This is a genomic window from Bradyrhizobium sp. Gha (assembly GCF_900113735.1).
Taxonomy (GTDB): domain Bacteria; phylum Pseudomonadota; class Alphaproteobacteria; order Rhizobiales; family Xanthobacteraceae; genus Bradyrhizobium.
In genome coordinates, this window is sequence record NZ_FOQM01000029.1 from 1 (window position 1) to 56,931 (window position 56,931).

Below are 56,931 nucleotides of genomic sequence, written 5' to 3' on the forward strand. Positions count from 1 at the left end.
CCGCCCTCCACCAGGCCGGGCGCCTGAGCTTCTTCGGTAACGACGCTCATCTCGCCGGAGCACAATCATTCGCCGCGTTGCTGGCAGCGTCGCGCAAGACGGAATGGGTCGTTTATGCCAAGCGTCCGTTCGGCGGGCCACAGGCCGTGCTGGCCTATCTGTCGCGCTATACACACCGCGTCGCCATCGCCAACAGCCGCCTGATCGCCCTCGACCAGCAAGGCGTCACCTTCAGATGGAAGGATTATCGGGTCGATGGCCGCGACCGTCACAAGCGGATGACGCTCGCCACCTTCGAGTTCATCCGCCGCTTCCTCATCCACGTGTTGCCAAAGGGCTTGCACCGCATCCGCCACTACGGCTTGCTGGCGCGGGGCGTCTGCGCTGACAACGTCGCACGCGCGCGCGAACTGCTCGCCGTCAGCGATCGTGAGAATGAGCCGACCGAGACCGTCAGCGACACCGACAAGCCACCCTGTCCATACTGCGGCGGTCGCATGATCGTCATCGAGGTCTTTGAGCGAGGCGCAACGCCCAGCCATCAACAGACCGCGCCAACCCGCGCCATCAGGATCGACACCTCATGACCGCGCAACCGCCGTTCTGCAAAGCTGCTCGTCGTGTCCGCCGCTCATCGACCGGCCACGGCGGAACGCGACCCACCATCCTTCTGTCGTCGCCAGTGCACAGACAACTATTCGAGCTCGATGCCAACCATCGCTCATTAAGCGCATGCGCCACCCACGCGAGGCGCGCCGCACCGGTTCGCACGCGATCCGCCAGTTCGTCAGCAACGCTCAAATCCCCATAGCGCCAGCCGCACCATCCCGCCCGCCATGCGCGGTTTCCTCCCTTGGAGGCTTTCGGACGCCGGCCGCCCGAATGTGCCGCGCCGTCCTTCATGCGGCCGGCATCCGAGACCCTTCACACAAGCGGTCCTCAAGTTAGCTACCACAAACGCTGCGAGCGCCGTCGCGCCCACTCGCCTCGGGCACCCCTATAGCTGAGATGGATCATCCTTCAAGAAAATCTTCACTTCCTCAAAAAATTCGGCGACACCGGGGTCCTGCTCCAGCAGAATGTGGTTTTTGCCCGGTAGCGCAACAAACCGCGCGCCGGGTATTCCCGCAGCGATTTCGCGGCCCAATTTGACCGGGACTTGGTGGTCGTCGCGGATGTGCACGACGAGCGTTGGCGCCCTCACTTGTGCGAGGAGTTCTCGCACGTCAAATTCGGACACGGCCTCAAGATAGCGGACGGCGCACTCGGGCGATGCGCTCATGCGTTGAAGCTCGTTGAAGGCGTCGGCCTGCTCTCGGGTGGCGCCTGGTATCATCGAAGACGTAAAAATTTGACGGAAGGTCGGATTGTCTGCTCCCCAACCCAACTTCGTGAGCGTCTTTATTGCTGCAAAACGCTCCCGGCCTGCATCGCTCAAATTGGGCTGCTTATTATACCCCGCTGCCCATCCGCCATACAGGATCAGACGCGAGACCCTTTCCGGATGCCGGGCGGCAAATGCAATGCAGACCGCGCATCCTTGTGAGAATCCAATAAGCGGAAACCGACTGAGGCCCACGGCGTCCACGACCGTTTCCATGTCGCTAACCCACGCCTCCAGGGAAATCCGGGCGACGTCCCAATCAGACAGACCGTTGCCGCGTGCGTCGTATTGGATGAGTGTGAAATCCTTGGCGAGCCCGAGATAAAGATGGCGGAAAATTGGGAGTTCCCAGTCGTACTCGAGATGACCGAGCCAATGCGCTGATCTCACCAATGGCGGTCCGGTGCCGACTGTCGCGTAAGCCAGCCTAACGCCGTCAGATGCCTTGCAGTACCGAATTTCCTGCTTGAGGTTCGCGCTGGCGAGCACCCGGGCTGCAGGTGATCCCGCAGTATCGAGATTGATCGCGTAAACTTCAACTGGTCTGGCTATATTCTTGAGGTTTTGCCGTCCCAGTTCGCGGAACGTCAGATCGAGCTTACCCTCAACATGGTCCAGTACGTAGCGGGACATGCAAATGCCACCGCGATCTGCGATGCCTTCGAGCCGCGCCGCAACGTTGACGCCGTCGCCAAAAATATCGCCTCCATCTTCGATGATGTCGCCGATGTTGATACCAAACCGGAACTCAATCCGCCCATCCTGCGGGACCGCGGCGTTACGCTCAACCATCCTGCGTTGAACGTCGACCGCACAGCGCACCGCTTCCACGACACTGCTGAATTCGGCCAGCAGCCCATCTCCAGTGTTCTTCACAACCCGCCCCCGGTGCTCGGCGATCTTGGGATGAACTAGCGTACGCAGATGCTCTTGGAGCAGGGCGTGCGTTCCCTCTTCATCCAGCCCAGTCAGCCGGCTGTACCCAGCGACATCGGCCGCAAGGATAGTTGTGAGCCGTCGCTTAACCCGCTCTGTGGCCAAGAGTGTCCTCCGGGACAGGTGCGGGACAGCTTACACCTCCCCTCACGATAGAGCTATGTAGGAGGCAACTAAGGCCAGCAGGCCGTCAACCGGGGAATGTCCGGAAGGGGTCAAGGCGACGGTTTTGCCGGCGTTAAGGTCGTTCCGAGTCCCCCCAACTTCTGACCTGTCCTTTGGCTCTGGCAATGATTCCGATGATTCGAGGGAATGGAGTCGTGAAGACGGTGTTACGCCATCAGGACGCCACCATTGGCGTTCGTCGCCGGGGGACGCCAGATGGCAGATCAGAAGGCTAAACTTGTATTCCCCGCGCTCGCGGGGCTCTATGAGTCGTGTGCTCCTTATTCATACGCGATGATACGCTTCGCTACGGGGGCCATCCTGGTGCCTCATGGCGTTACGAAGATCTTGAACACGCCGATTTCCAAGTTCGCGCCCAACATCGCGGCTAAGGGACTACCGTTCCCGGAGCCTTTGGCTTACCTGACATATTTCACTGAATCCGTCGGCGCCGCTTGCCTCGCCATCGGCTTGTTGACGCGGATCGCAGCCGCCATTGTTGGGATCGAGATGATCGTGATCGTCATCCTTTTTCAGTGGCAGTTTGGATATTTCTGGACCAATCGCGGATACGAGTATGCGCTACTGTGGGCATTGCTCTGCGTCGCAATTTTCTTCAAGGGGGGCGGCCGTTATTCGGTAGACCGGCTGATCGGTCGCGAGTTTTAGATCCGAGGCTGCTCGAAGCGTGGGCCCCCGCTTCTGCGAGCATCAGCGGGTCCAGACCAAGCGTTGCATCGTGGCTGATCGACGTTGATGTCCGCTCCGGGCAAAAATGCGAAGAATTCAGGTTGAAGCGGTTACGTTCACAGATGTGTCTTACCGGTGCAGGTATTAGTTGGCCGATCGTTCGGCTGGGTTAGGGCTCTTCAATCGACTAGGTTCGTGCATGCGCCGTCGCAATTCCTCCTTGACCCTCTTGAGCGTTGCTCGCATGCGATCGCGCCGTGTTGTTCTTTTGACAAGGAACTCGCCACGGCCGGGTTTGCTAGCGACAGCCGACGTTTGAACGAACCTGAGGCTCGTCGGCACATCGGCGGAATTGTTTTCGCTTCAAAAGCGCTTTGCTCTTACTCCGCCAACCCAAGGATTTGAAGATGCCTGGCCATCCGATCCAGGGTTGGACCGGAAAACACCATGGCTTCTTTGAATTTTGAAATCGTCAGTCCGGGGTAAGCACATAACATCTCGGCAAACGCTGCTTTAGCCTCTTCGAGGTGGCCTGCCCCTACCAGAGCCGACGCGAGATTTCGGTAGATCCAGGTGGCATGCGGGCGTTCTTGCAACGCACGCCGATAGAACTCCACTGCCTTTTCGTAATCCTCCGCGACCTCATTGGCAGAACCGATGCCGACGTAGTTGTTGAAATTCATCGGATCAATCGGGCTGAGGCGCAAAGCTTGCTGGAAATGCTGAACCGCGCTTTCCGGGCGATCTGAGTAGCACTCTATCCAGCCCAGCCGGCTCCACGCCCATGCGCAATTGGGGTCGAGCGCGAGCGCCCGTTCAAGCAACACTCGAGCCGTTCCGTAGTTGCGGACGAACGTGTTGACTGCACCGAGCACGGTGAGGATCAGCGCATCGTCTCCGCTAAGATTAGCGGCTCGTTCGGCGAGCGAGCGTGCCTTTAATTGGCTTTCCGCAAGATCAGTGGCCCAGTTGTAGACGGAGCGCTGGGCGTGGCACCAGCCGGCAAGCGCGAGGGCTAGCGGGTATTCGGGATCTATCTCCAGCGCGTTTTCCAGCAGCACGAGCGCCTTTCCACTCTCCTCCTTTTCGAGCGCCCAGACATGTGGCATTGCTCGCATGGTATAGTCGTAGCTGCTCAGATCCTGCGGCCGGCGACGCCGGGATCGTTCAATTTCTGCGAGGCGAATGGATGGCTGCAGGGCACCTGCCACTTGTTGAGTTATCCGGTCCTGTAGATCAAAAATTTCGTCGACTGTGCCGTCATAGCGCGAGCTCCAGACATGTGCGCCGGCTTCGGTCTCGATCAGCTGCACAGTGATGCGCAAGCGGTTGCCAACCTTCTGCACGCTTCCTTCAAGCAAGTAGGCAACACCAAGCTCTTTACCAATTTCGCGGGCATCCGTGGCGCGCCCCTTGTACGTGAAGGCTGAACTGCGCGCGATGACAAAGAAGGAGCGTATGCACGACAGCGCCGCTGTGATAGCCTCGACGATACCGTCGGCCAGATAATCCTGCCCGTGCTCTGCAGACATATTGTCGAACGGAAGCACGACTATGGAGGGTTTGTCGGGCAGCGCCAGATGTGACGTTCGAACCGGGCTTTGGCCGGCGCGGTTCGATGCTGCGGCAACATCCTGTCTTGGCCTGACGTGCCATGTGCGAATCGGCTCATCGATGTTCTTGAGCGTTCGAAGACCCATGTCGACGAACGAGGTCTCCACCCTTCCGCGAACTTGGCGGTGTGCGTCGTCGGAAATACAGACGCCGCCGGGCTCTGCGACACCTTCGAGACGGGCCGCGATGTTGACACCCTCGCCAAAGATATCGTTGTCGTCGATCATAATGTCGCCGACATGTATGCCGATGCGAAACTCGATCTGAAGGTCCTTCGGCACATTGGCATTGTGCTTAGCCATTACTTGCTGGACTTCGATCGCGCAGCGTGCGGCATCGACTGCACTGGCGAATTCGACCAATATGCCGTCACCCGTCGTTTTGACGATGCGGCCGCGATGCGAAGCGATCGAGGGATCAACGACCGTCTTCCGCAACAGTTTCAGCTCGGCCAGCGTGCGCTCCTCGTCGCGGCCCATCAATCGGCTATAGCCGGCGATGTCCGCCGCCAATACTGCTGCCAATCGCCGGTCCACACGCTCGCCAGGCAACCGGGCCTCCATTGCGGCCAAACCGGGAGCCGCGGCTCCAAAACTGCGGCCCGGGTTGATCCGATCCAGTGTCGGCAAGTATGGCCACTTATTCAAGAGCTGGTCGATTGCCGGAACCGTCAATTCGGGTAGACTTTGGCCACCCATTAGAGAACAAACCGTCGGAGCCGCCATGGGCCGGAGATATCAAGACATCCTCGAAACCGTCGGCAACACACCTGTCGTGCGGATCAATCGTCTCGCGCCTGCAGGCGTGAACTTGTTTGTCAAAATCGAAGCCTTCAACCCGTTGGGCTCAGTGAAGGATAGGCTTGCGCTAGGCGTCATTGAAGCCGGGGAAAGATCCGGTGAGCTGAAAGCTGGGCAGACCGTCATCGAGGCAACTAGCGGCAACACCGGGATTGGTCTTGCAATGGTCTGTGCGGCCAAGGGATATCCCCTTGTCGTCACCATGGCTGAGACTTTCAGCGTCGAGCGACGCCGGCTGATGCGCTTCTTAGGCGCAAAAGTCGTTCTCACGCCCGCCGCGGATCGGGCTGTCGGGATGGTCAATAAAACGATCGAGTTAGCTAAAACGCATGGGTGGTTTATGGCCCGGCAATTTGAAAATGAGGCCAACCCCGACTACCACTCGCGGACCACGGCGCGCGAGATCCTAGACGACTTCTCGGACCAGCGATTGGACTACTGGGTAACGGGCTACGGGACGGGAGGAACGTTAAAGGGCGTCGCGCGGGTGCTCGCCAAAGAACGCCCCGACACAAAAATCATCGTTTGCGAGCCGGAAGACGCACAATTGCTCGGCAGTGGCATCGAGCAAAACCGCAACGCGGACGGCACACCGGCGGCACCGCATCCGACATTCAAGCCGCATCCGATGCAAGGGTGGACGCCGGATTTCATTCCGAAGATCACCGGCGACGCTGTCGCAATGAAGGTTATCGATCGTATCCTATCAATTCCGGGCCCAGAGGCAATCAAGTGCAGCAAGGAACTGGCGACCAAGGAGGGAATCTTCGTCGGTATCACGTCCGGTGCGACGCTTGCTGGCGCGCTCAAGATTGCAGCGCAGGCCGAAAAGGGCGCAAATATTCTGTGTATGCTGCCCGATACCGGCGAGCGTTACTTGAGCACAGACCCTTCACCGATGTCCCGGTCGACATGACCGAGGACGAGCTTCAGATTTCGCGCTCCACCCCCAGCGCTCAGTTCAAGACAGTTTCGCAATCAGGGTGAACTGAAACTCGCCGCCTCTGTTGCTCCGTCGGTATTGGGTCAAGAGCGGTGGTCACCGCGACCATCGTGCATCGCCCGGTTTCCTGCCGAGAGCCGACATGGGTGGCGGGTGCTGCGTTGTTCAGTTCAGGGGCATGCAAACTGAATTCTCATTGGATCACCTCATTAGACTGCAACAGCATCGAGGTCGGCGCCCCAACTGTCCTCAGGTACGATCAGCTCTGAGGAGTTCCCTCATTTGAACCGGGCCGGGCGGTATCAAAGAACCGAAACACGTTCTCGAGCAGCCTTGCGGGTGGTGCCGAACGGCGCGATGATGTTGCACCGGGCGCAATACCGGCGAATGTTCAATGAGTGTCCTGCTTCGTCCTGCAGTTAAGTAAATGCCGGGAGGGGTCGATGGTACACGTTGGCAAGCACGCGGTTGTGGTGGGCGCGGGAATGGGCGGTCTTTTAGCCGCACGCGCTTTGGCGGATCATTTCGACGAAGTGACCATACTTGAGCGTGACGCGCTTCCGGATTCGGCTGATACGCGCAAAGGCGTACCGCAAGGACGGCATACGCACGGATTGCTTGCCCGCGGGCGCGAGGTACTCGAGCAGTCGTTTCCCGGGTTTACTGAAGAAATAATCGCTCAGGGAGCGGTACCTGCAGACATCGTCAATGATGGGCTTTGGTTCAATTACGGCGTCTATCTTCACAACTCCCCCAGCAAGATGGTTGGGCTCGGAGTAAGCCGACCAACGCTGGAAGGCTTCGTGCGACGGCGGCTCCTCCAACTACCCAACATTCGGGTGCAAGAGCGTCATGATGTCGTGGATCTGGTGTTTGATCGTCCCTCAGGCCGCGTGACCGGTGTTCGAGTCCAATCAAAAAATGGCTCAGGCGACAAGGAAAGCCTGGAAGCCGATCTCGTCGTTGATACTAGCGGTCGCGGGTCATCAACTCCCACATGGATCAATGCGTTTGGTTTCGCAAAAGCGCCGGAGGAGCAGGTCACTGTCAATGTCGCCTATGTCAGCCGCTTTTGTCGTCTCAAGCCCGAACATATGGAGAATTACCTGCACGGCAGGAAGTTCGTTCTTATGGGAGCGTGCTTGCCTGATTTTCGCTTCGGTGCTCTTCTGCCGCAGGAGGGCGAACGTTGGACCGTGACATTGGGCGGCTACATGGACGATCAAGCACCACTGGAAGATGCTGGTTTCCTTGAGTTTGCACGTGGCTTGCAAAAGCCGGAAATATTCAACGTGATCCGGAATGCCGAGCCGCTTACTCCGCTCACGTCATACAAATTTGTTTCGAACACACGACGCCACTACGAGAAACTGACTCACTTTCCGGAAGGCTATCTCGTGTATGGCGACGCTCTGTGCAGCTTCGATCCGGTGTATGGTCAGGGAATGACGGTAGCTTGTGTGGAATCCCTGGCCTTGCGCGAGTGCCTGGCAAAGGGAACACAAGGAATTGCTCGCCGCTTCTTCCAGATGGCCAGTCGGATCATTGAGACTCCCTGGCAAATTGCCGTGGGCAGTGATTTGCAAAACCCGCGCGTTGAAGGCAAGCGGACGGCGCAGGTGCGCTTTGTCAACTGGTATATAGCGAAGTTTTACCGAGCGGCACGACGTGACGCCGCCCTGGCAACCAGGTTCCTCGAAGTGGCCAACCTTATGCAAGAGCCAGCCGCGTTGCTAAGCCCAGCGAACGTGTTGAAAGTGTGGAACGGAAGTTGGGGCATGCAGCATCCCGACCTTGGTCAGGGGCGCCAAGCCGCCTAGCCACGGCGGCGACATGTCTGAATCGACACCCTTGTTCAGTCGCGCGTCCACGGACAGCATCGCGAGGCGGCATCATTCCTAACCGTCTAGCGCGTCAATCGCGGGTCCAAGGGCGAGAACACATCAAAGAGGGTCCGGTCACTTGGAAGAACCTAGGTCTTGATGTCGGAGTTGGGTCAAATTTGTAAAAGCTCAGGTTGAGCAAAATCTGGCCGCTCTGCCGCGATGAGCACAGGATCTTATGGCAATACACGCTTAAATTGTATAAATAAACTTCCGATAATTATGATTCCCGTGCTCTAAGCAATTCGCCTCGACAGCCGCGTAAGCTCCGCGTGCCTCAGCCTCGAAGATAGTCAAGTCGTAGGCCCGCCCGCTCAGCGTTCTCGCTCTTGCAGTCTAATAGTTTCACCGCTCTGGCTTTGACGAGCTCCCTCCTTATCGTGTCCTGATTGTTCATGGCGATCGCGGACGGGCTCCCTGACTGTCGCCCGCGCAAACGAATGTCCGTTTTCCAGATGTTGGGCTACGCGCTCCTTGGCGAAGGCCATAATGCTCTGTCGAGCATTCTCATCGTTCGGCAGAGCGCGTTCGACAAGTTTGGTGATGACGACAAGCTGCGATTGGGCTGCGAGTAGGTCGGAATTATATCGTTCGCCTGGTCGGTCTGCACGGCGTTCCTCCACCGTCACCTTCCACATGTTGCGCGACATTTGGCGTCGTTCAATGCCGGCGATTCCTGTGGCGGCCTCTATGGACTTGATCGCCCTGACGACGGGCTCGACGCCATCCCTTCGCAGAGAAATGCGGTCGCCAGGCCTGGCGCCACTGTCTGCGAGTTCCTTTTCAAGCCCGACGCCCCAGACCTGATGTCGCCGGCCATCATCCAGTTCGATGGTTACATAGGTTGACGGCTCGGCGTCGGGGCGGTTGCGATACGGGCCAAAACCGACCTCCATCAGACGTCCGGAAACGCCCTTGTCGTAATCGAACCTGTCTGCCTGCGATGACCTGTTGGAGGCCGAGCGAGCCTCGATATCGTTGGTCCGGGCGTGGGCTCGATCCCATACGGCTCGTCGGTCAGCGAGCGCCTGCCGATCAAGCTCGTTTGGCCGATAGCCCTGCACCTCTATTCCGCGCGCGCCAGCCTCAAGCCACGCCTCGCGCCGGAACTCGGCTGAACCGCGGACGTGCAGTGCCTCCCACTGGCGATGCTGTGCCACGCTGACCATGTCCCGGATCACCTCGGCGGCAGCCATGCGGGTAACCAAGCGATCGTCAGTGGTCTTGAACGCAAGATACTCTTTTCGCTCATCGGCATAGAGTCGCGCTTCGCGGCTAGCTCCATCCTTTTCGGATTGACTGGCCACCACGTAATATTTCCGACGAATCCGGTCCGGAAACGCGCTATCTGTTACCTCCGCGGATGAAGGCTTGTTGGGGCCTTCCCCCTTTTCTCGGGCGGAAGCGCGCCCGGCGCGACGTTGCCGCTCCAGGCTGAACTCCTCGCTCGCGTCATGCCTGGCGCTCATTCTCTTCACCCTTCTGCCTGCGGCCGGTCCGCCGCGTCGGCGGAATGACCTGAGCGTCGATGTAGTTCATGACCCAGGCTTTCAGGTCGTCTTCGGAAAGCCCTTCGAGGTCGACATCCACATCCCCGAAATCGAAACTCGCACCGGCAGGAATGGTGGAGGGATCCGCCACCTCCTCATCAGTCATGGGCCGCGCTCGGAATACCGCACGCAGCTCAGCGATCTCGGAGCGCAACTCCTTGATTTCGGCGTCGAGCAGTGCATTTGAACGCACGTTGGGCATCTTGGGGACAGGCGCCGGGAGCAATCGCTCCAGAAAAGATTTGTCCTCATAGTAGATGATCTTATCGGCGATGATTGGCGGAATGCCGGTGCCGAGAATGAAGGCCTTGGATTTCGGAAGAAGCTTGAGCTCTTGCGGCAGCATCAGGGCGCGACGATGCTCAGACACCGTCTCGCTGGTAGACCGCCTGGTAAGTCCTTTCGGTCCGCTGCGGCTCCGTGCAGTCACCGTATCGTAGCCGATGCGCTCCGAGAGCTCATTCGCCACGTCCTGCTCCTTTGGGGCAAACACGACCTCAACGGCGTGGTTGGTCATGAAGTTGCGCGCTGCCTCGATCCCGTAGATGGCAGCGCAGCTGCGCCGGGCTCTGGATGACGGTGAGAAGGCGGATGCCGTAGCCAGCGACGAAGGCAACCGATTTTGCCAGCACATTCACATTGCCGAGCGCCGGAAACTCGTCCAGCAGCAGCAGTACCTTGCGATTGAGTTTGGGATTTTGTTCCGGCGGCTCCCTTGTGTTGAGATCGACCACCTGCTGAAAGAACAGGTTCAAGAGCGGAGCCATTCGGTCGAGATTATCAGGTGTCACGCCAAGGTAGATCGACATGGGCGTCTGTCTCAGCTGCCGCAGATCGAAATCATTGGACGAGGTTGCGGCATCGATGCGGGGATTAAGCCAGAGACCAAGGCGGGCTGTCACGGTCTTGCGGACCGAGTTCAACGTATTCTCGGACGCGGCGAGGAAATCGTTCAGCGCGGTGATGCAGTGTCGTGACAGGGGAGAAGGACCCGCCTTGCGGTCCGCGATGGTTTTGTCGAAGTGGGTCTTCAGATCCTGGGTCGCCGACAGTTGGCGCAGGATTTCGCCGATCGTCAGAGGCAAGCCGGGCGTTTCCGCGACGTAGCCGCCGATTGCCACAAAGGATGAACGAGCCGCCTCGAACCAGAACGGATCGCCGCGGCTTTCGGCCGGAAACAGCATCACCGCAATGCGCTGCAGATCGTCGTAGAGATCGGCGGGATCGTTGCGCACATAGCCCAGCGGATTGTAGCGCGCCGTGCGGCCGCTCTCGTCCAGCGGGTCGAACAGATGGACCTCCTGCCCGTGTTCTGCGCGAAAACCGGCCGAGCGATCCCAGTTCTCCTTCTTCACATCCAGTGCAACGACCGATCCTGGCCAATTGAGCAGGTTTGGAATGACATAGCCGACGCCCTTCCCGGCGCGGGTCGGGGCATAGAGGAGGACGTGTTCCGATCCGCCGAAGCAGAGCATTTTTCCATCTTTGCGGCCAAGCAGTAGACCGTCATTGGATCGAAGGCCCGCGGCCTTGATCTCGCGCTCTGACGCGAAACGGGCTTTCCCGTGAAGGGGAAGCGGACGCTGCCGGAGAATGGCACCGAGCAGGCCAAAGACCACGACCAGACCAGCGAGGGTCGACAGCGTCAGCCAGCGGTCGAAGCGCGGGTCGGCGCCATAACGCGGCCAACCTGTGGCGATCTCCGACCAGTGAAAGCCGCCGTCGTGAAGCCTGAGCCCAAGCAGCAGAACATTCGAGGCGACGAGCAGGAAGACTGCACCGGCAAAGAGCACAAGCGCAGTGCCCCGGGCCGCCTTAACGGGCGTGGTCGCGCTTGCGAACGGGGTCATAGTAGATTTCCGAAATGCGATAGCGGCCATTGCGCTTCTGCATCTGGACGACCACGTCGACGAGATGTAGCAAAAGCGAACGGATATCGTCGCGATGGAGGTCCGTCCCTCCGCACTCTCCTTGACCAGCAAGGTCATTTGCTCAAAGGCGAGGCGGGCGCTGTCGGCGTGAACCGTCGTGATTGATCCCGGGTGCCCCGAATTCACATTCCGGAGATAAAAGAAGGCGGTGCCGTCGCGCAGTTCCTGCAGCAGGATGCGGTCAGGCCGCATGCGCAAGGACGACTCGAGGAGTTCGCGGGGGCCGATCTTGGCCACACCTTGCCCATCCTTGGCATAGAGCAGCCGGACACAATTCTGATGCGGGATGACGAGCTCGGCCGTGTCTTCAATGGTGAGCAGCCGCTCTTGCGCCGGGATCGCCGCGATCAGCGCCTTGGACAGGGTCGTCTTGCCGGAACCTGTCGCCCCTGAGATCAGAATATTGCGGCGGTTTCGCACTGCAAGCTCAAGAAATTCGCGCCATTGCCCCGTCTCTTTCAGCGCGAGCAATCGATGCTCGCCGGCGTCTAGCTCGTCGCTCGCGGAGCGGACCTCATCGAACAGCTTTACCTGATCAAGAGCGTCCAGGTTCATCGTCAGCGTCGAGGGCTTGCGGATTGTGAGGCTGATCGTCCCAGCAGGCACGGCGGGCGGTACGACGATCTGACAGCGCTCCTCGCCGATCAGGCTGGTCGAGACCACCGGGTATTCCGGCCCGATGTCCTGACGGGTGTGACTGGCGGCCGCGGTCGCAAGGTGGGAGAGATAGGTGTGCGTGAGGGCTGCGACTTCATGACGGGTCCAACCGTTGGGCCCCTCCACGAAGATCTCGCCGGGGCGATTGACGACGATTTCAGTGAGCGTGTCGTCCGCCAGGTAGGATGCCAGCGGCTCGAGGTAGCGCGCGAGCACCAGCCGTCCGCCATCCCGTTCGATTGACGCGGCTGCAGTCATTTCGTCACCATTGCCGGCCCGACGAGGCCTCCGGGAAGGGTGCGGTCAAGGATCTGCGTGCGGCTTTCGATCCGTTTGAGTTGGTAGACCGACGAAAAATCGAGGTCGCGCGCGACGAAGATATTGACGAGCTCGCCCTGGTTCTTGCTCAGCGTCGGCGGGATGTTGATGGATTGCTCGACGGCAATGCCGGCGGCGGTGTTGGTCGCACCAGCCGTGTTGTTGATCTGGATCGAGCCATCTTGCAGTTGCTGGCGCCCGATCGAAGAGGCATCGCCGACGATTGACAACAATAGCGCCGAGCCGAAGCGCTCCCAGAAGTGCGTGTCGATGTCGCCGTCGAACCCTGCGCGACCGAGCGCATCCGTCGCAGGCGAGGCCAGCGCCACGATGACACCTGTCGGTGTCTTGGCGCGGGCCCATAGCACAAACATCCGTTTGGAGCCGCGCCGGACGTTGCCGCGGTATTCGCCAACGACTTGCGTGCCCTTTTCCATGAGCACGACATTGCCGGAATCCGACATCACGTCGCGCAGCACGACGCAGGAGACGAAGCCGGACACATCCGACGACATTGCGGTCTCGAGCACGCAAGGGATTGAAGTGCCCTGGGTCACCAGAAGATTGCGATTGGGCAGCCGCGCCGCCCGCACGCCCTCGATCGGCGTGGGTTTGAGCTTGTCGGCGAGCTCATTGCGTGGCTCGGCCCGCCCGAAATCATAGGGATCAACGGGGACGCCTGCGGTCGGGACGTTGCGGGCCGGACGTCCCGACGCGACCGGCCGATTATAGGCCAGCACCGGTGCGCGCCGCGCGCTTTCGAGCATCTGGTCGGGAGCCGGCGCGGGGGCCGCTGGCGGGGCTGAGATGGGTGCAGCCGGAATGGATGCCGTGGTGACCGGTACGGCGGGTGTTTCCGCGACGGGCTCGAAGGCCGCCGCTTGGCGGATTGTGAGCTTTCGGGCCGAATCCGTGACCGGCTTATCGCTTTTCCAGGTTCCCCAGATGATCAGGAAGGCGAAGGCGGTGAGCGCGAGCGCGCCGAAGCCGCGTTTGAGCATCGCCGTTCGACCGCTGTCCCCTCCTCCCACCGGGGTAATTCCGCGCTCGCCGGCAAGCCTCTCATGTTCAAGCTCGGTCATGTTGCACCCGCCTCATCGTGCCTCAAAGGTTGGAGATGACCTCTTCGCCCGCCGCTCGACCGAGGGGCTCGTGGTGTTGGTGCCGGGATTGACGCCGACAGCATCGAACGCTTCGTTGAAAATGCAGAGCACGATGTCGCCCTTGCGCAGTCGAAACTCGCGGGCCGTGGCATGGACCACTACGAGCTCGCCACGGACATCCTTGGAAACCAGACTTTCAGAGCCATCCGAGTTGATCAGGTAGATCGCCGGGATCTCGCGATTGCCAGCGAAGCGAAAGGTCGTTTCCTTGCCGTCATCGAAAACGGCTTCAGGTTCGAGGTCGATCGAGCCTTGGGCGGAAAAGCGCCAGTTGCGGGCGCCATAGGCATGGTGCAGGTCAAAGGTCTGATCAATCATCGCGCCTTCCCGTTCCGCGCCTCGGGCGGCCGCCTCGATGCGCCGACGCTCGATCTCGTCGCCGGGATAAGCAAAGCGGACGACGAAGTAGCTGTCGGCGAGCGTTGTCTCGGCGATCGACAATTCGAATTGATAGGAGCGCTTGCGCCCGTCGGGTCGGGTCGTGACGACCTGCAGATTGGTCGGCGGATGTTTTTCGCGCGGCTTGAGGAACAGGATCGAACTTGCGGGTGCCACCTCCCATGCGATCGCGTCGCCGATGGCGACATGCGCGATCTCCTCGTCATCGGCAAACACGACCTGGGTCGAGGCGCGAATGACGCCATTGAGGCGGACCACATTGGCTGGGTCGTAGGTCACAGTGCGTACGCGTGCATCGCGTTGCCCGGGCGCTGGCTGCTGCAGCGCCAGCGCGGGCCCGGCAAATCCGAGAGTTAGAGAGATCAGAAGCGCAAAACGTTTCATGGCACGACCTCCGGATCGGCGCGATACTCCGAAACCAGAAAGCCCAGCGGATTGATCAGACGGTCGGCGGACGACATCGGTGCGTTGGCGTAAGTGAACGTCAGGGTCGGACCCACTGAGTGATGTGGGTTTCCTCGCCCTTGCGGCTCTCTTTCATGAACCGCACAGACGCGACATTCTCGGCCAGGAGCGAGATCGCTTTGATCCGAACCGTGGCCACGCCAAAGCGTCCCTGAACGACTTGCGGGCTTTCTGGATTCGAACCGCGGTACCAGGCTGCGAAGCGGGCCTGCTCGCCCTGCCCCGAAAGCAGCGAAATCGTCCGAAAATTGGTTTCGGCTTCCGGATAGCTGTAACCTTCGCGCGCGCGAACGTAGCGTCCAAGGAAATATTTGGTGACGGCCTCGTCGTAGCGTGCCGGCGTCGAGTTAAGAGCAGAGACGGTGTCGACAATGCCGGTGGCATTGTCGACCCGGATGACGAACGGCTCGACCGTCTTCAGCGGTGCAAGTGCTGCGACCGCGCCGACCGAGGCCACCGCCAAGGCGCAGGCGACCGCGGCAACCACCCACGCTGTTCGCCGCGAGCGATGGGCCGACAGAAGCAGGTCCTGTTCCCATCGCCGCGCGTTCTCGAAATAGCGTTTCAGGTCATCGTTCCCGACCATCTCACGCCTCCTTGCCACAGGCGCGATACGACGCTGCAATATCGGCTGAGTGGCTGGACGCGGCGAGATGGGTCGAAGGCGCTGACGGACTGCCTTCGCCCTTCCGGATGGTCGGTGTGGGCGGCGAAGCTGACGGTTCAGGTGTCGCGGATGGCGCGCCGGACTCCCAATCCCAGAGCGAGCGGTTCAGCGGCCGCCGAGCCAGGCCATCACAGGATGGCGGCCCCTTTGTCCAGTTAGCGCAGCCGCCAAGCTGCCATGAGATGACGCAAATGACGAATAGTCGACGCCACATCGTTCTGATGCCCTGCTCTGCCTTAGTCGCCTGATTCTGGCGATCTCTTACGCGCTCAACCACGCGAGTCGTTTTGCCGGTTATGTCTGCTCAACAAGCGTGGTCTGAATCAAAAGGTCAGAGTCGGCTGTACTGATGACCTGTCTGTTTTGGCAGGGCTCAAGACGTCTCGAACTCAGCAGGTCGAGGTGAAATCGCCCAAGTGGGGCCTGAGGCAAGCGATCGGTGCCAGGAAGCACGCCAAGACGTCGAATCGGCCGTAGATGATTCTGATCCTCGGACCAGCGATGCCGGCCGTGCCGCCTTCCACAAGTCAAGCCTTCGACTTGCTCATGCACACCGTCCATAAGGACGGCTCCCCAAACACGCCTCATTCCGCAAGGCGGCCATCACCGGATGACTTGAAATCCTCCTCCCACACTCCCGGCCGGTCCAGCGCCAGAACCGACTGTGGACGGTGAACCAAGCCGAATGCGTCCGGCAGATCGCGCCATCGCGAGCCTGTGCGCGCAATTCAAGCTGCGCATAACCATTGACGCAACGAATCGGCCGTGATTCGATCCGCGGCACTGGCCGCTTCAGGCCAGGCAAGCGGCCCGCACAGATGCTGGAACACCTGCGCGAGCCTAACCCTCAACATGGAGGATGCCATGTCTCAGGCTGATTTTGCCTATACCACGAGTCGTTTACTCTTTCCTGCCGGACCGGCCGTTCGGCGTCGGCAGTTCGTCACCGGCGGCGCCGCCATCCTGGCCGGGGTCATCACTCCCTCATGGGCTGAGAGCGTCGGTGTTTCGACCGCACCCGACCCAATCCTCGATGCCATCGAAAGCCACCGCCGAGTCTTTGAGGAGCTGGGGCGCCTGCTCGCCGAGCAAGATGCTGCCGAGCGCGAGCTGCGCCGTGCGCCCTACGGCAGGCGGGCCGAGCTGGAGGCTAAGTTAAATGGCCTCTGCGAGGCTGAAGGCGCACTCGGTCGGGCTGAGATGAAGGCCTCGCGTCAGCTCGCCGGCACCGTGCCAGGAAGCCTCAAAGGAGCGGCCGCGGCGTTAAAGTACGTGCGTGAGTGTTACGAGATTGGCCAGTCGCCCCTTTACGAGGACGATGGCTACCGGCTGCTGCTGCTCTCGACTGAACGCGCGATTTGTGCGGCCATTGATCCCGCTATTCCGCACGGTGGTGTTGATACTCGATAGCGATTGCGCACGCTCCTACGAGCGGGATGTGAAACGAGGTCCTGGCGGAACCACCCAGGCACCGCCAGGCCAAAGCGGTGGAAACGGATCTCCGACCTACGACCACCGGGCCACATCTCGGCTCCACAAGAGGGAGAAGAAATCTCGATGAACATACCAGCGGTCAAAACCTGACGCCTGGTACCCGACCGCAAGTCATCTGGCGATGGCCCTGAGACCGAGATCGAGGCGGCCCACAAGCTTCATCAGGAGGCCTTCATTGCCTGATGTGCGACGAAGACTATGAGATCAGACGCCAAGATTGTCGCATCGATGATTGCAAGGGCAAACGCGTTTCCTTTTGCATTGAACGCCCGAGTCGGCGCCAGTATGTCGACACCTTTTTGCCGCTGGCCGTTTCGCCCGCAACGGACGAGTTCTGGGTCATTCCAAAGGCGCGAAAAGGGATCGGCGCAGATCTCCTCGAATTTGTCCCAGCTTACCGGCAAGTTGTTCGTCAGACATGGTCCGATTGTTTCGACTCACTATCTGGGGTGTAGGGTAAAGCTAAAGAACATTTTGGGAACAATTTCAATGTATTGGCGAAGACTGGAGCTCTTCAACCTGTTGCAAAGGTGGACATTTATGAGGACTTTTATCAGCTAAATTTCGTAAGTGAAATGTCCACATCTATTTGATATATTTATTGTTATGACAAAAAACTCAGAGGACAAAAAAGAGGACATTTCAGCGGCTCATGATCGCGGCGAGCCGGTTTCTTCCATGGAACCCCTCCTTATTAGGCAGGATTCCCGGCACCGGGGGGAACTGACCGATTTGGCAGTTGACCTCGTCGGGAAGTCGGCCGGTTTCAACGAGAAGCTTACCGCAAAGCCTTCTGGGCTCCTTGGCCGATCTCGTCCGGGCCATGAACTGCTATTACAGCAACCTCATCGAGGGGCATGATACGCACCCGGTCGATATCGAACGCGCCTTGAAGAACGACTATAGCGCCGATCCCCACAAGCGCGATCTTCAGCTCGAAGCCAAGGCGCACATCGCGGTGCAACAATGGATCGATGAAGGTCATCTCCGTGGTCGCGCCGTAACTATCGACGGCGTCCGCGAAATCCATCGTCGCTTTTGCGAGCACCTTCCCGACGCGATGTTATGGATCGAAGAGCCCGATACGAAGGAACGAATTCGTGTTGTCCCCGGCGAATTGCGGCTTCGCGACGTCAAGGTGGGACGTCATATCGCCGTCAGCCCTGGCGCTGTTCCCCGGTTTCTCGCCTATTTCGAGAAAGCTTACAGCGGCGCTGGAAAAGCCGACGCCATTTTGGCTGCGGCCGCGGCGCATCATCGCCTTTTGTGGATTCGCCCCTTCCTCGACGGTAATGGCCGAGTTACGCGGCTGATGTCGCACGCCATGCTGTTGGATGGGCTCGATACCGGGGCCGTTTGGTCGGTGGCTCGCGGGCTTGCTCGAAGGGACAGCGCATATAAGCGGCATCTCATCCAATGCGACCTTCCGCGGCGCAACGACCTGGACGGCCGCGGAAATCTCAGTGAAGAAGCGCTTGCATCCTTCACGCGCTTCTTCCTCGAGACCTGCATCGACCAAGTGAACTTCATGGAATCGCTGATGCAGCCAGATCGGCTGCGCACACGCATATTGCTGTGGGCAGAGGAAGAAAGCCGCCTCAGCAAACTCCCGCCCAAAGCAGGCGCAGTGCTTGAAGCAATCCTCTATCGGGGCGAGCTTCCGCGTGGCGATGTCGCCAATCTTCTCGATCTTACGCCACGTCATGCACGGCGCATCGTATCGGAACTCATTGGCCGTGGCGTCCTCACCTCAAAAGGTCCGCGCGATCCATTGCTGCTGGCTTTCCCCGCCACCCTTGCCTCGCGATGGATGCCGGGACTCTTTCCGGAGCACACGGTGAATGACTGAGGAGGGCTTGAGTGAATCCTTGGACACAGAGGCTCGTAAAGCGGCCCTGAGGTCACGCAGCTCATCGCAGCGAATTTTCGACTAGGACGAATAAACCAAGATCTTGGAGGACATTGGCGAGGTTAGTGCAGGTGTTTGCGTCGGCCGGATCGAGCTCGATCGCTCGCTGGTTGTCAGCTTCCTCGAACCTGTTCAGGCTCTCGTGAACAAGCGCGCGCATGTGCAAGGTCGCGGCGTGATGTCAAGGCAGACCCCGCCAGTGTGGCAACACCCGACCGGGATCGTTTTCTACGACGTCGGCTACCGTGGAACGCTGCATAGCATGGTCGATCATGTCATCGAGATTGAGGGCCCCCGACAGGTTTGGAGGAGGATGAGGACATCATACGCGGAATGCAGGAGCACTTCGGCTTAGGACGTCTGGCAGCTTCGACCCGCGAACGCTTTGAGGCGGCAGCTAACTAGCCCTACGGATTGGCTCGAGACTGCCCGTGCGTCTGGTTCTGGAAGGGCAGGAGGCCGGACGGAGGTCCTCTGCGGGCAACCAGCGGTTCACGGTCCCGACATATCGCCTAAGCGGGCCTGCGGTGAAGGGAACTGGATCTCTGAATTCGCAAAACCTCTCATCCGCAGAGAGGCTCGACTAGGGACATCCAAGGTTCCAGAATTGTGACTGGAACAATAATTTGATTTTCTTATTGTTACCATTTTGACGAAATGGACACAAGGACTTTGTGTTACCATTTCGGCAGAATGGATACAAAAATCTTGGTACCACTTAGCCAAAATGGTAACAAAGGCCATGAAGCAGTTTTCAAACATTGACCAAGTCATGTTTTCCGACCTGGTTCAGAAGGCGACCGATGCCGAATTCGATGAGAATTTCCCGGAGAACGGGACCTTTCTCAAACAGAAGCGGGCCAATCGCGAATACTACTATTACAAGGCCTATGAGACCTCCGGCGGCCAGGGACCGACGAAAACGGCCCTCAAATACGTCGGGCCGGCCGACAATCCGGAGATCGCCAAGCGCGCCCAAGCGTTTCAGCGCACGAAGATCGGATATCGCGCGCGTCGAGAGCTGGCTGCGAAGTTGAGGCGGGCGGGCTACCCGGCTCCGCCTCATATGGAAGGTCTCGTTGTCAGCGAACTCGCGCGAGCGGGACTTTTTCGACTTCGCGCCACGCTTGTCGGTTCGATGGCTTATCAAACATACAGCGGCGTCCTCGGCGTCAGGCTTCCCGACGAACTCGTCACGACCGAGGATATGGATATCGCTAAGTTCTACGGCATCTCGATCTCGATCGATGACAGCATGCCGGACATCGAAGACATCCTGAAAAAGGTCGATCCGACGTTCGCGCCCTCGTTCTCCCCCGACGAGACGAAACTGTTCAGCGGTTTCGCCAACGCCGCCGGGTTCAAAGTCGAATTCCTCACCCCGAACCGCGGCGACGAGGACTACTCCTCCAGGCTGACGAAGATGCCGTCGTTGGGGCCGTCGGTGGGCGCACAGGTATTACGGTTCTTGGACTACCTAATTCATGAGCCGATCCGCTCCGTCGTTCTGCACGATGCAGGCGTACCGGTCCTTGTGCCGGCACCGGAGCGCTACGCCATCCACAAGCTAATAGTCGCGACCAAGAGGAACGTCTTCTTTGCGGCTAAGGCGAAGAAGGACATCAACCAAGCCGATGCGCTCATCCAGGCGTTCGATACCGCTAAGCGCGGAAGTGACCTAGGCTTCGCATGGATGGAGGCATGGGAACGCGGAGCGGGATGGCGACGCCGCCTTGGCGTCGGCGCCCTACGTCTTTCCGATAATACTTTTGCCATGCTCTCGAAGAGTGTCGCCGAAGCGGCCAAGCTCGACGGGAAGTCGGCAGACGAGTACGGCGTTACGCGTGGCAAGGACGGGCTTCTCGCGCGCGTCTCGATAGCGAAGGCGGCAGCAGCGCCTGCGCCGTAACGGTACATTGGCTCGTCGACGGGACATGGCAGCACTGCGAGCCTCCCCTCGCCAATAGGGCGACACCTTATTCCCGATCGGCATGCCGATGCTGCTGCTGATTGTCGCGATCGCGGCATCACGTATCGCGCGATAGGCGACGATTCGAATCCCGCCACCCCGCCACTACCGCTTCGCGGTGTGCTCGTTGGAATGATCGCCTACCAGGCCTACGGCGCCATGCTTGGCGTTCGCCTCTCCGCAGGCTCACTCCAGACCGGCGACGTCGACATTGCCCAGTTCAAGAATGTCTCTGTGGCTGTGCAGGATTCCACGCCCCCTGTTCTGGACGTTCCGAAGGAAGTCGACAAATCCTTTCGTGCCGTCCCTCACGTCTCTGATGGCCGGCGCGTGACCCGCTGTGCCGCCAAAGGCGGCTTGCGCGTCGACTTTCTTACACCCCACGAGCGCAACGAGACCAGCCGCACCCAAAAGCTACCCGCCCTGAATACGGACGCACAGCCGCTGCGCTCCTGGATTTCCTGATCCGCGATCCCGAGCCCACGGTCATCCTGCACGGTCCCGGCATCTACGTGAACGTGCCGGCTCCGGCGCGCTATGCCGTCCACAAGCTCATCGTCTCCCGTCGGCGCCCGGAAGGGTTTGCAAAGCGTGACAAGGACCTGCAGCAGTCCGAGGCCTTGCTTTCGGCCCTGGCTTAACAGCGTCCCCATGAGCTGAAATCCGCTTGGACGGAAGCTCATGCGCGCGGTCCCAAATGGCGCCAGTTGATGCTCGAAGGGCTTGCCTTGATTGCGGCCTCGGTTCGGGACGCGGTGCTCAAAATCATTGGCGCCCCTCGCTCCATCATCCCGGGCATCGATCCTGCCTTCGACAATCCACCGGCTCGCTATGACGTCAGCCGCGACGTCGTGACGTTCCCGGGAAAGGAGCTTGGAGGCGTGGTCAACTGCGCAGTCAGCCGCAAGGCGCTGGACGACCATTTCGGCGTCGATGGTCTCGGACAAGGGGGCCGGGTGGAAGCGTTCCTCAAGAACAGATCGAAGATCGAGCAGATCGCGCGCCAAATACCTCTCCTCTCCGGTGGAGGAGCCCGGTGCCGTCCTGGTCAAAACCTCCGACGTCGAGAGTTTTGCGCGACGAGCCCCCAAACGAAAGTAAGTCTCCCGTCATCGTCCAATTCCGCGCTTGAATCAAATTGGCCAGTTGGGTGCTCCTGCCGATCAACGGAGTGCACACACACGTCAGCATGTGTCCTGCTGCTCGTCACTTTTGTTGGCACTAATCTTCCTGCGCCGTTTCTGCCGACTGCTCGCTCTCTCCGAAAGCAGCGAGACCGCGCGTAAATTGGTTTCCGCTTCGGGGAGCTGTAACCCTCACGCGCTCAGACGTCGCGTCAGCGAAAATATCTGCTGACGGTTTCGTCATAGCTAGGTTGTCGAGGTGCCCGGCGATTGGACGCGCCGGATGCTGCCGCCCTGGCGGCTGGCTCTGAGTGCAGCGAGGCCGCGGCCGGCCGACCAACGAGCGCCGGCATAGGCGCCTCCGGCGGCGGCCGTGGCATTGGCGATCATTGGGTTTGTGACCAGTCGGCTTGCCAGAGACGCTCCTCCCCCGGCAAGACCGCCTGCGATGGTCGGCAATTGAAGGGAGATGTATCCTGACAGACCAAGCACGGCACTGATAGCGACCGCACTAACCACCATCTCGCCCGCCGTACCCGCGTTTGCCGCGAATCTGTCGATAAAGCCGCTGACGGTGGTCAGCATCAGCCCAACGAGAGCGACCACCAGGACTAACAGGATCACGAAATTGGCTACCTGTCGAAGCCAGGCTTCCGTAAACGGGCGTGTTGCCTCAAATAGTCCAAGCGCGATGAAGAGCGGACCGAGTGCGATTACGACGCCTAGGCCTACTTTGGCGTAGAGCAGAATGGCAAATTGCAGGAACGACCCGACGGCCACGAAGACCAGCAGAATGGCCGCGATGAGCGCGGGGCCGACGTTGGTCAACCCAGCCTGCTCATAGATCTTGTTAGCGACGTCAATTCCTTTAGACAGGAGCTGGTCGAACGGAGCTCCGGAGCTGGTGTTCAGTCCTGAGCCCGCCAGCACATTGCCAATCTCCTTTGGCAAGGAATCAAAGAACAGGCCAGTGACGTATTGCTGAAATGCGCTGGAATTAGTCGCCAGCAACACGACGACCACGATCCGCATCGCCCGCCAGGCAAACTCCATGATCGGCTCGGAGATCGCGCCGCGCATCACGGCAAACCCGTAGAGAATGACGTAGAGCGTCACGGCGGTACGAAGTGGACCGTCGATGTAGGAGGCGAGGTTCGAAACCGAGGTCGACACGAATGCCGTGATCGGCTGCTCGAACTCCTTTAGGAAGCTGTCGAAGACGTTTACAGTCATCGCGGCGGTCCTGACTTGAGGGCGTCTTTCATTTCTTGAATGGTGTTCTTGTTGCGGGCTTCATTCGCGTTGATGCAGTCAGGCGTCGTCCCGAGCGCTCCGGGATTGTCGCGGCACGCCTTGAGGGTGGTCGCAAGCTCATCTCGATACTAAAAACCAGCTTACGGTTTTGGCTTGCTGACCTTTGTCGGCGTCCTTGCAGCCCGTAAGAGCCGTGCTGACGGTGAGGAGAAGAATGGCAAGTCTCGTCTTCATTGCAGGGCTGCCTTCATTTCGTCGATCAGCTGTCTCTGCTTCTCCCGCTCCCGCTGTCCATCCATGTCCGTGCGGGCCTGCTGGATCATCGCCAGGCCCTGCATTCGGAGCACGTCGTTTTGCAGCAGCGCCTGTTCGGCCTGCAGTCGCGCCGACAGATCAAGGATCTCCTTGGCGTCCGTCGCCGAGCTGATGCGAGCCCTGAGCTCCTCAAGCGCATCGATGCGCTGCGAGGCCGTGTCGTACACCGCCTGGCCCATGGAGTGCTTCGCGCCCGTCTGCCGGGCGATCCTGTCGAGCTCGCTCTGGTAGTACGAGTTGCCGCTGTTGCCGGCATACACGCGGTTCTGCGAAAGATAGTGGTTGATGGCCTCGGCAAAATTGCCGCCACCCTGCCCCGCGACGAGACGTTCGATATCCGAGAATTGTTGGGGCAGCACCTTGCGGAACTGCGGCATGTTCAGGAGCGCACCGATTTCGTTGGCGTTCGTCCGCGTATTGAAGCTGTCATAGAGCTGTTTGGCCTGGCTCAATTGATCCTGTGCGACCTTGAGCTGCGACGTCAGCGTGTCGACTTGCTTCTTCAGCTCCGTCAGTTGCTCAAATTGGCGCGCATATACGCTCGGATCGAATACGATTTCAGCCCTGGCGGGCGAGACCATTATGAGGGTCATCATTAACACGGACGTGAGAACCCTCTGCATAGGCTGAACAATCATCGTGCTTTCCTCCGCTCCGCATGAAATACCGGCAGCCATTGCGCAGGGTCGTCGCCGACCCGCTGCCGAATGTGGTCGAGCAGCTCGACGGTTTCCGTGCGTCCCGACAAGACGGCGAGCGCGTCGTCGAAACCGCCGAGGTCGAGTTCCGCCACCACCGAGTTATGGCCTTGCTTGACCAGGAACCGCCGGCTTTCAGGAGAGAGCTCCTCTTTGATCAGACGGAATTCCGTGTCGGTCAGGTGGAAGCCATCGACATAGTCCGAGCGTGTTCCCCGCGCGTTCGGCAGAAAGATCTGGGTCGGGCATTGCTCGACGATGGTGTGCGCGATCGGCGAGGCCAGCGCGTCGCGCGGCGACTGCGTCCCGAACACCATGACACCGTTCTGCTTGCGGATGGTTTTCAGCTTGTTGTTGGCGAGGTCGCGAAACGCCTCATCTCCAAGCGCCTTCCAGAACTCGTCGATGTCGATAATCAGGCGTCGGCCGTCGATCAACCGCTCCACGCGATGGAGCAGATACATCATCAACGGTGTGCGCACCGTAGGATGATCCAGGAGGTCCGTCATGTCGAAACCCATGAACCTGGCATCAAGGCCGATGGCGTCGTGACCGCCATCGAGCACCCAGCCGAAAGGGGCGCCCCGGCACCATCGCTCGAGCCGCGCGCCAATGCCCTCGCGATCCTGCTGGCCGAGGAAGGCCCGTAGCGTCCCGAACGATCGCTCCGATTGCCGCAACTGACCGAGTGCTCGCAGCCCGGCATCGATGCGTTCCTCCTCGACCACGGTCAGCGGGCGATTGTCGGGGGTGACGAGTTTCCGGATGAGTTCGCCCAGGAAGGAAAGGTTCGCAGGTGTCAGCTCCAGCGCCTTGAGCGGCGCGCAGCCGGTCGGGACCCCGTTGTGGAGTGTCAGATAGGTGCCACCGGCGGCGCGCACGAAAATCTCGGCGCCCCGGTCCTTGTCGAAGAAGACGTAGGACGCACCTAACCGCTCGGCCTGCGACAGCAGGAAGTTCTGTACGACGGTCTTACCGGACCCCGAGGGGCCACAGATGAAGGTGTTGTCGAGATCGCCGTGATGAAAGGAGAAATAGAAGGGCGAGCCGGACGCTGTCTTGAGCATCGCTACCGCCGGTCCCCAATGGTTGCCCGCAGGTTGGCCGGTCGGATAGGTGTGGAACGGCGAGAATGCCGCGAAATTTCGTGAGTCGATCGCGCCTGTGCGTGCCCGGTATTTGAAAAGCCCGGGAAGCTGGGCCCAATAGGCTGCCTCAAGTCCGAGATCTTCTCGTGCGACCACGGCACCCGTATCGGCCAGGACCTGCCGGGCCACACTCATGTGCTCCTGCAGCTGGGAAGGCGTATTGGCGTAGACCAGCAGCGAGAGGTGATGGTCTCCAAGCACGAAGCGGTTGGATTCGAGATCGTCGAGCGCGTCAGAGAGCTCGTCGATTTGTGAGGCAGCCGGATCCTGGGCCGAGACCAGTTGGTTTTGCTTGCGCGTCAGCACCGTCTTGGCGTCAGCCTTCGTTAAAAATGCGAATGATTGCGTGGCGATGAGCTCAAACGGCGCCGAAAGTAGCGCGTTTAGCAGGCCAGGCTTGGTGGACGCCGGATATTCCTTCAGCCCGAACATGCCAGCGAAGCGCGATCCACCAGCCCCACGGATCTCGAGAGCTTCGCGGCCGAAGATGACACGATTTGAATAGAGCGCGGGCCCAACCGGCCCTTGCGGCAACGGCATCGGCATCCATTCCCCGGAGGCGACAGCGTGGAGCAGCTCCAACGGCTCTGAGAAAGTGATGCCGTCCCGCTCAATCAATCCCGCCGCACGGGCGCCGTAACGGTCGAGCGCCGCGATGATATCTCGCGTTGCATCGTTAAGACGCTTCAGGGTCGCGCTGTCGACCTCGGCGGAATTTGCGGCGCTTCGGCTGAGCCGCCGAAAGAACGCAGCCGCCGTATCGGCTGCCGCACGGCCGGGGTGACAAACCAGGGTCAGATAGAGATCGTTGCGAAACAGCGCTTCCTTGCTAAGCCGTTCGCGATATTGTGCGTCGAGTGCCGCTGCAAAGGTCGACCGGAAGCCGCCGCCGGGATAGACGGACGTCCGGCGGCGCACCAGGTGGCTCCAGAGCGCGAGCTGCGGATCCGCAACATTGCGCAAGGTTAGATTCAGCTTTGCATGTAGATCGTTCAGATCCGAAGTCTCGGCGGTCTCGAACGAAGTGCCCTCAATCCGGATGACCGTGAGCAGGGCTCGAGTTGTGAGACTGATCACCCTGTCGGTGACATGCCGGCCGAACGGCAGGTAGACATCGGGCTCGATCTCCCGGGTCTTAAGCGCCCTGTTACGCATTACCGAGGTCCCTTGTTCGATGACGCCGCAGGAGTTTGAGCGGCGTGCAGGACGAGCCGCCCCAGAAGGTAGTATTGCGTGCGCGCCCTCGGGTTTCGATCCAGGCGAGCAGGATCCGGAACATGTTCGGATCGTGCCGGCAGATGATGCGGCAAAGCGCATGGATCGGAATCGCGACCAGGCCATAGACGACACTCCCGGCCACCAGGAATAGGATGCAGGAGAACATCACGTTGAGCGCCATGGCCTCCATGGTTACGCCGGCAACCATGGCAGGCCGCGTACAGGCGAGGAACAAGGTGTCCTCCGTGAGGCGCGCGGCCTCGCTCATCAATGACCCCCGGTCAACGTCGAGACCACCTCGGAGGCGCCGAAGGTGATGGCGACGCCGAGCACGACATAGGCCGCCTTGCGCAGATCGAGATAGCCGAACATCCAGGCGATACCGACAATGATGACCGCGAGCGTCGCCAGCAGCCGCGCGACGTTGCCGGTCAACATGTTGACGATGTTCTGCAGCACGCCTTCGATGTTCGCGGTCTGCGCCAGGGCCGGCTCAACAAAGGCGATGCTGAGCACGGCCCCCATGAAAAGAAGGGCAGCGGAGTGTTTAAGAGGAGAAGTCATGGCACGGCTCCGGTTGGCACCGCATCCGGACCCAGCCCGGACCACGGTATTGATTTGAGGTGGAAAAACGGGGCTTCTCATCGCTCGTAAACAAAGGCAGACGTGCCTAGTCCCGAGCGATAGACGTCCCAGCGTGGGCGCTCGCTAGCAGAGGCTGCGGATCGATTGATTGTCGTGTCGCCGGTGGGACGGTCACGGCGGGTGGTCGCCATTGGCTGGATACCAGGTTCGGTGGCTTGTCTGGGAGCTTTGGACGCAAAGCTCGCGACAACCTCGGCAATCGCCTGGTCGTGATCTGCGCTTTTCATGCTCGCAGCTTGCAGGCGCGTGTCGAATAATCTGCCAACGCCAGCTATGTGCTGGCATGCATCGAATGTACTGGCAGCGGTCAGCCCGGCCTTCTTTGTTTCCTCAGCATCAAGTTGGGCGAGACCGGTGCGGACATGCTGGCCGCCAGCGATGGCCTCGGTTGCGAGGTGGATGGCTTCGTCACGGTCGATCGCCTGAATCGGAATCGGTTTGCGCCCCTCAATCGTGATGAGCAGCGGCTCGAAGGAGCTCGCCTGCCGCACTATGGCAGTCAGCGGCCGAGCCATTGCGGTCGGGGCGCATCGTTCGAGCAGAGCCGAGAATGCAGCGGGATCCATGGTGAGAGCCTTTTGTCAGGGGCTGAGGACGTTCGATGTTAGGCAGCGATAGCCAGGCTTGATGGCGCCTCAATTGCACACCCAGAAATCTGACCGGCGGCTCGGATCGCGCCGAGAGCCTCATCGGAAATGGGCAACAGACCGGCGACGGCTTTGGTTGAGCCGATTTGGCGAGGCATGCCGAGGCGATCGAGATGCCATCCGGCCCGGCGCAGGATGCGCTCCATGCGTAAATCGGTGACGGTTGGGATGGCCTGAAGATCGCGCTGCTGGCCCCACTCGATCATTGCTGCAAACAGCAGGAACGTCGCCTTGCGCAGACCATTCTCAGCCGTTGCAGTAACAGTCTGTGTGTCGACGCAAAAGCGCGAACTCTCCCAAATCGTGGTCGCCCTCGGCGCCGGGTTGCCATCCAGCAATACTGGAAACGTATCGGCAAGCATGTTGCGACCAGTGGTCGGCAGCAGGCGAACACAACCAATAACGTTGGTCTGCTCGAGCAACATGAGATAAATCGGCCTGACGGTGTCGTACTGATCGATCTCCAATCCGTTTGAAACAGAGACGTCCCAGTCAAGGCGATCTTTGAATACGCGCCCTCGCAGGCGATGCATTCCCAGCGTTAGTTCGGAGTCATGCAGGTGTGCCGCAGGGCTACGCACAATGACCTTCATTCTTAACCTCAAACTGACGAATCACAGCTTCGAGATCAAGAAAGCAGTCACGTTCACGGCCTTGCACTGTCAGTTCTGACAGGCCGCTATGGATCTGTTGGGTCCAAACCGTAGTCACAAGGCGCGATTATCGGCCAGCACTTTGGAAGCTGTATAAACACGTGATGATTTATCAGCACAACGAATGGAATTCCCTTGCTTCTACGAAGGGAGAGAAATTGTCGCTGCGAGTAGGTCGCGCAGATGTTGTGTCAAACTCCGCATGCTCGCGTTTGCGCTGTGGTTCTTAGAGCGGTGTCGTGCCGCAAAGCTGCCGCAAGGTCACAATACACGATCACACGTAAAACGCGAAACATTAGACTTATTCGCGTTGGGAGACCCGAGAAGTGACTGAAGTGGCGCAATGAAACATATCAAAAGAGCGTGCGATGAATTTGTCGATTGTCTGCACGCTGTCCATACGGAAGATGATTTTCGGCGTGTTGCGGAGCGCGCCGCTCATTCTCTGGGGTTTCGGTGGTTCGCTTATTTTGGGCAGCGCGCGAATGACCCCCATCTGATCTCATCCTATCCGAAGAGCTGGACCAGCCATTATTTTCGGGAAGGATATCAGAACATAGATCCCGTTCTTCAGGAGCCGCGAAACATGAGCCGTGTGTTCCTGTGGGACGGATTGGAGGCGCGAGGCGCAAAGTCTGCGAAGGAGCGCCGTCTGTTTGGCGACGCGCTGAGCTTCAAAATCAGGACTGGCGTAACCATTCGGATACCCTCGAGCCAAAACCGGTTCGCGGCGTTCACGCTAGCGGTGGACGAGCACAGCCTTGGACTCGATCGCTTCATTGAGACCTCGCAGGACATATTGGAAATGGTGGGGCGCACCTTTCATGCACATGTGAACGCCGCCAAATTCGGCCACCTGATCCCAGTGGGGCAACAGGAATCTGCGCTAACGCAGCGCGAGCGGCAGTGTCTCGGTTGGATTTCTGACGGCAAGACAATGCGCGATGTAGCGCAGCTACTTGGCATCAAGTCGCGAGGAGTAAAGTTTCGTCTGGACAATGCCAGGCAAAATCTTGCTGCATCAACCCTTCCGCATGCCGTGGCCCTTGCCCTTCGACGGGGATTACTCCCATGAGATTAGAACAGACATCCGGCTTGGCAAGGGTGCCCAGGATCGACGCATTCCTGGCGGGAATTGTTCTTCGGCGCGATCGGAGCTCCTTTGTAAACTAGAATGCTGTCTAGCTCCTGCGCGCCTGTGGCGATCGGGCAAGCGACGGCTGTGGCAGCGATAGACCGAAATTCCCGCCGCCTCATGATCCCAAGGCTCAGAGACTACGGGATCATAGCGAGTCAGCTATTCGTTCTGGAAGGGCTAATGTCCGCTTATGGGGTCACTAGCGGCGGTCGCGGCAAGCCCGCTCTAACCCGGTTCATGGCCGATAGCCGACAACCCCATGGGGCCGAACGATGAGGTCGCTACGGCTCAAGGCACACCTTGCATGCTTCGAGATGGCCGCCCAATGGTGAGGGCCTGCCTCAGGCGGAAAGTTCACCCGTAGATTTCCCCGTGTCTGTAATTGCGGTCGCTGCCTAACTGGTGCGGTCGATGGGTGGCCGATCATCAAGGAGCCCCCCGCCGAGCCCATGCCAGTGGATACGGGTGAGCGGTGGCCACAGGTCCGACAGTGCGTCTACTAGGACAGCATTGGCCCATCGCTCAATCCAGAATTTAAGGCCAAGGCGCACTTTGTGCTTCCGCGAACCTGAGGCGATTTAACCGGTCGTGCGTGGTGTTACTTCTTTTCTTGGGGAAGCGGCTCTTGAGTCGTGCGGCGTAGGAGTGTGCCGAAAGGCGACGGTAGATTTGCTATCGCATGCTCCAACTCAGTAGCGATGGCCCGGTAGCGCACGAGCAGTCTCGCATATAGGTCGCGCTTAGTCTGATTTTTTGCAACAATCTGCAGTCTCTCGCATTCAGCGATTTGCGCGCGGAGCAAGTCTAGTTGGGCTTGCATTTCCTTCATGGCGCCGAGTTGATATTCTTGCGACACGGAGGTCAATGCGGAAAGTACACAAAGCGAAGGTCCGCCGGTCGGGGCCTCATAACCTCAGCAGCCTGACAACAGGCTGTTCGGCTACGCGTCCAGTCTGTCCGAGGGTGGCAGGGTCACTTTGAATGCTGCAAAGCCCCTCGGGCCAGCCTTGGCCCCTAGGGGCTGGAGGGGACAAATGCGAGGCCAAGGCGGTCCGACGGCTGCGCTCAAGGAGCGCCATGCGATTGGAGGCTAGTCCCGTCGGCAAGATTGCTGTGTTCACTTGTGGCCCGAGGCAGGCATTTGTAATGTTCCTGCATTGGAACATCGAGACCGCAGATGAAAGACATGCAGGCTCGGCTGGAGAAGCTAAAGCGAGACGCTGCTGAGTGCGCCCTTATTCGCGACTTGGCAAGCGATCCCAAGAAGCGCAAGTTGTTTGCCAGATTGGCCGAACAACTTGCTGTGCTCGCAGCGGCAGTAGAGCAACATCAGTGAGAGCACAGGTAGCGAAATCGCTCCTGATCTGGCGCCAAGGCCGTAGAGCAGCCCCTCCAGCTCTTGGCCGATTGCATCAAGCTCCCTCCGTATTCAGGCCGCGAATGCCTACTTTTCCCGCATGCTTTCATTTGAGTTTTGTCTGCCGACGAAGGGCATTGCAGTCCCGGACGGTCCCGATTGGCTCCACGAAGTAAAATACGACGGCTATCGCCTCCGATTGGAGCGCGATGGCGACCGCGTGCGCCTAATCACGCGCGGCGGCTACAATTGGGCGAGCCGTTATTCATGGATCGTCGAGGCGGCGCGTAAAGTCCGCCAGAAGCAGTTCGTGCTCGACGGCGAGGCTGTGGTGCTGGGCGTCGATGGCATCTCAGATTTCAACGCACTGCATTCTCGCAAGCACGATCACGAGGTGCAGTTCTGCGCCTTCGATATTTTTGCTGAAGGCGGTGACGACCTCCGGATGCTGCCCTTATCGACGCGGAAGACAAATTTGGGGCGCTTGCTCGCGCGTCGTCCTGAGGTGTCTTCATCAATCCCTTCGAACGCGGCGAGCTTGGGTCTGATCTATTCCGCCCCGCTTGCAACATGGGCCTTGAGGGATTGGTGTCAGATGGGTCGGAGAACGTGCTGGGTCAAGGTGAAAAACCGATGTCACCCGGCGATGGATCGCGGCGACATGTTTTGACCGATGCCATTCAGTCTCGCTCACGCGTCGCTCCTTGTCGTGCGAGCCCAAAGTATTACCCCCTAATCTTCCTTAGGTTGCTCCTGGCTGCGGTTGCACGTCACGTAATCTCGGGGTCGGGTTGATGATGATTTTCTCCTGATCTGCATGCTGAGGCTGCATGAGCGTCAAAGCCATGATGGCGGCCATCCTTCAAGACCAGATGATAGCGCGCGGCGTGAACTCCCTATCGCCTTCCGATTATGAACAGATCGTCGAATTGCTGATCGAACAGATCAGAAAGCTGGAGCTTAGCTTTGGCTGCGCGAGAAATAACGGAGAAGCACGAGCCGCAATGATGCCGGCGCGATGTCTTTATGTGTTACTCAGATTTCGTCTGTGCCGCGATCTCTTTGACCTTTTATCAACGTTCTTTCGAATTCCGATCGGAGATACCGCTATTTTTTGCGCATGGCGCGTCGCGCGAAAGCAATGGAATAAAGTCAACAACTGACAGCATCCTGAAAGGGAACGCGAACCAGAAATTCCAAGGCTGCCTGTTCGCTCTCATTGAGCTAATGGCGCTGTATTCCTGAAAGTAGGACGACAGCTCAAGGTGAGCTAGTGCTCCCAATATTCTGCTTCGGCGAGGAGCTTCCAGTTGTTCATGCTGTTGTACGCGGCCTGTTGAGGGCACAGCGAACCCATCGCGCGCAAGCGTCGTACCTTCTCCACTGCGAACCACCTTCGGGCTTGTTCTTCGCAAGCCATTGTTTGTGTCGGATTGAAAGTCTCGCAGATTAAAATGACGGGTGAAAGTCCGGTGTTTGACTGGTTTAAATGACAGCGTTTCTTTTCAACGGGCGTCTTATTTTTAGAAACCGGCTGATTGCATCCAACGCTTCGATCAACGTTGGCGCGCTGGTGAGGCGGTAAGCGTGGCCTGCGAGGCGGCATCGTGATCACAACAAACACAACGTTGATCAGCAGCCATAGCCCGAGCACTAGGAGGACAGTCCGCACCCGAACCTCCCGAAAAAATTAATATAGGGCGCTCCACATTTCGCGCGAAGGATTTGCTCAACCTGAGTTCTTCGCAGTTTGACGCACAACCGACGTTAGGAAAGCTGCGGCTATCCAAGGAGGGGGCAATTCCTCATGACGCCGAGGGGGCAGTCTTCCATGGCGCGCGACGGATGTGACACGCATCACGTCCGATCGCAGTCCGGTCGAACATAGGCACCGCGGCTGCCGCAGCCAGTCACATTGGGAAATGTACGGGCGCCGGTTCATGCTGGCGGGCGTATCACCTGGGAAATTTACGGGTGTCTACCGTGATCGGATGGCAAGCCGCTGATTGACTCGCTCGAAGTCGGGCCGAGCAAAACACCAGTCGGCGCATGTTTGTTTGGCTCAACGTTTCAGTTCGTACCGGCGAATCTCGTTGAGGGGTGTCAGGCAATAATCCCGATACAGGTCTTCAATAAGTGCCCACATGACCCTAATTCCCGTTGTCGATCGAGGCGGTTTGTTTCTGGTATGCTTCCTGAGTCACGAAAATGGCGTCGTCGGGGCCCGCCGATTTACGCTGGCGGGCCTTTCTTTCGATCGCGCAGCTCAGCGCTGATGTCCCAGACCAATTCCAAGGTTGCGCGCTTTCTGCCTCAATGATCCCTCAGACCGCTTCATCAGCCTCGAAAGCTTTGCCACTGGTGTCCGGGCTTTGGAGTGTGCCTTGAGCAGCTTGACGTCGTCCTTCGTGTACTCTTTGCGCTTGCTCTTCGTCTTCTTCGCCACTTGATGTTCTCCAACGTGATCATGCGCGGGGTTAAAACGGTCATGCAAACGCGTCAAGCAGAGGTGGGCTCTCTTACCCATCAAAGCTTGTGACCCCTGCCTCCCAATCTCCGCTGAAGTGGGATGCCGGCTCCGATTTCGCTTCGATCAGGAACGAATTGCATCAATCACGTGAGCGATCAAAATCGCTGCACCCGCAGCCATCACAATGACGAAAATCCAAGTAATGATTGCGTCCATTCGCTGACTGAACGCGCCGATCCATGCATAGTCAAAAACGATCGTGCCGCATCACGCAGTTTCAGCTCCGGCTGAGGATTCGCGGCAACAAGAGCGCTCGGTATCGGCCCTATCGCCCGAATGCCAAGATGAGCGGCAGGCCGAAAGCTCCACCTCGTGAAGAGGGTGGGGCGTCACTGACTGCGCGTTGCTACCCCTTCCATCCTAAGGTCATACGCAGGCTCGGGCGATGAATCACATTATGCTACCGGCCTGAAACAAACCTAGGCAATAGCGCAGTTCCTCGTGAATGTAGCACCTCGGTTACAGCATTCGCGCATGGTCGCTGCTAGGCATCTGCAATCCAGAGGAGGTCCAGCGTGTCAACAGATGGTGCTCAAAGCCCCTATCGGGACGAAAGCCGCGCCAAGATTTTGCCAGCCTACAGCGGTCTCCACCTTCGTCCCTCTAGTCTCAATGATAGGAAGTTGGAAAAAGCGGCGGATGGTTCCACTGACCATTACTTTCCGGAGAAGTGGAGTTGGGGGCCGCCGAGGTCATCCAAGTTTTGGTAGAAATCCCACGCCCGCCACGAAGCAACCTTGCCGTCGCATCTGAAATGAAAGGGGCGGCCGTAGCAGCGCTTGCGCAACTGGACGACGGCACCCCGTGCTCGCGCTGTGTTGCATAGAGAGCCCGCGCGGCGACACGGCCAACGACGGGGCGCACCGGCATCCAGGTCGGCGTTTCTTTTGGGAAGAGTGACGTTGGGCGTGGGCAAGAGATCTCAATGAGCCGCCGCTAGCAGCCCGGATTTTTGTTCTGATCGGTACTTTTTTATTGTGGCAGGAGCGAGCTTTGCCTCGCTGAACTGGCCGCCTTCCTTATCGCGCGTGCGAGACACCGCGGACGGGCACGTGATCAACCTGGTCTCCCTCTATTCAGCAGCCAAGTCAGAGAGGCCCCGGCCTAACGATTCATCCGACCCAGGCGGCAGCACGCCGGCTACGTCCGGAACGGATTTCTCTTGGTGACGTTAAATTCGCTGAGAGGAGGAAATACAATGATCAACCTGAAGCTCTTAGCTGCCGCTGCGGCGGTGGCGACCTTGGTGGCTGCTCCCGCGGAAGCGCGAGTCGTGCACCATCGAGGCCACTATTACGGCCATCACTATGGCGTCGGTCCCGTCGGTGCTGCCGCTGGCCTCGCTGGCGCGGCTATCGGAACGGCTGGCGCTATCGCGACTGCACCGTTCCGAGGATCCTACGCGTACGACCGCGGCTACTATGATCGTCCCTATGGGTACGGCGAGCCCTATTACGAGCGCCGCGGCTATTACGGACCTGAGTGGTAGCAAAACGAAGCGCGAGAGCGTCTCGTTTGTTCAAGGCCCCGGACAGCAGCCTGTCCGGGGCTTTTCAAGTCCACAGAGCGACAAGGGCCTTGCTTAGCGACCGACTTGGATGGGAACGTCAGGTTTCAAGGCAGCACGCTCTGGCAAGGTCTTCCTGAGGTCACAACGATACGTAGGTCGGGATCAATAAGCGCGCGACGTGCGCGATTTCACCCCGGTCGTTGGGCCAATCAGGTGGACATCAGTAATGAGCACTGCTGCGTGATGAACCTTGAGCACCATCGTTGCGCTATCGGCATCCTCGAACTGGAGTACTTCGAAGCCACTCTCCTCCAGAAGAATTGCGATCATCTCGCGCTGAATTGGATCGTCTTCGACGACCATTACAATCGCAGGAAACGGAGTGGACTGGACTGGCCCATGGCAAACCCCCGGCGAGTTTAACCCGGGTTAGCCTCTGCTCAGCGGAATAATTCGGAGTTCCGAAAACGGAAACGAGCTCTGGTCCTGCGGGAGTTCAGGCGCGCACAGTCGCTGCTACAAAAGCAGCAGCCGTCCCGAACGCATCACTTGTCTTTGTCGCTAATAGGGATCGCTCTGAGAGGCGCGGGCCTATTCGCTCTCGGCGTGGGCGCGTCGACCACCAAACTATCAAGCTCAAGGTTAGGCGCGGCCTTGATCACCAAGTCCTTCGGGACACCGTCCCCGGGCTCGTACCAGGGCGCTTTTTCAATTGCACCGCCCTCAATCAACTGTCCGATTTCCGGTCCCGTCAGCGGGACTAGGCTTCCGTTTTCGTTCTTGTAGAGCTGAGGGCAAAAATAGAGTGCGTGTATCCGTGGATCGTATCCATCTATGACAAGGAAATACTGCGGCTTGCCGAACAGTCTGCGTTTCTTTACGAGCTTTCGCTGCTGCGTAGTCAGTGCCACCCGGAGCTTGTCACGTAGCCGCCCAACAATGGTGGCGGCTTCCAAGAGGACAAGCCAATCTCTCGTTTCAGCGTTGTCCGCGTGAACAGGAACTAGAGTGCCGCGCTCTCTGCCAAAGATGCCCATGAAGCCAGATTACCGAGACGCCCCGTAACGTCGACCGGCGGCAGAGCTGGGTTGAAATGGTTTTCAGCAGCACTTTGGACTGCGCGCGTCATGCACCCTAGCCCCATGGCGGACATGCGCGGTGATTGCCTCGAATGAGCTAGGAGGGCCACGGCGGCCTCCTACGTCCGATAGAGAGCTATGCCAGATCAGCCTCGACGCCGGTGATCCGCTTTGCGTCAGCGACCCATTCGGCGTCGCTGGCACGACCCAAGCTCACCCATTCCTCGTCAGTTTTGCTTTTGCGCCATTGGATCAGTTGGGCGCCGTCGTTCCCTGTCGGATTGCGAAGCTTCGAACTCTTGCCATCGACGATGTCTGACACGGTCTTTGCGACATCGAATGGCGAAGTCGGGTTCTTCAGCGACGCCGTGAAGTAAGCGACCATTCTTCTTATTGGCGAGAAATATGGATTGTCCGACGGCGGGACGGGTCTGGGTTTAGTTGTCATTGGCGTAGCGATCACGCCCGGCTCGACCATCGCCACTCTCACGTTGAACGGGCTCAGTTCTTGCGCAAGGCATTCGGTCAATCCTTCCAAGGCCCACTTTGATGCCGCGTATGGACCTTGTGGAGACATGCCAAGCTGCCCGGCAACTGAAGTGATATCGACGATGCAACCGTTCTTCTCTTGCCGCATCGCAGGAACGACAGCCTTGATGCACCTGAGAGCGCCGAAGAAGTTTGTTTCCATTATCTGGCGAAAGACACTAATCGGGACCAATTCGATCGGGCCACCGCCGGAAATGCCGGCATTGTTTACAAGTACGTCGATATGGCCGCACTCGGCCAAGATCCTCTTGAAGGTATCATCGACCGAGCTGTCGTTATCGACATCAAGCTGAGCAAAATTTATTGGAAGCTTCTCTTTGGATGCGATCTCTCGAAGCTCGCCCCCACGAGCTAGATTTCGCATCCCGGCAAATACGGTGTGCCCGCCACGCGCCAGCGTGACCGCTGTCGCTAGTCCAATTCCGCTACTCGTTCCCGTAACGACTGCAATGCCCATTTGAATATACCTCCTTCGCAATTGGCGGCCTTAAAGGAGGCCGCTCGGGCCATCATTCACGGTTGGGCACGAACGGTCAATGAGACGACCACCGACGGTGGATATCGTCGGCACACCTTTCTTGACGAGCGTTGTGCGCTTCATGGTCTTTCCCGTTGAGCAGGCGTTCTTGCACAACAGCTCTAGCCACGTCAGGGCCATTGAGAAGCTTTGCAACGTAGCTGATTGCAACATCAATCCGCATCTAGGCGTTAGTCGCGCGCAGGCACCGGCTTCGACGTGATGGTCGCCGCCGGAAGCGGCGTGCGCGTCAACTCGGAAGACGCTAACGGCGTGAAATCTGGGCTCTGGTCGTTGCCGACCCGTATGCCGGAATAGGCGACGAGCCCGTCAGCGGTAGCAACTGCGTCGCCGGAGCGTAACGAGCCGTCCATCGCGAGATCGACTGACGCAAGACCGGCGGGATTGTGGCCGTTGCAGGTGCAATCGGCTCGCAGCGCCTTCCGATAAGCAAAGGCGTTTTCGCTATCGGCGTATCGTTCGCCGGTTGAGGTATAGGCTCTGTCGATGCTGGAGCCGAAGAACACTTTGGTCGGGCTTGCCGGACAGAAGGCTTGGCACATCTGCGCCGGCAAGGCCGCGCCGCGCATCAGCGGAAAATATTTGCCGTCGCAGCTGCGCACGCAGAAGGCAGGTCCCGTGCTTACGACGACGGGCCTAGGTGGTAGTGATTGCGGATTGTTGTTGAAAGACGAGGTCTGCTGCTGTTGCTTCTGGCCGCCACCGAAAAAGAAATCAAGCAAGCCTTCGGCCGCACTCATTTCGGGCGTCAGCGCCACGGGACCAACGATGGCAACAGCAACAAGCATGCGGCGCAGCTTGCGCTGAAAGGACAATTCGGAACGCATCGCTTGCTCCACCGGACGCAACGAACTCTCTTCACTACTGAGGGCGCTTGCGTCAAACGTGGATACGAAACGCGCTCTAAGCTGGGCGGAGAAGGGGAAAGAAATAGGCGAGTGGGCACGGCAAGCGCCACATTCCGGCCTTATGGAACGCCGACAGAGCCGTGATCCCCCGGAGTTCGCGCCGCGTTAAAACCGACCGAAGTCCGGTGCGGGTCAAAGGCTGCCCTTGGCAGCCAGCATGCGCTTGGTCGGCTCATCTCTCTCGTAAGCGGACATCGCGCGCACTGGACTGACAACCATAGCCATAGGCGCAAGCTCGCCATAGTAGCAGGGCGAGGCCAAAGCGGCTCCAACGACGGCTCCAGCGCTAAGCCAAGGCCAGCGCCTCCCCAGCCAATCGCCGTGCCCCACCCGCCGCCTTGTCCACCCGCAAAACAGGCGGATACCTGCCTACAAGCCGCCATCAATCTGAATAAATATTCAGAGTTCGTTCAGGTTTTTGGGGGGAAAGGATGAATCGTATTGCGGCCGGGTTGGCGGCTTTGCTCCTGACAATCAGCATGTCGCACGTCAATGCTACAGTGCGTATTACGCACGATCCCGGGGGGCTTATCGGAAAATATGTGGAGAAATATCAGCAGCTCGCCTCTGCGGGCGAGTCGGTCATCATCGACGGTCTGTGTGCGTCCGCATGTACGATTGTGCTTAGCGCGGTGCCCACAGAGAGAATATGCGTGACATCTCGGGCAGCGCTGGGCTTTCATGCGGCCTGGAACTATGGCCAGGACGGCCGCATCTCTACCGACAGTGAAGCTACAATGATGCTCTATTCCGGTTATCCAGGACCGGTACGCCAGTGGATCGCGAGCCGAGGCGGATTGAAACGGCACATCATGTTCCTACAGGGTAAGCTTTTGCACTCGATGTATCGCTCGTGTTGATCTCGAGGCAACTGCGCGTCGCGCAATGTTGTTGGTATGCTTAGGACACCGGACGAACGTCCCCGCTTGCCCTCAGATGAAAATCGTCTTTCACTACGCCCACTACTGAGGAAGTGGGATTGTTGTAAGCCATCACAGCTCCCGTTCCATGGAGGGGTGAGCACGGTTCTTCACCTTCACCCAGTACTCCGGCGTCCGCCTCGATACGGCCGATCTCGATCGGATCAGCGTGGTGCTGCTACCCGCTTTTAAGGGATCGAGCCATCCTTGCACGGGGCCGGACAAAGCTTCCTCGGGAAGGCCTCCTGTACCTCGGAATTTCCGAGTGCGTTAGCTACCCAGGGAGGCGGGAGCTCGGTAAAATTTCCGTTCGTCCTGTGCGTGAGTTGCTGGCTATGCCTCGCTCCCCGTTCATCGTGCCGCACGTCGATCCCGACACCGATCTGGTGCTGAACGATTCTGGCAGGCTTGGGCGCGCCTGGTGTGAGGCTGACGAAGGCACTGACCGGGAGACGCTTCTCCGTCGCCTATTGGATGACCAGTATAGCCATCCCGTGCGGATCGTCGGGTTCGATGCCGCCGAGGGCCGGTCCCGTGATGTGACGATAGATATTGGCGACGAGTTGCGCCGGACATTGCAACCTTCCTTGGCTCCAGGAGCGTTAAGCATCGACGAGGAAGAGTCGTATCGGTGCACAATTGGCTTCATGACACCGTAAAGCCGCGCAAGGAAATCACAACACCGAGGCGCTGACTCATTCGGACGACTCAATCGCTGCGGCCGACTTGAAGCTCCCGCTGCATCTCCGCAAGAGCAAGCTGGAACGCCTTCTTGCCCGCCGGCCGGAAGGCATCTTCGTCAATCCGTTCGAGCGAGGTGAGATCGGCCCGGATCTCTTTCGCGCCGCGTGCGACATGGGTCTAGAAGGCTTGGTCTCTAAGCGTCGCGAGCGGCGGTCCTACGTCGCCGGCCCTTGCAAGTATTGGATCGAAGCCAAGCGCCGGCAGCATCCTACGATGGGCGGGAGCTGTAAATTCCAAATCCCTGAGAGTGTCAGACAGAACCTAGTGGCTGGTGAGCCCACCAATTTGTTTGAAGCCGTTCGCGGGCAAGCGCCATCCTGTTTCATTTCAGCATTGCAATTAAACTTGTGCGGCATCGCTCATCGAACGATGATTAGCTTGTAATCAGTCCGGGCGGAGACGTTTGATCCCGATCGATTTTGGCCCGGCGCCTTGCACTAAAAAAGACCGCCCTTTGGACGGTCTTTTTTCGTCGCTTTTTTAGCAAAGACCCCGGCGAGCTACAGCCCGCCGGGGCTCATGTCGGATCGTTGAGATCAGGTTAGCCATGGCCGGCTAGAAGGCGCCAAGAGATTTTGCGCTGTGCGCGATCAGTTGAAGCTCCGCAATACTGCGAGAAAATCTACTGAAGGTCTTCTTTCCACTCGCAGGTGGACGATGCGACCAAGACTATTCACGAGTACGTGCTTTTGCCCACAACCCGACCTTATAGGCCCTATGTGATTGTCTCAGACACCGCTCTCCCGCGCCTCCGTGCAGTTTGCTTCAAACGTTCGAGGCGCTCGTGCGTGAGATTAGGGCGAGAGGGGCAATGCATAACCGTGCCGCGCGAGCCAAGACAGCAACATTGAACAGGCAAGCGAGGCCAAGCCGCCCCACAGCCAAGAACGGCCGCCCGCAACGCTGATGGATCTCAGATACAGAAAAGCTCCGATCAGAGTTCCGTAGTTCCTCCGGAAGTCTCCATTGAGCTTGGCAATCTTTGACAACTCAGACGAGCTTTGGGATTCTTCCGCCATTCGGCCCGCTCCTCATTCGATCAGGAGCACCCTATGAACCACTGTTTTGCCCGACGGAGCAAGGAGATTTCGGAAGATCAGCATGTGTGTTTCGGATACGATTGTTCACACACGATAGGCAGGGCCTTTTTCAGCGTTCCAAGCTACTAGCAATTGGGAATTTGACTCTCGTCTGACCGCGCTTCGATGGGGATGCCCGCCCTCGACGCCACACACCCGCACTTGCGGATGGCCGTCCGCTCAAGATCACCTTCGGCGAGATGAGCGAGATGGGCTTGCGCGGTGTCCTGGTCTACTGCCACTGCGACAATCACGTCGCACTGGGCGCCGATCGCTGGCCGAACGACATACGCCTATCGGATCTTGAGCCACGTTTCGTCTGCCAGGGTTGCGGCAGCCGCGGCGCCGATGTCAGGCCGACTTCGAACGCGGCAATCCGCGGCTTGCGATCAGTACTATCGAAACGGATGGGAGCGAGGATCAATGTGGCGATCTATCACTCGAGAACCGCCTACAGCTCGGCAGAATTGAGGCTGAGACCACGACTGCAATGTCAAGGGCCCAGAATTTGGCGCCCGCATCAAGCCGCATGCTGTCGATCAAGGGCTCGAGTTGCACGAGAGCGGGAACTTATGTGACGCTGCTGACGTCAGGCGAGGATTTGCTGGCAAAGCCGTGCCATCGAAGCCAAGGCCCTTACCTAACCCACCAGATATATTGAGGCCGGATTCGAGATCTGATCCCGTATTTTGGGGAGGCGAATCACATGCGCGAGCAGGTCCGTGTCACTGAGCCGACGTTGGTCGATGTGCGCCCCAGGTGCGGCGATTGCCACGTCGTGACCTCCCTCAGATCGATCATTCTAGACTCGCGTGAAGGGCGCGAGATCTGCGTCTATCAGTGCTCGAATTGCAGCCGCCTCGTCTGGAGGGATTAGCCTCTCTCCAGAGTCCGCACGCGGGGCTTCTTCGATGGCCTGGGCCGTGTCGTCGGGCCGTCGCTTCTCGGGAGCACCTTCTCCGACATTGCAAGCTGCTCTCGTGATCTGGCAAGCAGGGCGAGGTAGTAAGCCCCGGCGTTGGCGCGAACAGGAACAAGGGCGGCCGCGTTGGCTTGTGAGTCTGCTGGCTCGTCGGCGGAGCGGCCCGGCCATACCCGAGCGCCCCTGCGAGCTGGGGCCGTCTCTCTGCAGAGTATCGGAGTAAGCGTATGCGTCCCTCGCCCTCGATTGTGCCGCTGGATCGTTTGGGCCGCGACATTTACGTGGTGCTGGAGGATTTCGGGGCGCGCGCCGGCTGCTCTTGGCGCCAAACCGAAGAGCAGGCGGATCGCGAGACCTTGCTACGGGACCTGATCTCGGGCCAGTATGCCTATCCCGTGCGGATCGTCGTCTTCAACGCCATCGAGGGCTGGTCCCGCGACGCGACAGATGCGCTCGCCGAACGCGCTGCTGATGAAAGGCTCGCTCTCTCGCCCGCGCTTGAGGCTTTCGTCCAGGCCAACGCCACGAGGCGCCTACACGTGCAGCTCGTCGGTGCTCATCATCCATCCTGCGGTGCCGAACAACCCAGGCCGGCAGCCCAAGTTCCCGCAGATTCCCGTCAGCCGATCCGCAGGTCTTCCGCTGACATCTTACCCGACCGCCCCGCCCTCAGCTCGTAGCTGATCCGCGCGCCTTCAGCCAAGCCTGTGTAGCCGGCTCTCTCGACGGCGCTGATGTGCACGAAGACGTCTGGGCTGCCGTCATCAGGCTGAATAAAGCCATAGCCTTTAGTCGTGTTGAACCACTTCACCTTACCCATCGCCACGTCAATATCTCCGAATCAATAAAGGTAATGTCGCGAAATCGAGCATAAGCTAGCAGCGCACGCCTGATTGTTCGATTCCGGACATAGCAGCGAGCCAGATCACGCGTTCGGGAGCAGCTCTGCCAACCGAGGCTGCCATGCTGGAATACGACGCGCCGAGCGCCCAACTGTTGCTCGATCCGCAATTCCGCGCTCCTGGATCGGATGGCACGCATCTTCAAATTCTTGGGTCGGTGGAGTAAGAGCAAAGCGCTGAAGCGGAAGCAATTCCGCTGGTGGCCCATGCCAAGGAGCCCAAGGTTCATCAGACCTCGGCTGTCGTTAGTAAACTGAAAAGGCCGAGTATCGGCCGCACCGACGCGAATGCCCCAAAGCGGGCAGGCATCGGACCAAGCACCATCATAGTGGCTCAGCCAAAGACACCTTCAAGGCGCGGGATTCTTCGGAACGTAGCCACGGCGTTTTTTGCGGACGAGCCAAGCCTCGAGCGCTTCGACGGCCTGGACCCTCCCCGCAAACAGATCCATCCGCCGGCGACCGCGTTGGCCGAGACGCCCCCATTCGCGCACCAACGCTGTGTCGCCGAACAGAGTCGGCTCGATCGTGAGGACATAGAACCTGGCCATGTTGCAGGCCGGATCGCACCGTTGGAGCACGAGGTATGGCACAGTGAGTTCGGACATGCGTAAGAATCGCAACTGTCGAAACCACCGTCCAATTAATTTATCGAATCGATCATGCCTCTCGATTCAGAAGTTTAATACCGGTGATGAAAGCCACTGAAGTGTTCAGCGATCCGTCTCGGAAAAACATATGGGCTGTTTGCGCTTTTTGCTGAGAAGAAAATGGGGGGCACCCTGCGGACCGGGCTGTTGGCTGCGCTGAAGCCCCGCGAGCGGGTCTTCCCCCTTACGGGCTAGCATCCCTGACGCGAAGCGGCCCAAGTCCCCGAACGAGCCAGCTGCTGGCTCTATCGGAAGCTCCCACGCATAAGCGTCGGACCCGAACTCCCAAATGCAAGCGATTGCCTAGGACCTCGAGGACATCGAACGGACGCGGAAATTGCGCGGAGCAACCGCCAGGTGGGCAGGCTTTCGCTTCGGACAAAAGGGACGGCGGCTGTTCTCGCGCTCAATCAGACCGGCACTGCGTCCGCGGAACGAACCATGTGCGTTTCGGCTCACATGCTCCCGGTAGAGGACCAACCCGCTCTCGAATGGCTTTCCTTGGTTCTGGTGCGGCCTTCCACGATCAACCCGCAAGGGGTTCGCTACGCAAGCGTGCAACCTCTCCGGCTTCGCCTCCGAGGTGACCGCAGCCGCCCCTGAACACGTCGGCGCCTGTCGAGCGGGGATGGTCCCCGCCGCAAGACGGGAGCCTTCAATGTCGCACAATCTCGCCCTCGCTCAGAACCACGCCTTCGATCTGGCCCGCACGCTGATGGTGCCTGTCATCCTTTTCCAGACTGAGAACGAGTTCGGCGTGATGGTCTCCAGCGAATACGACGGCGACCAGGACGCCATCGTCCATGAATACGACCCCTGGTGCCCGGCTCATTGAGCCGGGTGACCGGCTGCCGCTGGCGCCATGCCGTCTGCAAGGGAAGCTTCGCCGCGCACATGATGCGGCGACTGGCGGTTGGTCAGCGCGCCCTTGCATTCGGCAGGCTTCGCGACCGGTCGGGAAGGTGCCGCAAGACTAGGAACAAGTGAGACCAACAGAAGAAGGGGCTGGACGTCGCTTGCGCGACCCCGGTGCAGACAAATGGACAAAAGAGAAATTGAAGAGCTGCGCGAAAAGGTTGGCTGCGCAGCTATGCTGGAGAAAGACGGCTGGAAGGTCGATGTCAAGGAAAGCACCCGGCGGGCGATCAAATATCGCCGCGACAGCAGCATCGTCATTGTCATCCATCAAGGCCGCGGCTGGTTCGATCCGTTATCGCCGGCGAAAGGGGACGTGTTTTCGCTAGCCGAACACCTTGGCGCGGACGGTTTCGTCCAGGCGTTTGACCGTGTTGCGGATGTGGTTGGCTTCGTCCCCTGCGCACCAGCGTGGCGGCGCGCGGCGAGGCCCAAGGCCCTCGCATCCGTTGCGGAACGGTGGAAACGTCGTTTCAGGCCGCGCCCCGGCTCGCCATCGTGGCGTTATCTCACCGCCGAGCGCGGAGTGCCATCCGACATCGTGAATCAGGCGGTCGCGAGCGATCGGTTGCGAGAGGGCCCCCAAGGCAGCATGTGGGCGGCGCATAGCGATTCTGCTGGAGCGCTCACAGGCTGGGAGGAGCGTGGACCCTCATGGCGTGGCTTCGCCACGGACGGCGGCAAGGAGCTTTTTCGCTTCGGGTCTGCGGCGGCCGAGCGGATCTGCATCACCGAGGCTGCCATCGATGCAATGAGCCTCGCCGCAATCGAAGTCCTGCGCCCTGACACCCTTTATGTCAGCACCGGTGGCGGCTGGTCGCCCGCGACCGATGTCGCCGTCCGCCGGCTGGCCAACCGCGCCAACGCTTGGCTCGTGGCGGCAACTGACAACAATCGCCAAGGCGACATCTACGCCGACCGTGTTCGTGCCATCGCCGCCGAAGCAAGTGCGCGGTATGCCCGATTGCGGCCGTGCGCCGGCGACTGGAATGAGGATTTAAGGGTCTAACGGCTACGTGTTGATGTGGCTCGCAACGGCGAGGCGCGGCGTGGTGACGCCGCGCCACGCCCTGCGCATGAGTGGGTCTCTGATTCCTCGGCGTTGAGCGAAGGGAGAAGGAGATCGAACAATGAGGGAGGAAAAATGAAATGGGAATGAAGCGCTGCCGCACGCCCGGCCGTCGCCTCAAGGGTGAAGCTTCGCCCGCGTTCGGCGGCCCTTGACTCGCCGGACCGGAGATGCGGCCGGCGACGAGGTGTGATGAAGGGCTGAAGTGACGAAGGATCAGCCGGATCGCTCGCGCTGTCAGTCCGGCCAGACCAAAGAGGAGCCGCCCATGCACACCTCCCCGAGCATCCGCAAAGTCTTCGAAGGCGTTGGGACACGCCACGAGATGCACCGCTTGTTCAACCGCCATCGTAGTGACCCTGCGATGGCCGAAGGTGAAGGCCAACAGCTCTTCGTCGGCGCATGGTTCGAGATAAACGAGCGGGAGCACGACTACGTGCTCGAGATCCTGCCGCCGCTGTTCATGCGCGCTGACATGTTCGCGATGCGCGAATTCATGACTGGTAACGTCACCAGCATCTTCTTCGCGCTTGCCATCGACGGAAGGCGGCGCTGGTTCCATGGCTATTGCGATCTTTCCGATCGGCTGTCGCCCGAGCGCATGAAGGCTGCGATCATCGAGCGCGAGTCACGGCCCCTGCGCGCAATGACGCGCGACGAGCGGCTCGAGCACATCTGGTCGAGCACGCATGACGATTATCGCGGCTATGCCGGCGAACGCTGGCCGCAGGCCATTCGCGGCCGCCGCACAGTGCTCGTCTATGCCGGCCAGAGCGGCACAGTCCTGAAGCTGCTCGCCGACCTCACCGAGGCAGAGATCGCGGCCAAGCTGCCGGTGCAGTTCCGCCATCTGCCGGAGACGGTTCCAGCCTAGCCCGACCTCCCCTGCCCCTTCCGCGGCAGCCCAGCCTCGCGCCGCGCGTCGCATTTCAGAACCCGGGCCGCCGCCGGCCCACTCATCAATTCCCGCAACACCGTGCCGTCCGTCGCGGCCCGCGCCGGCGGAGCGCGGCGCGCGCTCAACTGGACAACATTTCCCATGTCGCATGACTATCCTTTCACCCTCGACCTCTTCGGCAATACCACTCTTTCATCCAGCCTCGGCCTCGGCTTCACGGCCTTCGCTGCCGATTTCGGCGGTGACGACGACCATGAGCATGACCCAGCGCCATCGACGCTGGCCTCGGTAAGGCCGGCGAACGTCTCCCGATTCCGGTAGCGGCGCCACCTACTACGGCAACCGCCGGTTTGCGCGCCATGCCACCACGCTGTTCGATCAGGACGGCAAGCTCGTCCTCGACTTGGACGCATTGCGCGTTGCGGCGCGCTCGATCCTCGTTGGCGTTCTCGCCGCTTCGGCTTCGTCGTAGATGAGACCCGCCACCCGGTCTATTCCGAACCGTCGAGCTTCATCGGCTGGCAGGGAAGGAGGTCGCCATGAAGCTTCTCCCGAACGCCTCGCCCAGCTTTCGCGCGTGGAGGAGGCGCGTCGCCAGAAGCAGCGCCAGCTCGACATGATCGATCGTCAGATCATCCGCCGCACGACGGGGCTCATCGGCAGCAAGCGGTCTGGATATCGTCTTGGCAAGTCGCCCGATCCGAGTGCATCCATCGAACGCTATCGTTCGAACCTTGCGGCGATCACGGCAGAGCGCCAATCTGAGATCGACGCGCTTTCGCGCAAGCTCGCCCGGCAGGATGCTGCGGTTGAGATGCTGCGTTCTCGATGCGCCTGAGTCTCGCCCCCCTCGTGATGACCCGGAATGCAAGGACGAATGTCGCAGTCCGGCCGACCATTGTCCGCGCAAGCGGCATGGCGCTGCGGCCTAGCGGAGAGCCGACCTTGCGGCTCGCGCAGACGAACGGCTCGATCACGCCGCGAATCTGGCGGTCTGTTGAGTCGAACCTTTCCGCATTCGCCAACCCGGCCCACACCCTGTCGGCTCTCCCCTCGTGTTTGCTGCGGTCTGCGCCGCCGGCGGTCCGCTTCAAGGCCAAGTCGCAAGCGACCGGAGACCGCCGATCTCGGCAAGGCCCGGCCGCGTTCGGCGCAGGGCTCCAGCAAGCTGGACCTGCTTGTCCGCAGCCGGACCTCGCTCGCCTGGCGATCCCCGGACCTTGAAGCGGCCCTCATCCCGGCGGCGCTCGGCGACCGCACCCGAAGGGAGGTCCGGCAGGGGCCGGATCGAACCAGACGGCGATAGCTTTGAAAGGAATTCACAATGACCAAACCTGCTCGTTCCTCTCGCGCCAGCGCCCGTGTCATCCCGCTTCGCAAGGGCACCACTCTCGAAATGGTCCGGCTCGCCTGCCCCGACGCGGCACAGGCACAGCGCATCTCCGAAAGCTTCGGCCTTGCGATCCTCGACAGCGAAGGCATCCGTGATCTGCATGAGCGGCTCATCATCGAAACTACCGACGCGCTCAAGGACGGCCTGAGTGAACGCGCGATGCAGATTCACCTTCAACGGATCGTCGGCGCTTACGTCGGCTCCGCCCACGGCGCCGGCCAGTTCTACACCCGCGCAGTCACCGAAGCACGAGATGCGACCGCCAAGCTCGCCAACGACGGCCGCGATGAGGACCTCGATGGTCCGGTCGGCTTCCATAGCCAGGCACAGCGCAAGCGTGAATTCGCCGCCGACATGGGCGTGCAGTCTCACGCGCTTCGCATGGCCGCCGAGGGCGCCGTCGCCGCCTACGAAAAAGTCGTCGGCGAGACCTGGAAGCCTTTCGAGCGTCCCGTCGACCCCACGACCGATACCGTCGGCAGGAAGGCGGCCAAGGCGCAAATGTCGGCGTTCGACTAACAGTCAGCGCGGGGCCTCGGCCCCGCGCCTTCCGCTGCAGCCATCTCGCGGGCCGGTATGCCAGACCGGCGCATCTTCGTGTCGCCGCTGCAACAAAGGGCGCCTCCCCGTTCTACGCGCCATCGTCGGCTCCTCCCGGTCCGTGGTCCTGCGCCGGACCCCATGCCCGCGCAACGGCTTTGCCGTCCTTCGCGCTGCTTCGGCCCTGCGGGTGCGCGGACCTTGGGCCCGGCGTTTGCGGACCCCGTGAGGAGCCGCGATGGGCGCGGCCTCCCGAACGGAGGTCATTATAATGAACAGGAGCGGAGAAAAGGCGCGAGGCGACCTGTACGCCCGCATCACGGACTGCATTGTCGCTGAGCTCGAACGCGGCGTGCGCCCCTGGGTTCAACCTTGGGCCGCCGCGAATATGGCAGGCCACATCACGCGACCGCTGCGGCACAACGGCCAGCCCTATACGGGCATCAACGTCGTGCTGCTTTGGTCAGAAGCCGTCGCGCGCGGCTTCCGCTGTCCGATCTGGATGACGTTCAAGCAGGCTAGCGAACTCGGCGCGCATGTCCGTAAGGGCGAGACCGGCAGCACTGTGGTGTATGCGAGCCGCTTCACCAAGACGGAGACCGACGCTCACGGCGGTGAAGTTGAAAGGGATATCCCCTTCCTGAAGGCGTATACCGTCTTTTGCGTCGACCAGATCGATGGCTTGCCCGAGCATTATTATGGTCGGCCGGCCGCTGTCGCATCAACGATTGAGCGTAACGCGGGCGCCGACGCGTTCTTTGCCAACACCGGCGCGATTGTTCGGCATGGCGGCTCGATGGCGTTTTACGCGCCCTCGTCCGATCACATTCAGATGCCGGCGATCGAAAGTTTTCGCGACACTGCCTCCTATGTCGCCGTCAGAGCCCATGAGACCGTGCACTGGACCGCTCCTGCTCACCGCGTTAATCGCGATCTCAGCCGGTACAGCAAAGATCGGAGCGAACGCGCGCGCGAAGAGTTGGTCGCCGAACTCGGGAGCTGTTTCCTCTGCGCGGATCTCGGGATCTCTCCCGAACTCGAACCGCGACCCGATCATGCAAGCTACCTCGCATCGTGGTTGGAAGTCTTGTCGAGTGAGATGCGCTTTATCTTCTCGGCTGCCGCGCATGCGCAACGCGCTGTGGCCTATCTGCACGACCAGCAGCCGAAGGCCGCTGAGGTCGAGGAGGCAGCATGATGAGCGCATAACGTGATTGGCGCCGACGCTTGCCGGCCCCTAGTTATCCGGTGGCTCAGCTCAGAGATGCGGCCTCTTGTTGGCCGCTCGAGGGCCAGCGTTCCTTCATTCCTCGTGCTGCGCCACCTGATTGCGGCCTTGCGTTCCGTCCTTCGAGGAGGACGACGTTCTGATTTCGCGCGGGTCGTCGCTGTGCTGAGCAAATCTCGCTCGCGGCCTGCGGATTCACTTTCGAGCCGCGTCGCTCTCTTGACAGCCGAGCAGCACGCCTACCTTCCCGTTTCGGGCATCGACCCGTAAGCCTCAGCAGTTGAAAAATATGTGCCGCGAGCGGTGATCGGGTTCTTTCGTCGGTCAAGGTTTCGATGATCGTCATTGTCGTTTTCCTCGGCCGTTTCTTCTGGCACACCCACGTCGTCCTCGATTGGCATGTCTGACCGAAGGGCGCCGTCGCTTAAGCGCCGCCTCGCTCTTGTCCCCGCAACAGCCGGTTACGACTTTCTTCCCCTGGCCGCTGCGCGCCCATTCCTCGCGCAAGCCAAGAAAGTCGTGCCCTGGCTGCCCTCTACTGCGTGCCGGCCCCTTTGGGGTGCGGGTTGATCGCCTCCGGTCTGTCGCCAGCCATCGAGGCCGCGATGGGCGGCCCGGGAAACTGAAAGGACACGACAATGGCGACCATCGGCACCTTCACTTCGACCGGCAACGGCTTCACCGGCACGGTTCGCACCCTCGCTCTCAATGCCAAAGCCAAGCTGGTTCGGGTCGAGAACCCCTCCGACAAGGGACCGCACTTCCGCATCTTCGCCGGCAATGTCGAGCTGGGAGCGGCTTGGCAGAAAACCGCCAGGGACACCGAACGCGATTACCTCTCCGTCAAGCTGGACGATCCGAGCTTCCCGGCTCCGATCTATGCCACCCTGATCGAGGTGGAGGGCCAGGACGGCCTCCAGCTCATCTGGTCTCGCCCGAATCGGGATTGAAGGCCCAGCAACGGCCCCGCCGAAAGGCGGGGCCATTTGCCCGCTGTCGCAGTCTCGGCTCACGGGGCGGTGACAGTCTCTGGTGCATGTCATTCAGATGTATTACATCTAGCTGCGGATGTGAATAAGGAGGTCGTTATGGCTTCGAATGCCTTGGTCCAAACCCGCATCGATGCGGACGTGAAGGAAAAGGCCACTGCGGTCCTGGAGAACATGGGTCTCACGGTATCCGACGCCGTTCGGATCTTGCTGACGCGCACGGCCAATGAAGGGATGCTTCCTCTGGAACTCGTGAGCAACAGCCAAGCTTACGATAGCTGGTTTCGTGAGAAGGTGCGCCAGGCGTTGGCCGACACGCGACCCGATATCGATGATTCCGAGGTCGAAACGCATTTCACACAACGCCGTGCCGCTGCGCTTCGAAAGGCATCGGAGCAGGAACGGTGAAACTCGTCTGGTCGCGCTTCGCGTTGTCCGATCGCGACAGCATTTTCAGCTACATCGAGGCCGAGAATCCTCGTGCCGCGGTTCATGTCGACGAACAGATTGCGAATGCCGCGCGGCGCCTGCTCGACTTTCCGGATAGCGGTCGGCCGGGGCGTGTCGCCGGGACGCGCGAGTTGGTCATTCCGCGTACATCTTACGTCGCGGCGTACCTGGTCGACGGCGATACCGTCCGCATCTTGCGCGTGCTCCATGGCGCGCAGATGTGGCCCGACGAAGTTACCAACGACGATTGAGGCGGCTCCGTACAGTATCGTGCGACCAGCTGGACGGGCAAGTTTCGGTTTATTGCTTATATCGTAGGTTGGCTACGATAAGTATGATCAAACTAAACCTTCAAGCCTTCGTGCGCGTGCGTGCCGGACGAATAAAGGCTTGGTCAGCGTCTCGAGCGTGACCGGAGTTTTCGTCACACCCTCGGGCGCTGGAAACGGCCGCTGCGCTGGATTTCAACCGCGCGGCATTTTTGTTGGCGCCTTTTTCATCTGGGCGAGACGGCCTTTCTGCCGAGCGTTCCCAGCACGGACTTTCGCCTCTACAGGACACCCCACGCCCGATAGCGTCCCCGGCCGGTCGCCTCGCGAAGGCCGAGCTCGGCGACCAGGTTTTGGGCAGCACGGGGAGTAATCCCGAGTTCTGCCGCGATCATCCCCGCGGAGACGATCGGCCTGGTCAGCACGTAGTCCAGGAGAGCCGGTAGTTTTGAAGTGGCCCGACGGCCGGCGAGTTTGCGGGCAAGCAGATTTCTGGTCATCAGCCAACGGTCGTGGTCCTTACGGCCGGACTCGGCGGCGGCCGTCATGGCATCGAGTTGCACGACCAAACGCGCTGCGGCGTCGCGTGGCCGCCGGCGCTCACGCGGAATGCTTTTCAGCCCAACATACAGGCACGGCAGATGCCAGCGTGTTTTGCCGCGGTCCCTCAACAATGCCGCACCGAGCAGGCGGCCGAGCCAAGGCGTGTGCTCGAGCGGCTCGATCTCACCCCAGGCCTCGGTGGCAATCGCCCCCGCGAGGGTGGGCGGCAAGCCCCGAGTCATGTTGACCACGTCGCGCCAGCGATCGAGGCGTCCCTCCTCGTCCCAGTCGGGATCGTAGATGAGGGAATCCCGCTCCGGCCGGAACCTGGTCTCGTCGGCAAGCCTACGCTCCGTTCTGGCGTTTGCGGCGTCGACGGCAGCGAACGCGGAGGCCAAATGGGAATCGGCCTCATTGGCACCGAGCGGCTCTTCGAGATTCATGTCATCCCGTTCGGCATCCTCGTCGAACTCAAGACTTCCTTCACCTGCGTTCCAGTTGCTCCTCTCCTCTTCCCGCTCGCCCCGGCCGCGCAGGCTAGCGAGTCCAGTAGCTGACAGTGCCCAATCGGGCTTCGCCTCGGCGATGCGTCGACGGGCGCGTAGAACGGCATGGGCGCGGGTCAGCTCATGGGTGGGAGCGCGGACGTCCATGCCGGCGTCATGAAGCACGAGGTCTTCGAGGTGGACAAGTTCGCCATCCAGCCACAGACTGGCGCAGGCATCTGTGAAGTGCGTTCGGCTGATTGCGCCGTCGCGGATGGGGCTTTTAGCCAGCCGCTCGTCGAGGCGAGCCACGGCATCTTCGGCTGCGGCGAGCGGCCCAACGAGATGGGCCCAAGGCAGCGGATCGGGGATTTGGTAGGTCGGCAGCAAGGTCCTGATAACCTTAAGTGGAACCAGCGAAACGGAAGCTAACACGGCTTTCGTTTCCGTCATAGCGACATCGATTCCGAACCGTTCGGGATTCGACTTTTCGGCTCGCAAATCGACGGTTATGGGGGCCTTGACCCTGACTAGCCACCGTGGGCGTCGCCAAGCCGCCGAGAAGATGCGCCACTGGTCGGCTCCCCTGCCCTCTTCCGGACACCTTCGGCCGCCGTCGGCACTCAGATGTCCTCCTCGGTCAGGTTGATCGTCCGAATGGCCGTGCGGTCACGGCTCTTGAGCTGACGTCCTGCGAATCAGCGTTCATTAGTTCTGCCACGCTCAGGCCGCCTTCGATAGTAGCTCGTGTCAGGCCGCCTCGATGTCGGTTTGCGGAAAATGGGCGGCCCTTGAACATCAACGGTTCACCGCGATGGGGCGAACAGTATCCGAAATTGAGCCGCGCCAGGTCTCGGCCTTTGCCGAAGCGGTGGCCTTGAGCGCGATGCGGGCTGTTTCGGGCGCCACGTCCACCATTTTGATTTCCATCAGCGCGAGGATAGCTCTCGACCGCTTCGGCTGCCGCGGCGATCGGCAGGTCTAGCACGCGGGCGATGGCAATCGCCACCCTCCCCCAGGCCTGCGGCGAGGTCAGCCGGTCGCGCTATGCTGCACGCGCGCCACAACCGGCGCGCATCGTCTTCGTCGGTCACCATCGTGGTGAGCGCCGAAGCATCGATGAACATCAGGAATCCTCGTACAGGCTGTCGCGGAACGCCTTGTCAGCAGGCTTGCCGCTCTGCGGATTACCCTTTGCCTTCAAATCGCGACAAAACTGGACGCCCAGGCCGACCAATGACGGCTTGTCCTGCTCGCGCTCGAGTTCATGGGCGAGTGCCGTGTGAACGGCCTCGGTCAGTCCGATGTTCTTCAGCGCCGCGACCCTGCGGGCTAGCGCGTCGGTCTCCGGTTTCTTCATATGGAAGGCCATGGGCGCTCCTCTAGCGGATGTCGTGTAGGCATTCCGGATACACCGTGCGAAGGCTGGAATTCTCGCGAAATTTGATGGAAAAGATCGTAAAACGCAGTGAGGCCGGAGGTTTCTATGGTTAGCATTTTATGAATGCCACCCCCCCCCCCCCCCCGGCGTTCTTGGCCCTATTTCCCATCAGCACCATAACCTCGATCGCGCTGCGGCCGAGGACGACTTCGTCCCAGCTCCCGAATTCATCATTGCGCGGGATCAGCGAGGGCAGGCGCGCGCGGGCGGCCGGAGGCATAGATTGTTGTCAGCTGACAACATCCATTTCCTTGCTAGGCCCAGGCTCTTGTTGTCAGCTGACAACAATTCATTGCGGGTGGCGACCCAAGACGGCAGCGAAAAGCGATTTTCTGCCCAAAATCGGCGCCATTCGGCCTCATGCAAACGCGCGAATTGGATTGTAAAGCCGCCTTGCTGCGTGTCGAGGAGTGCCGCTCCGAACTGGATGCTGTGGATCAACTCCCTGACAGGTGGGATCGAGGCGTCTTCGGCTGGTTCTTCCCGACGATCCACGGTCATGCCAGCACGCCGATGCCGACCATGATCACTGAAGGTCCGGCGGCGCCCCGCCTGCCCGATCGCGACGCCCGTCATCCGTTGCGCAGGTATCTGGACTAAGAGATTGTTGTCAGCTGACAACAATCTGCGCGGCGTCCCCATGGACTACCTCTCCCGCTATCGAAACGTCTCGTCCAGGCAGCGAGCCGCTGGGGCGAGCTCGCGGCGACCTCGAAGGCTTGCGATCGTATCCTGAGGCACCGGGTTGCCAGACGCAAAGGTGGATGCGGCCCCGGGGCGAGATCGGTCCGCCCACCGTGCCGATCAAGGTGTTCGCCCGACTGCGCATTGGCTTCCCTCGCCGAAATAGATCGCGTGCGCAGCCGATAAGGAGGCGCCTCAACGCACCAGGTGGTATTCGGTCTTGCGGCTGCTGGTCCGGGGACAGCGAGCGCGAATGACCCGAATGCACTCGGTCGATTGCTCTAGGCCCGGCTGATTGGCGGAGGCCTACTACCGTGCGGGCTTGCTTGTTACCCTTGCGAGCGGCGGCCTAGCGAAGTGCCGCAGTGGCGCATCGATCATACTGCGATGGCCCAGCGCGCTGCGGGACCAGCCCCGCAAGATCCGGTCGCTCACCACCGGCTCCGGCGCTTCAACGTGAGGGGAGGGCGCTTTTCGGGGAGCCGGCGGTGTTGGGTATAACCGCCGTGGCTTATGAGGGATACAGTACGAGGCAACGGCTTGGTGGCTCGGGGAAACAGAGATCCCCGCGGCATGGATTGACCGCTCGTCAAGCGCCGATTCACGCTGAGTCGCTAGAATCTGCCGCGCATGGAAAGAGGCCCAGCAACACTGATCAGAGCAGAGGCTGGCATCGTACCGAATGACGCTTGGGGGCACGCAGCCGCGCCGAATCGCGCTATAAGGTTCGCTCGGCTGGTTGGGCCATTGTTGTCAGCTGACAACGACAGGACGACGCGCCCAAAAAGCTGCTGCTCGGCGCTAGGCAAGCCGACGAGCGTTAACAACTCGTTAACGCTTTATTTCTTGCTCAAATCATAGAATCGTGACCAACTCCCGAGACGGAGTTTAGGCGTCTGACGCGCAGAAACCGTCTTGAGAAGGTAAATGGCGATCTTAGCGGAAGATTCGGTGACGATGAGCGAGACTGCGTCTGCGCGGATTTCTCGGCATGCCGGCATTCTTTCCGGCCAACTGCGGTCGCTCGCGACAACGCTTTTCCCGCCGTCAGCAAGCAAGTCGCTCCGGTCGTTCACCTCAGGAGAGGTCGCCCGAATAGCGGGCGTGTCCGATGGGTACCTTCGACAGCTTTCTCTCGACGGACTTGGGCCGACCCCAGCTACGGGATTCGGCGGCCGGCGATCTTATACCCTGGCTCAGATCCATGAGTTGCGCGGGTATCTGACCACCGCGCGGCCTCGGGAAGCGTTGGAATTTCTCCCGCGCCGACGCCCAGGCGACAAGCTTCAAACCATCACTGTCGCGAACTTCAAAGGTGGCTCCGCCAAGACGACGACAGCGCTGTATCTGTCGCAATACCTCGCCCTTGCCGGCTTTCGGGTTCTGGCGATTGACCTCGATCCGCAGGCTTCGCTGTCAGCAATGTTCGGGTACCAACCCGAGTTTGACATTGGGGCGAACGAAACGCTCTACGGCGCCATACGATATGACGAACACCGGCGCCCAATGCGCGAGGTCGTTCGGCCGAGCTATTTTGACGGGATAGGTCTCGTACCAGGCAATCTCGAGCTCATGGAGTTCGAGCACACGACGCCTCGAGCAATGGTTGAGCGGCGTGAGCGCGGACACGACCTGTTCTTTCGCCGTGTCGCCAGCGCTATCGACCAAGTAGCCGACGACTACGACGTCGTCGTCATCGACTGCCCACCCCAACTTGGCTACTTGACGATGGGCGCGCTAAACGCCGCGACCGCGATGCTGGTGACCATCCATCCTCAGATGGTCGACGTTGCATCCATGAGCCAATTTCTCCTCATGACGTCGGACCTCATGTCCGTCATCGAGGAAGCGGGTGGGCGGCTCGATCACGATTTCATCCGCTATGTCATCACGCGTCACGATCCCAATGACGTGCCTGAAGCTCAAATCGTGGCTCTCCTTCGCACCCTTTTTGGATCGGATGTGCTCCAGGCCACAGTGTGGAAATCGACCGCGATCGCCAATGCCGGTCTCACCAAGCAGTCACTTTACGAGCTGGAGCGCGGCGCGGTAGGGCGGGGCGCCTACGACCGGGCATTGGAATCGGTCGACGCGGTCAATGCCGAAATCGCGCAACTTCTTAAGAAGGTGTGGGGTCGATGAGCAAACGTACTGACACCATCAAGAGCCTTTTCACGGCCCCGCAATCAAACGTGTTGTCAGCTGACAACATGCCCGGTGCGTTGCCGCGGGTCTCGTCGGGCTCGGTCCGCTCGTTGAAGGACACTTTTTCCGGAGTCGAGAAAGAGAACGAGGAGCTTCGCGACAGAATTGCATCCGGGGCTATGATCCTCGAGATCGACCCGTCGCTTATCGATCCGTCACCGCTAGCCGACCGGTTTCGTGACCAGGATGATAGCTCGTTCGAGGCGCTTAAGCAGTCGATCTCACAGCGTGGCCAAGAAGTGCCCGTTCTCGTTCGGGAGCATCCTGAGGTAAAAGGGCGTTACCAGAGCGCCTACGGTCATCGCCGCGTCCGCGCTACGCGAGAGTTGGGTATTCCCGTCAAAGCGATTGTACGATC

The 56,931-nt window shown here is 60.0% G+C and carries 55 protein-coding genes and 4 pseudogenes (1 of these 59 only partly in view); 31 read left to right on the top strand and 28 right to left on the bottom strand.

Features of this window, described 5'->3' with window-relative positions; all coding sequences use genetic code 11:
- Positions 1-587, top strand: a 587-nt coding sequence (locus BM222_RS28120) for an IS91 family transposase (protein ID WP_177243515.1), incomplete at its 5' end; no start/stop codon positions are given.
- A gap of 410 nt (positions 588-997) precedes the next feature.
- On the opposite strand, the gene BM222_RS28125 is transcribed toward BM222_RS28120, so the two are convergent.
- Positions 998-2,425 (bottom strand): alpha/beta fold hydrolase, encoded by a 1,428-nt coding sequence (locus tag BM222_RS28125; RefSeq protein WP_092235368.1) that lies wholly within the window; start codon positions 2,423-2,425, stop codon positions 998-1,000.
- Between the two features lie 276 nt (positions 2,426-2,701).
- On the opposite strand from BM222_RS28125, the gene BM222_RS28130 reads away from it, so the two are divergent.
- Positions 2,702-3,154, top strand: a complete 453-nt coding sequence (locus tag BM222_RS28130; protein WP_092235371.1) for a DoxX family protein — start codon at positions 2,702-2,704, stop codon at positions 3,152-3,154.
- Between the two features lie 401 nt (positions 3,155-3,555).
- On the opposite strand, the gene BM222_RS28135 is transcribed toward BM222_RS28130, so the two are convergent.
- Positions 3,556-5,418: an adenylate/guanylate cyclase domain-containing protein gene (locus tag BM222_RS28135; protein WP_177243516.1), complete on the bottom strand. Its 1,863-nt coding sequence runs from the start codon at positions 5,416-5,418 to the stop codon at positions 3,556-3,558.
- A gap of 94 nt (positions 5,419-5,512) precedes the next feature.
- Between BM222_RS28135 and cysK the strand changes: the two genes are divergently transcribed.
- Both cysK and BM222_RS40310 read left to right on the top strand, forming a co-directional pair.
- Entirely contained in the window at positions 5,513-6,505 is a 993-nt protein-coding gene (gene cysK / locus BM222_RS28140) for a cysteine synthase A (protein WP_349509875.1), read from the top strand.
- A gap of 470 nt (positions 6,506-6,975) precedes the next feature.
- Positions 6,976-8,352, top strand: coding sequence for an FAD-dependent oxidoreductase (locus BM222_RS40310; RefSeq protein ID WP_143106069.1), 1,377 nt, complete (start codon positions 6,976-6,978; stop codon positions 8,350-8,352).
- Between the two features lie 377 nt (positions 8,353-8,729).
- Here BM222_RS40310 and BM222_RS28155 read toward each other — a convergent pair whose 3' ends face one another.
- The 7 genes and pseudogenes from BM222_RS28155 to BM222_RS28180 all read right to left on the bottom strand — a co-directional run bounded on the left by BM222_RS28155 (position 8,730) and on the right by BM222_RS28180 (position 15,484).
- Positions 8,730-9,884, bottom strand: coding sequence for an LPD7 domain-containing protein (locus tag BM222_RS28155; protein WP_092235586.1), 1,155 nt, complete (start codon positions 9,882-9,884; stop codon positions 8,730-8,732).
- Positions 9,868-10,482: a type IV secretory system conjugative DNA transfer family protein gene (locus tag BM222_RS42290; RefSeq protein ID WP_244547269.1), complete on the bottom strand. Its 615-nt coding sequence runs from the start codon at positions 10,480-10,482 to the stop codon at positions 9,868-9,870. Before BM222_RS42290 ends, BM222_RS28155 begins: the two co-directional genes overlap by 17 nt.
- Positions 10,463-11,845, bottom strand: coding sequence for a type IV secretory system conjugative DNA transfer family protein (locus BM222_RS28160; protein ID WP_349509876.1), 1,383 nt, complete (start codon positions 11,843-11,845; stop codon positions 10,463-10,465). The genes BM222_RS42290 and BM222_RS28160 overlap by 20 nt, the downstream gene beginning before the upstream one ends.
- Positions 11,781-12,811, bottom strand: a pseudogene (virB11, locus tag BM222_RS28165) (P-type DNA transfer ATPase VirB11). The gene BM222_RS28160 and the pseudogene virB11 overlap by 65 nt, the downstream one beginning before the upstream one ends.
- The gene (gene virB10, locus BM222_RS28170; RefSeq protein WP_092235383.1) at positions 12,808-13,953 is read right to left on the bottom strand and encodes a type IV secretion system protein VirB10; all 1,146 of its coding nucleotides are present in this window, start codon (positions 13,951-13,953) and stop codon (positions 12,808-12,810) included. The pseudogene virB11 and the gene virB10 overlap by 4 nt, the downstream one beginning before the upstream one ends.
- Before the next feature lie 12 nt (positions 13,954-13,965).
- Positions 13,966-14,817 (bottom strand): P-type conjugative transfer protein VirB9, encoded by an 852-nt coding sequence (virB9, locus tag BM222_RS28175; RefSeq protein WP_092235386.1) that lies wholly within the window; start codon positions 14,815-14,817, stop codon positions 13,966-13,968.
- Positions 14,814-15,484: pseudogene (locus tag BM222_RS28180) on the bottom strand (VirB8 family type IV secretion system protein). The gene virB9 and the pseudogene BM222_RS28180 overlap by 4 nt, the downstream one beginning before the upstream one ends.
- Before the next feature lie 945 nt (positions 15,485-16,429).
- On the opposite strand from BM222_RS28180, the gene BM222_RS28190 reads away from it, so the two are divergent.
- From BM222_RS28190 to BM222_RS43420, 5 genes are all read left to right on the top strand, one after another.
- The gene (locus BM222_RS28190; RefSeq protein ID WP_244547271.1) at positions 16,430-16,975 is read left to right on the top strand and encodes a hypothetical protein; all 546 of its coding nucleotides are present in this window, start codon (positions 16,430-16,432) and stop codon (positions 16,973-16,975) included.
- An 886-nt stretch (positions 16,976-17,861) separates the two neighbouring features.
- Positions 17,862-18,908, top strand: coding sequence for a Fic family protein (locus tag BM222_RS28200; RefSeq protein WP_210188518.1), 1,047 nt, complete (start codon positions 17,862-17,864; stop codon positions 18,906-18,908).
- An 802-nt stretch (positions 18,909-19,710) separates the two neighbouring features.
- Positions 19,711-20,877, top strand: coding sequence for a nucleotidyltransferase family protein (locus BM222_RS28210; RefSeq protein ID WP_177243517.1), 1,167 nt, complete (start codon positions 19,711-19,713; stop codon positions 20,875-20,877).
- A 219-nt stretch (positions 20,878-21,096) separates the two neighbouring features.
- Positions 21,097-21,402: a GSU2403 family nucleotidyltransferase fold protein gene (locus BM222_RS43415; protein WP_502690938.1), complete on the top strand. Its 306-nt coding sequence runs from the start codon at positions 21,097-21,099 to the stop codon at positions 21,400-21,402.
- 245 nt (positions 21,403-21,647) lie between these two features.
- Positions 21,648-22,223 carry a DUF1488 family protein gene (locus tag BM222_RS43420; RefSeq protein ID WP_092235406.1) on the top strand — a complete coding sequence of 192 codons (576 nt, stop codon included), beginning with the start codon at positions 21,648-21,650 and terminating at the stop codon, positions 22,221-22,223.
- 84 nt (positions 22,224-22,307) lie between these two features.
- Here the strand turns inward: BM222_RS43420 and BM222_RS28230 are convergent, their stop codons facing one another.
- The 8 genes and pseudogenes from BM222_RS28230 to BM222_RS28265 all read right to left on the bottom strand — a co-directional run bounded on the left by BM222_RS28230 (position 22,308) and on the right by BM222_RS28265 (position 28,579).
- Entirely contained in the window at positions 22,308-23,294 is a 987-nt protein-coding gene (locus BM222_RS28230) for a TrbL/VirB6 family protein (protein WP_092235409.1), read from the bottom strand.
- Positions 23,291-23,392 (bottom strand): annotated as a pseudogene (locus BM222_RS42300) (hypothetical protein); the annotation flags it as partial. The pseudogene BM222_RS42300 and the gene BM222_RS28230, both read right to left, overlap by 4 nt.
- Positions 23,393-23,545: 153 nt before the next feature.
- Complete coding sequence (locus BM222_RS28240; protein ID WP_244547273.1) at positions 23,546-24,211, bottom strand: TrbJ/VirB5 family protein; 666 nt, start codon at positions 24,209-24,211, stop codon at positions 23,546-23,548.
- Positions 24,212-24,264: 53 nt separating this feature from the next.
- Positions 24,265-26,631, bottom strand: coding sequence for a VirB4 family type IV secretion/conjugal transfer ATPase (locus BM222_RS28245; protein ID WP_092235415.1), 2,367 nt, complete (start codon positions 26,629-26,631; stop codon positions 24,265-24,267).
- Positions 26,624-26,962, bottom strand: a complete 339-nt coding sequence (locus BM222_RS28250; RefSeq protein WP_092235418.1) for a VirB3 family type IV secretion system protein — start codon at positions 26,960-26,962, stop codon at positions 26,624-26,626. Before BM222_RS28250 ends, BM222_RS28245 begins: the two co-directional genes overlap by 8 nt.
- Positions 26,962-27,258, bottom strand: coding sequence for a TrbC/VirB2 family protein (locus tag BM222_RS28255; RefSeq protein WP_092235421.1), 297 nt, complete (start codon positions 27,256-27,258; stop codon positions 26,962-26,964). Before BM222_RS28255 ends, BM222_RS28250 begins: the two co-directional genes overlap by 1 nt.
- 77 nt (positions 27,259-27,335) lie before the next feature.
- Positions 27,336-27,905 (bottom strand): lysozyme family protein, encoded by a 570-nt coding sequence (locus BM222_RS28260; protein WP_092235424.1) that lies wholly within the window; start codon positions 27,903-27,905, stop codon positions 27,336-27,338.
- Positions 27,906-27,943: 38 nt separating this feature from the next.
- Entirely contained in the window at positions 27,944-28,579 is a 636-nt protein-coding gene (locus tag BM222_RS28265) for an acyl-homoserine-lactone synthase (protein ID WP_092235427.1), read from the bottom strand.
- Positions 28,580-28,982: 403 nt separating this feature from the next.
- Here BM222_RS28265 and BM222_RS28270 point away from each other — a divergent pair, with 403 nt between their 5' ends.
- From BM222_RS28270 to BM222_RS41360, 4 genes are all read left to right on the top strand, one after another.
- The gene (locus BM222_RS28270; RefSeq protein ID WP_092235430.1) at positions 28,983-29,714 is read left to right on the top strand and encodes an autoinducer binding domain-containing protein; all 732 of its coding nucleotides are present in this window, start codon (positions 28,983-28,985) and stop codon (positions 29,712-29,714) included.
- 1,240 nt (positions 29,715-30,954) lie between these two features.
- Positions 30,955-31,113 (top strand): hypothetical protein, encoded by a 159-nt coding sequence (locus BM222_RS41355; RefSeq protein WP_177243518.1) that lies wholly within the window; start codon positions 30,955-30,957, stop codon positions 31,111-31,113.
- Between the two features lie 121 nt (positions 31,114-31,234).
- Complete coding sequence (locus BM222_RS28280; RefSeq protein WP_349509877.1) at positions 31,235-31,804, top strand: ATP-dependent DNA ligase; 570 nt, start codon at positions 31,235-31,237, stop codon at positions 31,802-31,804.
- A gap of 160 nt (positions 31,805-31,964) precedes the next feature.
- Complete coding sequence (locus tag BM222_RS41360) at positions 31,965-32,297, top strand: hypothetical protein (RefSeq protein ID WP_177243514.1); 333 nt, start codon at positions 31,965-31,967, stop codon at positions 32,295-32,297.
- Positions 32,298-32,404: 107 nt separating this feature from the next.
- On the opposite strand, the gene BM222_RS28285 is transcribed toward BM222_RS41360, so the two are convergent.
- On the bottom strand, positions 32,405-32,806 hold the full coding sequence (locus BM222_RS28285; protein ID WP_092235436.1) for a hypothetical protein: 402 nt from the start codon (positions 32,804-32,806) through the stop codon (positions 32,405-32,407).
- A gap of 594 nt (positions 32,807-33,400) precedes the next feature.
- On the bottom strand, positions 33,401-33,580 hold the full coding sequence (locus BM222_RS28290) for a hypothetical protein (RefSeq protein ID WP_092235592.1): 180 nt from the start codon (positions 33,578-33,580) through the stop codon (positions 33,401-33,403).
- Between the two features lie 1,282 nt (positions 33,581-34,862).
- On the opposite strand from BM222_RS28290, the gene BM222_RS40320 reads away from it, so the two are divergent.
- Complete coding sequence (locus BM222_RS40320; protein WP_143106070.1) at positions 34,863-35,153, top strand: hypothetical protein; 291 nt, start codon at positions 34,863-34,865, stop codon at positions 35,151-35,153.
- Between the two features lie 183 nt (positions 35,154-35,336).
- Here BM222_RS40320 and BM222_RS28300 read toward each other — a convergent pair whose 3' ends face one another.
- The 4 genes from BM222_RS28300 to BM222_RS28315 all read right to left on the bottom strand — a co-directional run bounded on the left by BM222_RS28300 (position 35,337) and on the right by BM222_RS28315 (position 38,167).
- Complete coding sequence (locus BM222_RS28300; RefSeq protein WP_092235441.1) at positions 35,337-35,537, bottom strand: response regulator; 201 nt, start codon at positions 35,535-35,537, stop codon at positions 35,337-35,339.
- A 182-nt stretch (positions 35,538-35,719) separates the two neighbouring features.
- A complete protein-coding gene (locus tag BM222_RS28305) occupies positions 35,720-36,211 on the bottom strand; it encodes a hypothetical protein (RefSeq protein WP_092235444.1) in 492 nt (163 codons plus the stop codon).
- Positions 36,212-36,389: 178 nt separating this feature from the next.
- The gene (locus BM222_RS28310; RefSeq protein WP_092235447.1) at positions 36,390-37,259 is read right to left on the bottom strand and encodes an SDR family NAD(P)-dependent oxidoreductase; all 870 of its coding nucleotides are present in this window, start codon (positions 37,257-37,259) and stop codon (positions 36,390-36,392) included.
- 251 nt (positions 37,260-37,510) lie between these two features.
- The gene (locus tag BM222_RS28315; protein ID WP_177243519.1) at positions 37,511-38,167 is read right to left on the bottom strand and encodes a DUF2865 domain-containing protein; all 657 of its coding nucleotides are present in this window, start codon (positions 38,165-38,167) and stop codon (positions 37,511-37,513) included.
- A gap of 512 nt (positions 38,168-38,679) precedes the next feature.
- On the opposite strand from BM222_RS28315, the gene BM222_RS28320 reads away from it, so the two are divergent.
- From BM222_RS28320 to BM222_RS28340, 4 genes and pseudogenes are all read left to right on the top strand, one after another.
- Positions 38,680-39,108, top strand: a complete 429-nt coding sequence (locus BM222_RS28320; protein WP_092235450.1) for a hypothetical protein — start codon at positions 38,680-38,682, stop codon at positions 39,106-39,108.
- 395 nt (positions 39,109-39,503) lie between these two features.
- The gene (locus BM222_RS28325; RefSeq protein WP_244547274.1) at positions 39,504-39,827 is read left to right on the top strand and encodes a hypothetical protein; all 324 of its coding nucleotides are present in this window, start codon (positions 39,504-39,506) and stop codon (positions 39,825-39,827) included.
- Positions 39,828-39,894: 67 nt separating this feature from the next.
- Positions 39,895-40,296 carry a DNA ligase-like domain-containing protein gene (locus BM222_RS42305; RefSeq protein WP_349509878.1) on the top strand — a complete coding sequence of 134 codons (402 nt, stop codon included), beginning with the start codon at positions 39,895-39,897 and terminating at the stop codon, positions 40,294-40,296.
- Positions 40,297-42,140: 1,844 nt separating this feature from the next.
- Positions 42,141-42,461 (top strand): annotated as a pseudogene (locus BM222_RS28340) (hypothetical protein); the annotation flags it as partial.
- Between the two features lie 71 nt (positions 42,462-42,532).
- On the opposite strand, the gene BM222_RS28345 reads toward BM222_RS28340, so the two are convergent.
- On the bottom strand, positions 42,533-42,739 hold the full coding sequence (locus tag BM222_RS28345) for a cold-shock protein (RefSeq protein ID WP_092235453.1): 207 nt from the start codon (positions 42,737-42,739) through the stop codon (positions 42,533-42,535).
- Positions 42,740-43,164: 425 nt separating this feature from the next.
- Positions 43,165-43,422, bottom strand: coding sequence for a WGR domain-containing protein (locus BM222_RS28350; protein ID WP_092235456.1), 258 nt, complete (start codon positions 43,420-43,422; stop codon positions 43,165-43,167).
- A gap of 700 nt (positions 43,423-44,122) precedes the next feature.
- Here BM222_RS28350 and BM222_RS41365 point away from each other — a divergent pair.
- The 10 genes from BM222_RS41365 (at position 44,123) to BM222_RS28395 (ending at position 51,197) form a co-directional block, all read left to right on the top strand.
- Entirely contained in the window at positions 44,123-44,299 is a 177-nt protein-coding gene (locus tag BM222_RS41365; RefSeq protein ID WP_177243520.1) for a hypothetical protein, read from the top strand.
- Between the two features lie 204 nt (positions 44,300-44,503).
- Complete coding sequence (locus tag BM222_RS28355; protein WP_092235458.1) at positions 44,504-45,388, top strand: DUF3991 and toprim domain-containing protein; 885 nt, start codon at positions 44,504-44,506, stop codon at positions 45,386-45,388.
- A gap of 328 nt (positions 45,389-45,716) precedes the next feature.
- Complete coding sequence (locus BM222_RS28360) at positions 45,717-46,322, top strand: DUF1419 domain-containing protein (RefSeq protein WP_092235598.1); 606 nt, start codon at positions 45,717-45,719, stop codon at positions 46,320-46,322.
- Positions 46,323-46,487: 165 nt separating this feature from the next.
- A complete protein-coding gene (locus BM222_RS28365) occupies positions 46,488-46,667 on the top strand; it encodes a hypothetical protein (protein ID WP_092235461.1) in 180 nt (59 codons plus the stop codon).
- A 256-nt stretch (positions 46,668-46,923) separates the two neighbouring features.
- Entirely contained in the window at positions 46,924-47,184 is a 261-nt protein-coding gene (locus BM222_RS28370) for a hypothetical protein (RefSeq protein WP_244547275.1), read from the top strand.
- 486 nt (positions 47,185-47,670) lie between these two features.
- Positions 47,671-48,258: a hypothetical protein gene (locus tag BM222_RS28375; RefSeq protein ID WP_092235465.1), complete on the top strand. Its 588-nt coding sequence runs from the start codon at positions 47,671-47,673 to the stop codon at positions 48,256-48,258.
- Positions 48,259-48,550: 292 nt separating this feature from the next.
- The gene (locus BM222_RS28380; protein WP_092235604.1) at positions 48,551-49,477 is read left to right on the top strand and encodes an ArdC family protein; all 927 of its coding nucleotides are present in this window, start codon (positions 48,551-48,553) and stop codon (positions 49,475-49,477) included.
- Between the two features lie 668 nt (positions 49,478-50,145).
- Positions 50,146-50,457, top strand: a complete 312-nt coding sequence (locus BM222_RS28385) for a DUF736 domain-containing protein (RefSeq protein WP_074448716.1) — start codon at positions 50,146-50,148, stop codon at positions 50,455-50,457.
- A gap of 138 nt (positions 50,458-50,595) precedes the next feature.
- A complete protein-coding gene (locus BM222_RS28390; protein ID WP_092235468.1) occupies positions 50,596-50,904 on the top strand; it encodes a type II toxin-antitoxin system RelB/DinJ family antitoxin in 309 nt (102 codons plus the stop codon).
- Positions 50,901-51,197 (top strand): type II toxin-antitoxin system RelE/ParE family toxin, encoded by a 297-nt coding sequence (locus BM222_RS28395; protein ID WP_092235471.1) that lies wholly within the window; start codon positions 50,901-50,903, stop codon positions 51,195-51,197. Before BM222_RS28390 ends, BM222_RS28395 begins: the two co-directional genes overlap by 4 nt.
- A 299-nt stretch (positions 51,198-51,496) precedes the next feature.
- Here the strand turns inward: BM222_RS28395 and BM222_RS28400 are convergent, their stop codons facing one another.
- Positions 51,497-52,696, bottom strand: coding sequence for an RHE_PE00001 family protein (locus BM222_RS28400; protein ID WP_177243521.1), 1,200 nt, complete (start codon positions 52,694-52,696; stop codon positions 51,497-51,499).
- Between the two features lie 310 nt (positions 52,697-53,006).
- Between BM222_RS28400 and BM222_RS41370 the strand changes: the two genes are divergently transcribed.
- Entirely contained in the window at positions 53,007-53,228 is a 222-nt protein-coding gene (locus tag BM222_RS41370; protein WP_177243522.1) for a hypothetical protein, read from the top strand.
- 141 nt (positions 53,229-53,369) lie between these two features.
- On the opposite strand, the gene BM222_RS28410 is transcribed toward BM222_RS41370, so the two are convergent.
- Positions 53,370-53,615 carry a type II toxin-antitoxin system VapB family antitoxin gene (locus BM222_RS28410; RefSeq protein ID WP_092235474.1) on the bottom strand — a complete coding sequence of 82 codons (246 nt, stop codon included), beginning with the start codon at positions 53,613-53,615 and terminating at the stop codon, positions 53,370-53,372.
- A 252-nt stretch (positions 53,616-53,867) separates the two neighbouring features.
- The gene (locus tag BM222_RS40325) at positions 53,868-54,326 is read right to left on the bottom strand and encodes a hypothetical protein (protein ID WP_143106071.1); all 459 of its coding nucleotides are present in this window, start codon (positions 54,324-54,326) and stop codon (positions 53,868-53,870) included.
- A gap of 969 nt (positions 54,327-55,295) precedes the next feature.
- On the opposite strand from BM222_RS40325, the gene repA reads away from it, so the two are divergent.
- Both repA and repB read left to right on the top strand, forming a co-directional pair.
- Entirely contained in the window at positions 55,296-56,510 is a 1,215-nt protein-coding gene (gene repA / locus BM222_RS28420) for a plasmid partitioning protein RepA (RefSeq protein ID WP_092235480.1), read from the top strand.
- On the top strand, positions 56,507-56,931 hold the 5' end (the start) of the coding sequence (repB, locus tag BM222_RS28425) for a plasmid partitioning protein RepB (protein ID WP_092235482.1). It continues 595 nt past the right edge of the window; 425 of the gene's 1,020 nt are visible here — the first part of the coding sequence; its start codon is at positions 56,507-56,509; its stop codon lies off the right edge, out of view. The genes repA and repB overlap by 4 nt, the downstream gene beginning before the upstream one ends.

Coding starts and splice junctions, on each gene's coding strand:
- BM222_RS28385 (WP_074448716.1), top strand. CDS start 50,146: ATGGCGACCATCGGCACCTTCACTTCGACCGGCAACGGCTTCACCGGC.
- BM222_RS28315 (WP_177243519.1), bottom strand. CDS start 38,167: ATGCGTTCCGAATTGTCCTTTCAGCGCAAGCTGCGCCGCATGCTTGTT.
- BM222_RS28240 (WP_244547273.1), bottom strand. CDS start 24,211: ATGGTCTCGCCCGCCAGGGCTGAAATCGTATTCGATCCGAGCGTATAT.
- BM222_RS42290 (WP_244547269.1), bottom strand. CDS start 10,482: ATGACCAACCACGCCGTTGAGGTCGTGTTTGCCCCAAAGGAGCAGGAC.
- cysK (WP_349509875.1), top strand. CDS start 5,513: ATGGGCCGGAGATATCAAGACATCCTCGAAACCGTCGGCAACACACCT.
- BM222_RS28360 (WP_092235598.1), top strand. CDS start 45,717: ATGCACACCTCCCCGAGCATCCGCAAAGTCTTCGAAGGCGTTGGGACA.
- BM222_RS28410 (WP_092235474.1), bottom strand. CDS start 53,615: ATGGCCTTCCATATGAAGAAACCGGAGACCGACGCGCTAGCCCGCAGG.
- BM222_RS41360 (WP_177243514.1), top strand. CDS start 31,965: ATGAGCGTCAAAGCCATGATGGCGGCCATCCTTCAAGACCAGATGATA.
- BM222_RS28160 (WP_349509876.1), bottom strand. CDS start 11,845: ATGGCCGCTATCGCATTTCGGAAATCTACTATGACCCCGTTCGCAAGC.
- BM222_RS28400 (WP_177243521.1), bottom strand. CDS start 52,696: ATGACGGAAACGAAAGCCGTGTTAGCTTCCGTTTCGCTGGTTCCACTT.
- BM222_RS28245 (WP_092235415.1), bottom strand. CDS start 26,631: ATGCGTAACAGGGCGCTTAAGACCCGGGAGATCGAGCCCGATGTCTAC.
- BM222_RS41365 (WP_177243520.1), top strand. CDS start 44,123: ATGTCGCACAATCTCGCCCTCGCTCAGAACCACGCCTTCGATCTGGCC.
- BM222_RS28390 (WP_092235468.1), top strand. CDS start 50,596: ATGGCTTCGAATGCCTTGGTCCAAACCCGCATCGATGCGGACGTGAAG.
- BM222_RS28325 (WP_244547274.1), top strand. CDS start 39,504: ATGCCTCGCTCCCCGTTCATCGTGCCGCACGTCGATCCCGACACCGAT.
- BM222_RS28250 (WP_092235418.1), bottom strand. CDS start 26,962: ATGAGCGAGGCCGCGCGCCTCACGGAGGACACCTTGTTCCTCGCCTGT.
- BM222_RS28300 (WP_092235441.1), bottom strand. CDS start 35,537: ATGGTCGTCGAAGACGATCCAATTCAGCGCGAGATGATCGCAATTCTT.
- virB9 (WP_092235386.1), bottom strand. CDS start 14,817: ATGAAACGTTTTGCGCTTCTGATCTCTCTAACTCTCGGATTTGCCGGG.
- BM222_RS28210 (WP_177243517.1), top strand. CDS start 19,711: ATGAAGCAGTTTTCAAACATTGACCAAGTCATGTTTTCCGACCTGGTT.
- BM222_RS28190 (WP_244547271.1), top strand. CDS start 16,430: ATGTCTCAGGCTGATTTTGCCTATACCACGAGTCGTTTACTCTTTCCT.
- BM222_RS43420 (WP_092235406.1), top strand. CDS start 21,648: ATGCTCGAAGGGCTTGCCTTGATTGCGGCCTCGGTTCGGGACGCGGTG.
- BM222_RS28365 (WP_092235461.1), top strand. CDS start 46,488: ATGTCGCATGACTATCCTTTCACCCTCGACCTCTTCGGCAATACCACT.
- BM222_RS28350 (WP_092235456.1), bottom strand. CDS start 43,422: ATGTCCGAACTCACTGTGCCATACCTCGTGCTCCAACGGTGCGATCCG.
- BM222_RS28355 (WP_092235458.1), top strand. CDS start 44,504: ATGGACAAAAGAGAAATTGAAGAGCTGCGCGAAAAGGTTGGCTGCGCA.
- BM222_RS28155 (WP_092235586.1), bottom strand. CDS start 9,884: ATGAGCGCCAGGCATGACGCGAGCGAGGAGTTCAGCCTGGAGCGGCAA.
- BM222_RS28380 (WP_092235604.1), top strand. CDS start 48,551: ATGAACAGGAGCGGAGAAAAGGCGCGAGGCGACCTGTACGCCCGCATC.
- BM222_RS28255 (WP_092235421.1), bottom strand. CDS start 27,258: ATGACTTCTCCTCTTAAACACTCCGCTGCCCTTCTTTTCATGGGGGCC.
- BM222_RS41355 (WP_177243518.1), top strand. CDS start 30,955: ATGAAAGACATGCAGGCTCGGCTGGAGAAGCTAAAGCGAGACGCTGCT.
- BM222_RS28375 (WP_092235465.1), top strand. CDS start 47,671: ATGACCAAACCTGCTCGTTCCTCTCGCGCCAGCGCCCGTGTCATCCCG.
- BM222_RS28305 (WP_092235444.1), bottom strand. CDS start 36,211: ATGGGCATCTTTGGCAGAGAGCGCGGCACTCTAGTTCCTGTTCACGCG.
- BM222_RS28280 (WP_349509877.1), top strand. CDS start 31,235: ATGCTTTCATTTGAGTTTTGTCTGCCGACGAAGGGCATTGCAGTCCCG.
- BM222_RS28130 (WP_092235371.1), top strand. CDS start 2,702: ATGGCAGATCAGAAGGCTAAACTTGTATTCCCCGCGCTCGCGGGGCTC.
- BM222_RS28320 (WP_092235450.1), top strand. CDS start 38,680: ATGAATCGTATTGCGGCCGGGTTGGCGGCTTTGCTCCTGACAATCAGC.
- BM222_RS28260 (WP_092235424.1), bottom strand. CDS start 27,905: ATGGATCCCGCTGCATTCTCGGCTCTGCTCGAACGATGCGCCCCGACC.
- BM222_RS28265 (WP_092235427.1), bottom strand. CDS start 28,579: ATGAAGGTCATTGTGCGTAGCCCTGCGGCACACCTGCATGACTCCGAA.
- BM222_RS40325 (WP_143106071.1), bottom strand. CDS start 54,326: ATGGGGACGCCGCGCAGATTGTTGTCAGCTGACAACAATCTCTTAGTC.
- BM222_RS28230 (WP_092235409.1), bottom strand. CDS start 23,294: ATGACTGTAAACGTCTTCGACAGCTTCCTAAAGGAGTTCGAGCAGCCG.
- BM222_RS40320 (WP_143106070.1), top strand. CDS start 34,863: ATGATCAACCTGAAGCTCTTAGCTGCCGCTGCGGCGGTGGCGACCTTG.
- BM222_RS40310 (WP_143106069.1), top strand. CDS start 6,976: ATGGTACACGTTGGCAAGCACGCGGTTGTGGTGGGCGCGGGAATGGGC.
- BM222_RS28270 (WP_092235430.1), top strand. CDS start 28,983: ATGAAACATATCAAAAGAGCGTGCGATGAATTTGTCGATTGTCTGCAC.
- repA (WP_092235480.1), top strand. CDS start 55,296: ATGGCGATCTTAGCGGAAGATTCGGTGACGATGAGCGAGACTGCGTCT.
- BM222_RS41370 (WP_177243522.1), top strand. CDS start 53,007: ATGTCGGTTTGCGGAAAATGGGCGGCCCTTGAACATCAACGGTTCACC.
- BM222_RS43415 (WP_502690938.1), top strand. CDS start 21,097: ATGCTTGGCGTTCGCCTCTCCGCAGGCTCACTCCAGACCGGCGACGTC.
- BM222_RS28310 (WP_092235447.1), bottom strand. CDS start 37,259: ATGGGCATTGCAGTCGTTACGGGAACGAGTAGCGGAATTGGACTAGCG.
- virB10 (WP_092235383.1), bottom strand. CDS start 13,953: ATGACCGAGCTTGAACATGAGAGGCTTGCCGGCGAGCGCGGAATTACC.